The 53,734-nt window shown below is 63.9% G+C and carries 62 protein-coding genes and 1 riboswitch (1 of these 63 cut by a window edge); of the genes, 23 read left to right on the plus strand and 39 right to left on the minus strand.

Going from position 1 to position 53,734, the window contains the following annotated elements; all coding sequences use genetic code 11:
* Positions 1–443 precede the first annotated feature (443 nt).
* The 7 genes from H9X91_RS10480 to H9X91_RS10510 all read right to left on the minus strand — a co-directional run bounded on the left by H9X91_RS10480 (position 444) and on the right by H9X91_RS10510 (position 5,391).
* Positions 444–665: a helix-turn-helix domain-containing protein gene (locus H9X91_RS10480; RefSeq protein WP_204804897.1), complete on the minus strand. Its 222-nt coding sequence runs from the start codon at positions 663–665 to the stop codon at positions 444–446.
* Positions 653–937, minus strand: a complete 285-nt coding sequence (locus tag H9X91_RS10485) for a hypothetical protein (RefSeq protein ID WP_204804899.1) — start codon at positions 935–937, stop codon at positions 653–655. The genes H9X91_RS10480 and H9X91_RS10485 overlap by 13 nt, the downstream gene beginning before the upstream one ends.
* Positions 934–1,335, minus strand: a complete 402-nt coding sequence (locus H9X91_RS10490) for a hypothetical protein (protein WP_204804900.1) — start codon at positions 1,333–1,335, stop codon at positions 934–936. Before H9X91_RS10490 ends, H9X91_RS10485 begins: the two co-directional genes overlap by 4 nt.
* Positions 1,336–1,349: 14 nt before the next feature.
* A complete protein-coding gene (gene ybaK, locus H9X91_RS10495) occupies positions 1,350–1,844 on the minus strand; it encodes a Cys-tRNA(Pro) deacylase (RefSeq protein WP_204804901.1) in 495 nt (164 codons plus the stop codon).
* A gap of 8 nt (positions 1,845–1,852) precedes the next feature.
* A complete protein-coding gene (locus H9X91_RS10500) occupies positions 1,853–2,242 on the minus strand; it encodes an MmcQ/YjbR family DNA-binding protein (RefSeq protein ID WP_204804902.1) in 390 nt (129 codons plus the stop codon).
* Positions 2,243–2,451: 209 nt separating this feature from the next.
* Positions 2,452–4,422, minus strand: a complete 1,971-nt coding sequence (gene uvrB / locus H9X91_RS10505) for an excinuclease ABC subunit UvrB (RefSeq protein ID WP_204804903.1) — start codon at positions 4,420–4,422, stop codon at positions 2,452–2,454.
* Positions 4,423–4,716: 294 nt separating this feature from the next.
* Complete coding sequence (locus H9X91_RS10510; protein WP_204804904.1) at positions 4,717–5,391, minus strand: JAB domain-containing protein; 675 nt, start codon at positions 5,389–5,391, stop codon at positions 4,717–4,719.
* A 217-nt stretch (positions 5,392–5,608) separates the two neighbouring features.
* A riboswitch (M-box (ykoK) riboswitch) is annotated at positions 5,609–5,771 on the plus strand.
* A gap of 106 nt (positions 5,772–5,877) precedes the next feature.
* Here H9X91_RS10510 and mgtE point away from each other — a divergent pair.
* Positions 5,878–7,260, plus strand: a complete 1,383-nt coding sequence (gene mgtE / locus H9X91_RS10515; RefSeq protein WP_204804905.1) for a magnesium transporter — start codon at positions 5,878–5,880, stop codon at positions 7,258–7,260.
* 21 nt (positions 7,261–7,281) lie between these two features.
* On the opposite strand, the gene H9X91_RS10520 is transcribed toward mgtE, so the two are convergent.
* On the minus strand, positions 7,282–7,464 hold the full coding sequence (locus H9X91_RS10520) for an Arc family DNA-binding protein (RefSeq protein WP_204804906.1): 183 nt from the start codon (positions 7,462–7,464) through the stop codon (positions 7,282–7,284).
* Between the two features lie 125 nt (positions 7,465–7,589).
* On the opposite strand from H9X91_RS10520, the gene H9X91_RS10525 reads away from it, so the two are divergent.
* From H9X91_RS10525 to H9X91_RS10540, 4 genes are all read left to right on the plus strand, one after another.
* Complete coding sequence (locus H9X91_RS10525; RefSeq protein ID WP_204804908.1) at positions 7,590–7,766, plus strand: hypothetical protein; 177 nt, start codon at positions 7,590–7,592, stop codon at positions 7,764–7,766.
* Between the two features lie 71 nt (positions 7,767–7,837).
* Positions 7,838–8,023 (plus strand): DUF1540 domain-containing protein, encoded by a 186-nt coding sequence (locus H9X91_RS10530; RefSeq protein WP_136891464.1) that lies wholly within the window; start codon positions 7,838–7,840, stop codon positions 8,021–8,023.
* Between the two features lie 75 nt (positions 8,024–8,098).
* Complete coding sequence (locus H9X91_RS10535) at positions 8,099–8,452, plus strand: TSUP family transporter (RefSeq protein ID WP_204804909.1); 354 nt, start codon at positions 8,099–8,101, stop codon at positions 8,450–8,452.
* Positions 8,449–8,820 carry a TSUP family transporter gene (locus tag H9X91_RS10540; protein WP_204804910.1) on the plus strand — a complete coding sequence of 124 codons (372 nt, stop codon included), beginning with the start codon at positions 8,449–8,451 and terminating at the stop codon, positions 8,818–8,820. The genes H9X91_RS10535 and H9X91_RS10540 overlap by 4 nt, the downstream gene beginning before the upstream one ends.
* Positions 8,821–8,849: 29 nt before the next feature.
* On the opposite strand, the gene H9X91_RS10545 is transcribed toward H9X91_RS10540, so the two are convergent.
* The 5 genes from H9X91_RS10545 to spoIID all read right to left on the minus strand — a co-directional run bounded on the left by H9X91_RS10545 (position 8,850) and on the right by spoIID (position 14,978).
* Positions 8,850–10,121, minus strand: coding sequence for a S1C family serine protease (locus tag H9X91_RS10545; RefSeq protein WP_204804911.1), 1,272 nt, complete (start codon positions 10,119–10,121; stop codon positions 8,850–8,852).
* A gap of 7 nt (positions 10,122–10,128) precedes the next feature.
* The gene (locus H9X91_RS10550; RefSeq protein ID WP_204804912.1) at positions 10,129–11,607 is read right to left on the minus strand and encodes a sensor histidine kinase; all 1,479 of its coding nucleotides are present in this window, start codon (positions 11,605–11,607) and stop codon (positions 10,129–10,131) included.
* Between the two features lie 279 nt (positions 11,608–11,886).
* The gene (locus H9X91_RS10555; protein WP_204804913.1) at positions 11,887–12,591 is read right to left on the minus strand and encodes a response regulator transcription factor; all 705 of its coding nucleotides are present in this window, start codon (positions 12,589–12,591) and stop codon (positions 11,887–11,889) included.
* A gap of 158 nt (positions 12,592–12,749) precedes the next feature.
* Positions 12,750–13,877, minus strand: a complete 1,128-nt coding sequence (locus H9X91_RS10560) for a polysaccharide deacetylase family protein (RefSeq protein ID WP_204804914.1) — start codon at positions 13,875–13,877, stop codon at positions 12,750–12,752.
* 72 nt (positions 13,878–13,949) lie between these two features.
* Entirely contained in the window at positions 13,950–14,978 is a 1,029-nt protein-coding gene (gene spoIID / locus H9X91_RS10565) for a stage II sporulation protein D (protein WP_204804916.1), read from the minus strand.
* A gap of 148 nt (positions 14,979–15,126) precedes the next feature.
* Here spoIID and H9X91_RS10570 point away from each other — a divergent pair, with 148 nt between their 5' ends.
* Positions 15,127–15,990 (plus strand): hypothetical protein, encoded by an 864-nt coding sequence (locus tag H9X91_RS10570; protein WP_204804918.1) that lies wholly within the window; start codon positions 15,127–15,129, stop codon positions 15,988–15,990.
* Between the two features lie 230 nt (positions 15,991–16,220).
* Here H9X91_RS10570 and H9X91_RS10575 read toward each other — a convergent pair whose 3' ends face one another.
* A complete protein-coding gene (locus H9X91_RS10575) occupies positions 16,221–16,697 on the minus strand; it encodes a nucleoside deaminase (protein WP_204804920.1) in 477 nt (158 codons plus the stop codon).
* Between the two features lie 79 nt (positions 16,698–16,776).
* Between H9X91_RS10575 and H9X91_RS10580 the strand changes: the two genes are divergently transcribed.
* Both H9X91_RS10580 and H9X91_RS10585 read left to right on the plus strand, forming a co-directional pair.
* On the plus strand, positions 16,777–17,040 hold the full coding sequence (locus H9X91_RS10580; RefSeq protein ID WP_204804922.1) for a DUF2508 family protein: 264 nt from the start codon (positions 16,777–16,779) through the stop codon (positions 17,038–17,040).
* Entirely contained in the window at positions 17,031–17,294 is a 264-nt protein-coding gene (locus tag H9X91_RS10585) for a pro-sigmaK processing inhibitor BofA family protein (RefSeq protein ID WP_204804924.1), read from the plus strand. The genes H9X91_RS10580 and H9X91_RS10585 overlap by 10 nt, the downstream gene beginning before the upstream one ends.
* 11 nt (positions 17,295–17,305) lie before the next feature.
* Here H9X91_RS10585 and H9X91_RS10590 read toward each other — a convergent pair whose 3' ends face one another.
* Entirely contained in the window at positions 17,306–17,854 is a 549-nt protein-coding gene (locus H9X91_RS10590) for a hypothetical protein (protein ID WP_204804925.1), read from the minus strand.
* 211 nt (positions 17,855–18,065) lie between these two features.
* Between H9X91_RS10590 and rplM the strand changes: the two genes are divergently transcribed.
* Positions 18,066–18,497 carry a 50S ribosomal protein L13 gene (gene rplM, locus H9X91_RS10595; protein WP_204804926.1) on the plus strand — a complete coding sequence of 144 codons (432 nt, stop codon included), beginning with the start codon at positions 18,066–18,068 and terminating at the stop codon, positions 18,495–18,497.
* A 15-nt stretch (positions 18,498–18,512) separates the two neighbouring features.
* Positions 18,513–18,917 (plus strand): 30S ribosomal protein S9, encoded by a 405-nt coding sequence (gene rpsI, locus H9X91_RS10600; protein ID WP_204804927.1) that lies wholly within the window; start codon positions 18,513–18,515, stop codon positions 18,915–18,917.
* Between the two features lie 135 nt (positions 18,918–19,052).
* On the opposite strand, the gene H9X91_RS10605 is transcribed toward rpsI, so the two are convergent.
* The gene (locus H9X91_RS10605) at positions 19,053–19,676 is read right to left on the minus strand and encodes a PepSY domain-containing protein (protein WP_204804928.1); all 624 of its coding nucleotides are present in this window, start codon (positions 19,674–19,676) and stop codon (positions 19,053–19,055) included.
* Between the two features lie 196 nt (positions 19,677–19,872).
* Here H9X91_RS10605 and H9X91_RS10610 point away from each other — a divergent pair, with 196 nt between their 5' ends.
* Complete coding sequence (locus tag H9X91_RS10610; RefSeq protein ID WP_204804929.1) at positions 19,873–20,847, plus strand: putative ABC transporter permease; 975 nt, start codon at positions 19,873–19,875, stop codon at positions 20,845–20,847.
* 58 nt (positions 20,848–20,905) lie between these two features.
* On the opposite strand, the gene H9X91_RS10615 is transcribed toward H9X91_RS10610, so the two are convergent.
* Together H9X91_RS10615 and H9X91_RS10620 are read right to left on the minus strand one after the other, a co-directional pair.
* A complete protein-coding gene (locus tag H9X91_RS10615) occupies positions 20,906–22,072 on the minus strand; it encodes a cation diffusion facilitator family transporter (protein ID WP_204804931.1) in 1,167 nt (388 codons plus the stop codon).
* A gap of 151 nt (positions 22,073–22,223) precedes the next feature.
* Entirely contained in the window at positions 22,224–22,835 is a 612-nt protein-coding gene (locus H9X91_RS10620; protein ID WP_204804933.1) for a hypothetical protein, read from the minus strand.
* Positions 22,836–23,008: 173 nt separating this feature from the next.
* Between H9X91_RS10620 and H9X91_RS10625 the strand changes: the two genes are divergently transcribed.
* The 8 genes from H9X91_RS10625 to H9X91_RS10660 all read left to right on the plus strand — a co-directional run bounded on the left by H9X91_RS10625 (position 23,009) and on the right by H9X91_RS10660 (position 29,253).
* Positions 23,009–23,395, plus strand: a complete 387-nt coding sequence (locus H9X91_RS10625; RefSeq protein ID WP_204804935.1) for a hypothetical protein — start codon at positions 23,009–23,011, stop codon at positions 23,393–23,395.
* A 94-nt stretch (positions 23,396–23,489) separates the two neighbouring features.
* On the plus strand, positions 23,490–24,509 hold the full coding sequence (gene spoVAD / locus H9X91_RS10630) for a stage V sporulation protein AD (protein WP_204804937.1): 1,020 nt from the start codon (positions 23,490–23,492) through the stop codon (positions 24,507–24,509).
* Between the two features lie 217 nt (positions 24,510–24,726).
* The gene (locus tag H9X91_RS10635) at positions 24,727–26,454 is read left to right on the plus strand and encodes an ammonium transporter (RefSeq protein WP_204804939.1); all 1,728 of its coding nucleotides are present in this window, start codon (positions 24,727–24,729) and stop codon (positions 26,452–26,454) included.
* Between the two features lie 142 nt (positions 26,455–26,596).
* Positions 26,597–26,953, plus strand: coding sequence for a stage V sporulation protein AE (gene spoVAE, locus H9X91_RS10640; RefSeq protein WP_204804941.1), 357 nt, complete (start codon positions 26,597–26,599; stop codon positions 26,951–26,953).
* Between the two features lie 135 nt (positions 26,954–27,088).
* Positions 27,089–28,318 carry a polysaccharide deacetylase family protein gene (locus H9X91_RS10645; protein WP_204804942.1) on the plus strand — a complete coding sequence of 410 codons (1,230 nt, stop codon included), beginning with the start codon at positions 27,089–27,091 and terminating at the stop codon, positions 28,316–28,318.
* 15 nt (positions 28,319–28,333) lie between these two features.
* Positions 28,334–28,627 (plus strand): hypothetical protein, encoded by a 294-nt coding sequence (locus H9X91_RS10650; protein WP_204804943.1) that lies wholly within the window; start codon positions 28,334–28,336, stop codon positions 28,625–28,627.
* A 27-nt stretch (positions 28,628–28,654) separates the two neighbouring features.
* Positions 28,655–29,047 (plus strand): cytidine deaminase, encoded by a 393-nt coding sequence (gene cdd / locus H9X91_RS10655; RefSeq protein WP_204804944.1) that lies wholly within the window; start codon positions 28,655–28,657, stop codon positions 29,045–29,047.
* Positions 29,044–29,253: a hypothetical protein gene (locus tag H9X91_RS10660; protein WP_204804945.1), complete on the plus strand. Its 210-nt coding sequence runs from the start codon at positions 29,044–29,046 to the stop codon at positions 29,251–29,253. Before cdd ends, H9X91_RS10660 begins: the two co-directional genes overlap by 4 nt.
* Before the next feature lie 44 nt (positions 29,254–29,297).
* On the opposite strand, the gene H9X91_RS10665 is transcribed toward H9X91_RS10660, so the two are convergent.
* From H9X91_RS10665 to H9X91_RS10695, 7 genes are all read right to left on the minus strand, one after another.
* On the minus strand, positions 29,298–30,701 hold the full coding sequence (locus H9X91_RS10665; protein ID WP_204804946.1) for a GNAT family N-acetyltransferase: 1,404 nt from the start codon (positions 30,699–30,701) through the stop codon (positions 29,298–29,300).
* Positions 30,702–30,860: 159 nt separating this feature from the next.
* Entirely contained in the window at positions 30,861–31,886 is a 1,026-nt protein-coding gene (gene mreB, locus H9X91_RS10670) for a rod shape-determining protein (RefSeq protein ID WP_204804947.1), read from the minus strand.
* Positions 31,887–32,016: 130 nt separating this feature from the next.
* Entirely contained in the window at positions 32,017–32,697 is a 681-nt protein-coding gene (locus H9X91_RS10675) for a ComF family protein (RefSeq protein ID WP_204804949.1), read from the minus strand.
* Positions 32,694–32,942, minus strand: coding sequence for a helix-turn-helix domain-containing protein (locus H9X91_RS10680; RefSeq protein WP_204804950.1), 249 nt, complete (start codon positions 32,940–32,942; stop codon positions 32,694–32,696). The genes H9X91_RS10675 and H9X91_RS10680 overlap by 4 nt, the downstream gene beginning before the upstream one ends.
* An 812-nt stretch (positions 32,943–33,754) precedes the next feature.
* Positions 33,755–35,974 (minus strand): SF1B family DNA helicase RecD2, encoded by a 2,220-nt coding sequence (gene recD2 / locus H9X91_RS10685; RefSeq protein ID WP_204804951.1) that lies wholly within the window; start codon positions 35,972–35,974, stop codon positions 33,755–33,757.
* The gene (locus H9X91_RS10690; RefSeq protein ID WP_204804952.1) at positions 35,952–36,323 is read right to left on the minus strand and encodes a hypothetical protein; all 372 of its coding nucleotides are present in this window, start codon (positions 36,321–36,323) and stop codon (positions 35,952–35,954) included. The genes recD2 and H9X91_RS10690 overlap by 23 nt, the downstream gene beginning before the upstream one ends.
* A gap of 788 nt (positions 36,324–37,111) precedes the next feature.
* Positions 37,112–37,321, minus strand: a complete 210-nt coding sequence (locus tag H9X91_RS10695) for a helix-turn-helix domain-containing protein (RefSeq protein WP_204804953.1) — start codon at positions 37,319–37,321, stop codon at positions 37,112–37,114.
* A gap of 90 nt (positions 37,322–37,411) precedes the next feature.
* On the opposite strand from H9X91_RS10695, the gene H9X91_RS10700 reads away from it, so the two are divergent.
* Entirely contained in the window at positions 37,412–37,621 is a 210-nt protein-coding gene (locus tag H9X91_RS10700; protein ID WP_204804954.1) for a hypothetical protein, read from the plus strand.
* Position 37,622: 1 nt separating this feature from the next.
* Here H9X91_RS10700 and ybeY read toward each other — a convergent pair whose 3' ends face one another.
* The 4 genes from ybeY to H9X91_RS10720 are packed head-to-tail and all read right to left on the minus strand — an operon-like array spanning position 37,623 to position 40,624.
* Positions 37,623–38,117 carry an rRNA maturation RNase YbeY gene (gene ybeY, locus H9X91_RS10705; protein WP_204804955.1) on the minus strand — a complete coding sequence of 165 codons (495 nt, stop codon included), beginning with the start codon at positions 38,115–38,117 and terminating at the stop codon, positions 37,623–37,625.
* The gene (locus H9X91_RS10710; protein WP_204804956.1) at positions 38,117–39,118 is read right to left on the minus strand and encodes a PhoH family protein; all 1,002 of its coding nucleotides are present in this window, start codon (positions 39,116–39,118) and stop codon (positions 38,117–38,119) included. Before H9X91_RS10710 ends, ybeY begins: the two co-directional genes overlap by 1 nt.
* Positions 39,118–40,329, minus strand: coding sequence for a sporulation protein YqfD (locus tag H9X91_RS10715; RefSeq protein ID WP_204804958.1), 1,212 nt, complete (start codon positions 40,327–40,329; stop codon positions 39,118–39,120). Before H9X91_RS10715 ends, H9X91_RS10710 begins: the two co-directional genes overlap by 1 nt.
* A gap of 4 nt (positions 40,330–40,333) precedes the next feature.
* Positions 40,334–40,624: a YabP/YqfC family sporulation protein gene (locus H9X91_RS10720; protein WP_204804960.1), complete on the minus strand. Its 291-nt coding sequence runs from the start codon at positions 40,622–40,624 to the stop codon at positions 40,334–40,336.
* Between the two features lie 100 nt (positions 40,625–40,724).
* On the opposite strand from H9X91_RS10720, the gene H9X91_RS10725 reads away from it, so the two are divergent.
* The gene (locus tag H9X91_RS10725) at positions 40,725–41,645 is read left to right on the plus strand and encodes a nucleoside recognition domain-containing protein (protein ID WP_204804962.1); all 921 of its coding nucleotides are present in this window, start codon (positions 40,725–40,727) and stop codon (positions 41,643–41,645) included.
* Positions 41,646–41,721: 76 nt separating this feature from the next.
* Here H9X91_RS10725 and H9X91_RS10730 read toward each other — a convergent pair whose 3' ends face one another.
* The 7 genes from H9X91_RS10730 to H9X91_RS10760 form a co-directional block, all read right to left on the minus strand.
* Positions 41,722–42,663 carry an ABC transporter permease gene (locus H9X91_RS10730; RefSeq protein ID WP_204804964.1) on the minus strand — a complete coding sequence of 314 codons (942 nt, stop codon included), beginning with the start codon at positions 42,661–42,663 and terminating at the stop codon, positions 41,722–41,724.
* Complete coding sequence (locus H9X91_RS10735) at positions 42,663–43,808, minus strand: ABC transporter permease (protein WP_204804966.1); 1,146 nt, start codon at positions 43,806–43,808, stop codon at positions 42,663–42,665. The genes H9X91_RS10730 and H9X91_RS10735 overlap by 1 nt, the downstream gene beginning before the upstream one ends.
* Positions 43,809–43,814: 6 nt before the next feature.
* Entirely contained in the window at positions 43,815–45,323 is a 1,509-nt protein-coding gene (locus tag H9X91_RS10740) for an ABC transporter ATP-binding protein (protein ID WP_204804985.1), read from the minus strand.
* A gap of 188 nt (positions 45,324–45,511) precedes the next feature.
* A complete protein-coding gene (locus H9X91_RS10745) occupies positions 45,512–46,666 on the minus strand; it encodes a BMP family lipoprotein (RefSeq protein WP_204804967.1) in 1,155 nt (384 codons plus the stop codon).
* Positions 46,667–47,219: 553 nt separating this feature from the next.
* Positions 47,220–47,936: a purine-nucleoside phosphorylase gene (gene deoD, locus H9X91_RS10750; RefSeq protein ID WP_204804968.1), complete on the minus strand. Its 717-nt coding sequence runs from the start codon at positions 47,934–47,936 to the stop codon at positions 47,220–47,222.
* Between the two features lie 12 nt (positions 47,937–47,948).
* Positions 47,949–48,608 (minus strand): deoxyribose-phosphate aldolase, encoded by a 660-nt coding sequence (gene deoC / locus H9X91_RS10755; protein WP_204804969.1) that lies wholly within the window; start codon positions 48,606–48,608, stop codon positions 47,949–47,951.
* A gap of 23 nt (positions 48,609–48,631) precedes the next feature.
* Positions 48,632–49,627: an MBL fold metallo-hydrolase gene (locus H9X91_RS10760; RefSeq protein ID WP_204804970.1), complete on the minus strand. Its 996-nt coding sequence runs from the start codon at positions 49,625–49,627 to the stop codon at positions 48,632–48,634.
* Positions 49,628–49,756: 129 nt separating this feature from the next.
* Between H9X91_RS10760 and H9X91_RS10765 the strand changes: the two genes are divergently transcribed.
* Positions 49,757–51,040, plus strand: a complete 1,284-nt coding sequence (locus H9X91_RS10765; protein WP_204804971.1) for a S1C family serine protease — start codon at positions 49,757–49,759, stop codon at positions 51,038–51,040.
* Between the two features lie 54 nt (positions 51,041–51,094).
* Here the strand turns inward: H9X91_RS10765 and H9X91_RS10770 are convergent, their stop codons facing one another.
* Together H9X91_RS10770 and H9X91_RS10775 are read right to left on the minus strand one after the other, a co-directional pair.
* Positions 51,095–51,751: an HAD hydrolase-like protein gene (locus H9X91_RS10770; protein WP_204804972.1), complete on the minus strand. Its 657-nt coding sequence runs from the start codon at positions 51,749–51,751 to the stop codon at positions 51,095–51,097.
* Between the two features lie 36 nt (positions 51,752–51,787).
* Positions 51,788–52,828 carry a helix-turn-helix domain-containing protein gene (locus tag H9X91_RS10775; RefSeq protein ID WP_204804974.1) on the minus strand — a complete coding sequence of 347 codons (1,041 nt, stop codon included), beginning with the start codon at positions 52,826–52,828 and terminating at the stop codon, positions 51,788–51,790.
* 279 nt (positions 52,829–53,107) lie between these two features.
* On the opposite strand from H9X91_RS10775, the gene H9X91_RS10780 reads away from it, so the two are divergent.
* The gene (locus H9X91_RS10780) at positions 53,108–53,623 is read left to right on the plus strand and encodes a YbjQ family protein (RefSeq protein ID WP_204804976.1); all 516 of its coding nucleotides are present in this window, start codon (positions 53,108–53,110) and stop codon (positions 53,621–53,623) included.
* Between the two features lie 84 nt (positions 53,624–53,707).
* Here H9X91_RS10780 and H9X91_RS10785 read toward each other — a convergent pair whose 3' ends face one another.
* A protein-coding gene (locus H9X91_RS10785; protein WP_204804979.1) for an NADH peroxidase crosses the window boundary here: on the minus strand, positions 53,708–53,734 show its 3' portion. The gene runs 540 nt beyond the window's last position; the window shows 27 of its 567 coding nt (coding positions 541–567); its start codon lies beyond the right edge, outside the window; its stop codon occupies positions 53,708–53,710.

Below are 53,734 nucleotides of genomic sequence, written 5' to 3' on the forward strand. Positions count from 1 at the left end.
ACGGATGCGGCGTGCCCCTTGCGGGCAAGCGGAACGCGCGGAAGGAGGAACCATTGGAACACTGGTGACGGAAATACTGGGAGCGCCGCAGCGCGAGACAGTAAAAGAGAAGCTGGTCAAATGCGTCCTTGCACCCCGACGACCTGGGCACCATCCGCCACGGGTCGGCAGCTACAGGAATCGCAGAAGAGCATAGCGTGCCCGAAGGACGGGCCAAATCGGAGCAGGCACCGATACGTCGACCCCCGTGCGCGCGGAGGGCCACTGCACCGGAGCGCGCCTAACGCTTTTCTCTTTGGACCGTGCACGGCCCGTTTCTCTTTTGGCAAGACAAAAGAGAAATGGGGGGTGCATCCTGGCTGGACAAGCCCCCCTGGCGGGAGCCAGACTTCCGAGGCCGCCGTCCGGCGGCCCATCCCTTTTCAGGGAGTGCCGAACGCAATTCAACTCCGCTGCTCGCTGCGCCCCAGCAGATAGTCCGTGGTGACTCCAAAGTAATCCGCCAGACAGCACAGTGTCAGCGACGGAATATTCACCTTCCCATATTCCATTCTCTGATAATGGACAAGGGTGATCTGAAGCGCCTCCGCCATATCCGCCTGCCGCAGATGCTTTTCCTCCCGCAGTGTGCGAAGCCGCTGCCCGAATATTTTTAATGTTTCCATGGATTTCTCCTTGACAGACAACATTTTATGATGTACCATAAATACATCATAAAATGTTGTATTGAGGTGACCCAATGAATCCCATCTATTTCCGCCTCTTCGACGGCTACGCCGCCGACATCCTCCAGGACGCCGGCACCTTTGACGCCAAGTCCCTGGAGTCCTTCGCAGAGAGCCTCTCCCTCACCGGCGAGGCCCGTCTCCGCCTGCTGGATGCCTTCTCCAGCCGCTATCTCCAGTGGTCCACGGACGCCTTTGTCCTGGGACTTCACCTGGGCCTCTCCCTGTGGGCCAGGCCCAGCAGCTCCAGCATGCCCTTGATGGCTCCCTGGGCCGTCCGCTGGGGGATCAGGCCCTCCTTGGCCCAGGCGGTCAGTGTCACGGAATCGGCGTCAAACTCCAATTCCACCACGGCCGGGTTCTGCCGCCCCAGCCCACTGCCGGTGGACAGCAGCAGACGGCTGTCTGGCTCCTCCTCCAGGACCGTCTCCTGCTCCGTCAGGGCCTCCCGGGCTTTTTGATAGAGGTTGCCCGTGCAGCTCACCCGGCGCTCCGCCCGGCGGACCCGCAGCTCTGCGTACTTCTTCCGGCCGGGCTCCATGGCCTCCCCGGGGTTCATCCGGGCAAAGGTCTCCTCCAGCAGCTGCTTTGCCTGTGCTTCCTGAATCATGGGTCTGTCTCCTTTCAAACGATGTCCGCTGCGCGGGCACCCAGCAGATCCAGCAGATCCCGGGGCGCCAGCTCCACCTGGGCGCCGATCTTTCCGGCGGAGATGTAGATGGTGTCATAATCCAGGACCGTCTGGTGGAACACGGTGGGGTACTGCTTCTTCATCCCCACCGGGGAGCACCCGCCCCGGATGTAGCCGGTGACGGCGTTGATCTCCGCCACGTGCAGAAGCTCGATGGACTTCTCCCCCACCGCGCGGGCGGCCTTCTTCAGGTCCAGACTCTCCGCCACCGGCACCTCGAATACATAGATGCCCTTGGAGGCCCCCCGGGCCACCAGCGTCTTGAAGCCCCGTGCCGGGTCCTGCCCCAGCGCCTGGGCCACGTGGACGCCGTACTCCCGGGTACCCTCCGGCCCCTCACTGTCCTCGTAGAATCGGGCGGTGTAGGGGATCTTTTTCTGGTCCAGGATCCGCATTACGTTGGTCTTTTCCTCTTTTTTCTTCGCCATTGCGCACCTCAGTTCTCCGCGGGCGGGGCTGCCAGCTCCCGCTGGACGTACTTGGGCAGCTTTTCCACTGCCAGGGCGTAGGACCGGCTGCACAGGTCCCGCAGGACCTCCTCCGGCAGATCCCCGTCCAGCAGGCAGGAGATCCAGGTCCGCTTGTCCGAGTAGAATCCCGGCAGGATATCCGGATACCGGGCCCGCAGCAGTTCGCCCTCCGCCGCCTCGCATTTCAGGTTCACCAGGTCGTGGCCGCCGTAGGTCCGGTAGTTCTCCCCCGGAGAACAAACAGCGGCGAATTGTTTTCCCCGCACCTTGTAGAGAAACATCTTCCACACCGGCTGATAGTCCTTCTCCGCACCGGGGAAGGACAGCAGGTATTCGTCCAGCCATTCGCAGCGCATTTACTTCTCTCCCCTCAGCTCGATGATCCGGTCACGCAGCACAGCGGCGTATTTTCCCACACGGCTCCGCCGTGCGGGAGCCCTTTCATTTTACCAACCGGCCGGAAATGAATTCCGTCCGGTTCAAGGTTTTGCCTCTGGCAAAACACTTGTGCGCCGGACTCCCGGCGGTTCGAGTACGCCGCACGCCCTGTTTCGCCCTTCTCCGCTCACTTCTCTCCCCTCAGCTCGATGATCCGGTCTCTCAAAACAGCGGCATACTCGAACTCCAGCATCTTGGATGCTTCCTTCATTTCCTTTTCCAGTCTGGCGATCTCCGCGGCCCGCTCCTGCTCCGTCAGCTTGCGCTTCTTGTGGGCCCGGAGGGTGTCCTCCTCGGCGGTCTGGGAGATCTCCAGGATCTCCCGGACGCCCTTGATGATGGTCTTGGGCACAATGCCGTGCGCCTGGTTGTAGGCGTCCTGGATGGACCGGCGGCGCTCCGTCTCGTCGATGGCCGCCCGCATGGAGGGGGTGATCTCGTCGGCGTACATGATGACCAGGCCGTCGGCATTCCGGGCCGCCCGGCCGATGGTCTGGATGAGGGATGTCTCGGACCGGAGGAAGCCCTCCTTGTCCGCGTCCAGGATGGCCACCAGGCTCACCTCCGGCAGGTCCAGGCCCTCCCGCAGGAGGTTGATGCCCACCAGCACGTCGAACTCCCCCAGCCGCAGGCTGCGGATGATCTCCATCCGCTCGATGGTCTGGACGTCGGAGTGCATGTACCGCACCCGGATGCCGGCGTTTTTCAGATACTCCGTCAGGTCCTCCGCCATCTTCTTGGTGAGGGTGGTCACCAGCACCCGCTCGTCCCGGGCGGCTCTTGCGCGGATCTCGTCCATGAGATCGTCGATCTGGCCGGTGACGGGCCGGACCTCCACCCTGGGATCCAGCAGACCCGTGGGCCGGATCACCTGCTCTACCACCTGGTCCGCCCGCTCCCGCTCATAGGGGCCCGGCGTGGCGGAGACGAACACCGCCTGGCCGATGCGCCCCTCGAACTCCTCGAATTTTAACGGCCGGTTGTCGTAGGCGCAGGGCAGCCGGAAGCCGTACTTCACCAGGGAGTCCTTCCGGGCGTGGTCGCCGTTGTACATGGCCCGGACCTGGGGCAGCGTCACGTGGCTCTCGTCCACGAACAGCAAAAAGTCGTCCGGGAAGAAGTCCAGCAGCGTCATGGGGGCGGAGCCCTCCGGCCGGCCGGAGATGATGCGGGAGTAGTTCTCGATGCCGGAGCAGTAGCCCAGTTCCGCCATCATCTCCATGTCGTACTCCGTCCGCTGGCGGAGCCGCTGGGCCTCCACCAGCTGGTTATTGTCTGTAAAGTATTGGACCTGTTCCTCCAGCTCCCGCCGGATCTCCTGGATGGCCCTGTCCATCTTGTCCTTGGTGGTGACATAGTGGCTGGCGGGATAAATCGCCACATGGTTCAGCACCCGGTTCACACTGCCGGTGACAGGGTTGAAGTCGCTGATGCGGTCGATCTCGTCCCCGAAGAACTCCACCCGGATGGCGTGGTCCCGGTAGTAGGCGGGGTAGATCTCCACGGTATCCCCCCGGACCCGGACCATGTTGCGTTCAAAGGCGATGTCGTTGCGCTCGTAGCGGATCTCGATCAGGCGGCGCAGCAGCTCGTCCCGGTCCCACTCCGCCCCCACCCGGAGAGACACCACCAGGTTGGCGAAGTCATCCGGCTCGCCCAGGCCGTAGATGCAGGAGACGGAGGACACCACGATCACATCCCGCCGCTCCAGCAGGGCGCAGGTGGCGGACAGCCGCAGCCGGTCGATCTCGTCGTTGGTGGAGGCGTCCTTGGCGATATAGGTGTCCGTGTGGGGGATATAGGCCTCCGGCTGGTAGTAGTCGTAGTAGGAGACGAAGTACTCCACCGCGTTGTTGGGGAAAAACTCCTTGAACTCGGCACACAGCTGGGCGGCCAGGGTCTTGTTGTGGGCCAGCACCAGCGTGGGCCGCTGGACGGCCTCGATGACCTTGGCCATGGTGAAGGTCTTGCCGGAGCCGGTGACGCCCAGCAGCACCTGCTCCTTCAGCCCGTTCTCGATGCCCTCCGCCAGCTTGGCGATGGCCTGGGGCTGGTCGCCGGAGGGCTGGTATTCAGAAACAACTTCAAATTTCGGCATTGCAGCAGACCCTCCACCCAACAAACAGATTTTCAGCCACGGCCATCCTACCACACCCGCCATCTTTTTGCAACATTTGTTCGATATTTATGTTCAGTAGCGTACCCCGGGAAAAGGGACTAGGGGAAAACCTCCGGTTTTCCCCAGTTAATCTGCCTCCGGCAGATCAAAAAATTGAAATCATTTTCGGCAGGGCGTGTACCTGCCGAAAATACCCTGACCCAAGCGCCTTGGGCGCGTTCACCAGTCCGCAGACTGGTGGTGGGGGTTCTAAAGGGGGAGCCTGCTCCCCTTTTATCCCAGCAGACCGCTGTCCGCCATGGACACGAAGTCCTGGTCCGCCACGATGATGTGGTCCACCAGCTCCACGCCGATGGTCCGCAGGGCGTCCCGCACCTGGCGGGTGGCGGCCTCATCGTCCGCCGAGGGCAGGGCCACGCCGCTGGGGTGGTTGTGGGATAGGATGGCGGCGCTGGCGGAGGTCAGCAGCGCTGTCTCCACCACCTTGCGGATGTTCAGGTCGGCGCTGGCCACGTCTCCGTCCGCCAGCCGCTTGCAGGCCAGCAGCTTCCCCTTCCGGTCCAGGCACAGCAGATAGACCTGCTCCCGGGTCTCGCCGGAGAATCGCTCCAGCAGGTAGGTGCCCGCCCGCTCGGAGGAGTTGAGCACCGTCTCCTGGGCGGCATCCGCCAGGCGGGCCTTGCGGCTGATCCTGGCCACCAGGGACAGCAGGACCGCCGCGCTCTCCCCGATGCCCTCCACCTTCTGCAGATCCTCCACCGGGGCGTTCAGCACGGCGGAGAGAGAGTCGTACCGGTCCATCAGGGCGTGGGCGATGGGGTTGGTGTCCCGCCGGGGGATGGCATAGTACAGCAGCAGCTCCAGCGCCTCATGGTCTGCAAAGCCCTCCAGCCCCGTCTCCCGAAACCGTCGGCGCATCTTTTCCCGGTGTCCGTCGTGTATGCCCATGAAGGGCCTCCTCTCCGCTGAAACTGCCCGTCCGCGGGCATGGATCTGGAACGCTTTATTATACCACGGGCTGCCTCTGTTCACAAGGGAAATTCCCATTTGTAAAATGGAGATGAGGCCCGGCCCACGGGCCTGTAAAATTTGCACGAGTTCTTCACGCCGCCTTGACATGGGGAAAATTTTGGCATAATATGAAGAAAGAGTTTTGGAAAAACTGCATACCGTCCGGTAGGTAAGGCTACCACAGGGATACGGATCGCTGCCGCGGAGTGATGGAGACATCATGAGAGGGTTTGAACAGGTGCTATCGAACACGAAGGTATCATCTAACGTGATTTCACTGCCTTGTGAAGCTAAAGCTTGAACGGCAGCAGGGCCCGCTGATGCGGCGTCTCTGTTTTGACACGGAAAATTCCGACTGCACCGGACGGGAGCGGCCGGGTTTTTTTGTTTTTGCAGAGGATCGGCGGAAAGGAGGACGCGCACATGCTGGAGCAGGACGAGCAGCGGGACGAGCTGCTGGAAAAAATCGAGGATCTGATCTCCCGAAAACGCTATGCCGAGCTGCGCGATCTTCTGCTGCCGCTGGAGGCGCAGGACATCGCGGGGCTCTTCATGGAGCTGGACGACAAGGTGCCCATGGTGTTCCGCCTGCTGCCCAAGGAGCAGGCGGCGGAGGTGTTCGTGGAGCTGGACTCCGAGGAGCAGGAGATGCTGATCCAGAGCTTCTCCAACACCGAGCTGAAGGAAGTGCTGGACGAGCTGTATCTGGACGACGCGGTGGATATCGTGGAGGAGATGCCCGCCAATGTGGTCAAGCGCATCCTGCGCCACGCCGATCCCGATGTGCGCAAAAGCATCAATGAGATCCTGAAGTACCCCGACGACTGCGCCGGCAGCATCATGACCACGGAATACGTGGACCTGAAGGCCACCATGACCGTGGAGGACGCCCTGAAGCGCATCCGCCGCACCGGCCCGGACAAGGAGACCATCAACATCTGCTATGTCATCGACGAGGGCCGGCACCTGCTGGGCTATCTCTCCATCCGGACCATCCTGCTGTCCGAGGAGGACGACATCATCGGAGACATCATGGACACCCATGTGATCTCCGCCAACACCCTGGACGACCAGGAGGATGTGGCCCAGACCCTGAACAAGTACGACTTTCTGGCCCTGCCAGTGGTGGACACGGAGAACCGGCTGGTGGGCATCGTCACCGTGGATGACGCCATGGACGTCCTGCAGGAGGAGGTCACCGAGGATATCGAGAAGATGGCCGCTATCCTGCCCGGCGACAAGCCGTATCTCAAGACCGGCGTGTTCGAGACCTGGAAGGCCCGGACCCCCTGGCTGATGATGCTGATGCTGTCCGCCACCTTTACGGGGATGATCCTGACCCACTTTGAAAACTCCCTGGCGGCGGTGCCCATCCTCACGTCCTATATCCCCATGCTCTCCGGCACCGGCGGCAACAGCGGCACGCAGGCCTCCACAGCGGTGATCCGCGCCCTGTCCCTGGGCGAGGTCCGGTTCGGCGACCTGCTGCGGGTGGTGTGGAAGGAGTGCCGGGTGGCGCTGATCTGCGGCGTGTGTCTGGCGGCGGCCAACTTCGTGAAGATGATCGCGGTGGACTGCTGGCTGCTGAGCAATCCGGCGGTGACGCCGGCGGTGGCGGCGGTGGTTTGCTGCACCCTGGTGGGGACGGTGGCCTGCGCCAAGCTGGTGGGCGCCTCCCTGCCCATTCTGGCGGAGAAGATCGGGTTCGACCCGGCGGTGATGGCCTCGCCCTTCATCAGCACCATTGTGGACGCGCTGTCTCTGCTGATCTACTTCCGGTTCGCCACGTGGATCCTGGGCGTATAAGAAGAAACAAAAAGAGGAGCCTTACGGCTCCTCTTTTTTTACTTCTATTGGTCCGTGCTCCTGTTCATAGGCGGCAATATACCGCTCCAGAGCAACTTCCATCTCTTTATTTGCCGAGCGGTGATTCTTCGCCGCAATGATTTTTATTTTTCCAATCATTTCTTCTGAAACGCGCAAAGAAAATGGAGAAAAATAATTTGGCATATCGTCCACCCGCCTTATTGGATGGTTTATCTTAGCACGATTTTTGCTAAATATAAGAATTCATTTTGATATCATATTGATATCAAAATAGCATTGATTTATAATGAGACAAAGGAGGTGTCCAAATGTCATATTCACCCATCTGCTTAGACTGCAAGTATTTTCTCCGGCACTACACCAGGCGGGAAAACGGCAGCTTCGTCCCCACGGCCTTCGGCCACTGTTATCATCCACGGATCAAGCTCCGGGAGGTCGAGGATCCCGCCTGTGACAAATTTTTACCCCGGCGGGGCCGTACATAACCCGCCCGCTCCTGCGCACACTAGAGGGCGGCGAAAGCCACTCATTTTTTCACGCAGGAGGATCTTTTGTTATGACGAATACCAACAACGGCTGCGCCTGCACCCCCAACCAGAGCATCAAGTGCACGGTCACCAACTGCGCCCACCACTGCCAGGACCAGAACTACTGCGGTCTGAACACCATCACCGTGGGCACCCATGAGACCAACCCCACCAAGGTGGAGTGCACCGACTGCCAGAGCTTCCAGATGAAATAAATCCCTCGCTGGGCTTCGGGCGCCTTCCCGGTCCCGAAGCCCGCCGCTTACATACCCAGAGAAAGGCGGGATCCCATGGAGCATCACTGGCCGGCCCGGATCGCCGGCGCCGCGGCGGGACTGGCCAACGGCCTCTTCGGCGGGGGCGGCGGCATGGTCTTTCTGCCTATCCTCTCCCGGTGGGGCCGCCTGGACCAGCGGAAGCTGTACGCCACCTGCGTTGGGGTCATCTTTCCGGTGTGCCTGGTGTCCGCCGCCGTGTACCTGTTCCGCGGGGAGCTCTCCCTGCTGACGGCGCTGCCCTATCTTCTGGGCGGCCTGGCGGGCGGCTGGATCGGCGGGAAGCTGTACGGAAAGATCTCCATCCGGTGGCTGAAGTGGCTCTTCGCCGCCTTTCTCTTCTATGCGGGGGTGAAATATCTGCTGTGACAGACTGGATCCTTCCCTTCCTCTGCGGTCTGGGGGCCAGCATCCTCTCCGCCTGGGGCGTGGGCGGCGGCACGCTGCTGCTGTTGGTGATGACCCTCTTCCTGGACATCGACCAGCGGACGGCCCAGGGCATCAACCTGCTGTTCTTCCTGCCTGCCGCCGCCTCTGCTCTGGTGTGCCACGCCAGAAGCGGCTATCTGGACAGGCCCACCCTCAAAAATGCCATCCCGGCGGCCCTGGCCGCCGCCCTGGCAGGGGCCTGGATCGCCACCGGCCTGGATGTGGAGGTGCTGCGCAGGCCCTTCGGCGTGTATCTGCTGCTCTCCGGCGTCAGCCTGCTTTGGCCGGCAAAGAAGGAAAAGACGTGACCTGAAAACAGGTCACGTCTTTTTTCATCTCAGGAGGCGGCGTCGTTCAGTTCCAGTGTCACTTCCAGGCGCTGGCCGTCCCGCCAGATCTCCATGGTCACCTGGTCGCCCACATACAGCCCCCGCCGCACCCGCAGCAGATCCTGGCTGCTGTTCACCGGCGTACCGGCGGCAGAGAGGATGAAATCCCCCGTCCGGATCCCCGCCAGATCGGCAGCGGAGCCGGCGGTCACATCGATCACCTGGATGCCCCGCAGGTCCTCCTCCAGCCAGGTGCCCAGCTGATTCACCGTCACGCCGAAGGTGGGCTCCGGCTGCACCTCGCCATAGGTCAGCAGGTCGTTCACCAGCCGCCGGATGGAGGCGGAGGGGATGGCAAAGCCCAGCCCCTCGATGTTGGAGTAGGAAGAGCTCATCTTGATGGTGTTGATGCCCACCACCTGGCCGTAGGCATTGATGAGGGGGCCGCCGGAGTTGCCGGAGTTCAGCGCCGCGTTGGTCTGGATCAGCGTCATGGTCCGGCCGTCCACCCACACGTCCCGGTTGATGGCGGAGACGATGCCGTCCGTCAGCGTGCCGCGGAGCTCCACGCCCAGGGGGTTGCCGATGGCGTAGACCCGGTCCCCCACCGCCAGCTGGTCGGAATCTCCGAAGGTGGCGGCGGGCAGGCCCGTCAGCTCCACCTTCAGCACCGCCAGGTCGTTCCGCTCATCTCCGGCCACATACCGGGCCTCATAGCTCTGCCCCGTGTCCAGGGTGATGGAGCAGTCCCTGCCCCCGGCCAGCACATGGTGGTTGGTCAGGATATAGCCGTCAGACCGGAAGATGACGCCGGTGCCCACGGACACGCTGCCGTCCAGCTGGGCCAGCACCGTCACCACCGACGGGTTCACCCGCTGGTAGATCTCCTGGGCAGTCAGCTCCGGGCCGTGGTCCGTCTCCACTTCCAGCACCACGCCCTCACCGGTGGGATAGGTGGGAATGGTGATCTCCTGGGAGGCGGAGGCATCCTCCTCCCACCCGAAGTCATAGTCATATTCAAAGGGGTCCTTTGGATCGTCCGCAAAAAAGATGTCCCAGATCCACAGTCCCGCTCCGATGCCCACCGCCACTGTCAGGCAGATCAGAAAGATCCACAGCCCTGTCCGGCGCTTTTTCCGGCGCTCCGCCGGCGGCGGGGGCGTCATCCGCCCCGGCAGGGGACGGCTGTACCGCTCCACCACCTCGCCGGGCACCGGCTGCCGGTAGGTCTCCACCACCTCTTCAGGTCCCTGGGACATCAACTGCTCTTTTTCCTCCATGCACGCCTCATTCCGTGGCCAGGGAGAAGGAGAACGTGGTCACGCCGTCCTCGCTGGTCACACTGATCTTTTCCTTATGCTGCTCCAAAATCGTCTTGACGATGTACAGCCCCAGGCCGTAACCGTCCTTGTCCTCGCTGCGGGACTTGTCGCTTTTGTGGAACCGCTCGAACAGCAGGGGCAGTTCCTCCGCAGGGATGGTCTCGCCTACGTTCCGCACCGTCACCCGGGCCTTTCCGTCGATATTGGTGACGCCCAGATAGAGGGTAGACCCCTCCCGGGCGAACTTGGTGGCGTTTTCCAGCAGGTTGTAGATCACCTGGGTGATCATGTCCTTGTCCCCCAGCACCAGAATGGGCTCCTCGGGGATGTCGGCGTCCACGTCCAGATTCCGGTCCGTGATCTTCCGCTCCATGGAGATCAGCACCCGGCGCATGCTCTCGCAGATGTCGAAGTGCTTGCCCTCCCGCAGGGGGTCCATGGCCTGCAGCTGGCTCACGTCCAGCATCCGCCGCACCAGGCGACTCAGCCGCCGGCTCTCGTCGGAGATAATTTGCAGATACTGCCGCTCGTTCTCCGGCGGGATGGTGCCGTCCAAAATGCCGTCGGTATAGCCGGCGATGGTGGTCATGGGGGTCTTCAGCTCGTGGGAGATGTTGGCGATGAACTCCCGCCGCTGCCGCTCCGTCTGCTGCAGGCTCTCCGCCATGTTGTTGAAGGAGGCGGCCAGCTCTCCCAGCTCGTCGTCCCGGCCGTAGTCGTTCATGCGGATGTCAAAGTCCCCCTCCGCATAGCGGCGGGTGGCCCTGGCCATCTCCCGGATGGGCTGGATCTGCCGCATGGTGGTGATGGAGGATGCCATGAAGGAGATCATCAGCACCACGAACGCCGTCATGAAAAACAGGCCGATAAAGCCGGACCACATGTTGTCCAGCGAGGTGGTCACAGAGACCGCGTAGATCACGCCCACCGGCTCCTTGGAATCCGCGCTCACTGCCGGGACGCCCACCACGAACCGCTTGTTGGCGTAAAGCCCGTCCACATCCGTCCGCCGGGAGCTGATCCCCTCTTTCAGCACCTCCGCCGTCATGTCCTCCGGCATGGTCACCACCAGGCCGCTGAGCGACGCGTCTGTGGACAGCAGCACATGGCCGTCCACGTCACAGATCATGAAATCCACCTCTGACACCGTGGCGGCAAAGGACGCCAGCCGCTGGAAGTCCTGCTCGTTCTGAAGCTCCTCCATGTCCAGATAGCGGCCGTTTTCCAGATAGCTGACGGAAAGCTGTCCCACCACCTGGGCCTGGGCTGCAAGATCCTCGTCCTCCCGGCCGCGGGCATAGCTGTAGCTCAGGGAGAAAAAGGACGCTCCCAGCAAAAACAGTGTCAGGAGCACCATGCCGACGGTGACGAACATCTGCCGCCAGTACAGGCCCCTGAACTTGCTATGGATCCGTTTTGCGATGCGCGCGAGTCGTATTTTCATGAGACCTCCCTGCCCGGTTTTCCGCCTGCAAAGGCAGCTGCCTTTGCAGGCGGTCTCGTCAGCTCTCCTTCGCGCCCGGGGCGCCTGCCAGCTCGAACTTGTATCCCACGCCCCACACGGTCTTCAGCGCCCACTGGTCGCTGTCTCCCCAGGGACCGTGGGTCCCCGGGGGCCCCTTTTCAAACAGGCCTGCCGGAAGTGAATCCCGTCAGTCCCAAGGGCCCTCCGGGCCGCTTGACGCCGCTGCCGCGGCGCCCGGGGCGCTGCCCCGGGAAAACGTCAGCTCTCCTTCGCGCCCGGGGCGCCTGCCAGCTCGAACTTGTATCCCACGCCCCACACGGTCTTCAGCGCCCACTGGTCGCTGACGTTTTCGATCTTCTCCCGCAGGCGCTTGATGTGGACGTCCACTGTCCGGCTGTCGCCGAAGTAGTCGAACCCCCACACCTCGTCCAGCAGCTGGTTGCGGGTGTACACCCGGTTGGGGGTGGAGGCCAGATGGTACAGCAGTTCCAGCTCCTTGGGGGGCGTGTCGATCTTCTTCCCGTCCACGATCAGCTCGTAGGAGTCCAGGTCGATCACCAGCTTGTCGAACGTCAGCCGCTTGCTGGTGTCGTTGGGGATCTCCGTCCGCCGCAGGACGGCGTTGATGCGGGCGATGAGCTCCTTCATCTCAAAGGGCTTGACCACGTAGTCGTCCGCCCCCATCTCCAGGCCCTGGATGCGGTCGAACACCTCGCCCTTGGCCGTCAGCATGATGATGGGCACCTTGCTGGTCTCCCGGATCTTGGCGCAGACGGCCCAGCCGTCCATCACCGGCAGCATGATGTCCAGCAGGATCAGGTCCGGCACCTGCTTCTGGAATTCCTCGATGGCCTTTCCGCCGTCTCCGGCGATGCGGACGTCAAAGCCCTCCTTCACCAGGTACATATGGATCAGGTCACAGATATTGCGGTCGTCCTCCACGACCAGGATGTTGCGGCCCATGGCGCTCCCTCCCAATTCGATATGTCTCTGTTCCGCCGCGTGCGGTGCCCGTCCGGGCGGCATCACCGCCAGGAGCACGATCCTCCTGCTTTGTTACTTTTTATTATATCCGCTCCCGTGGGCGTATGTTGAATATTCTGTAAATCTTGGAAAAGTTCTCAGGAAACCGTCTCTGTCATGGCCAGGCAGCGGTCATCCGCCGCCTCCGCCGCCGACAGGAACGAGCCCAGGCCGGCGGCATTTGCGCCGTCTCCCAGCCAGACAGTGACAGCCCCGGACCGGCTGGTCACCCGCTGGAACAGGGTGTCCGCCGCACCGGTGCTGCTGAGCGGATATGCCGACCGGTCCAGGTCCGGCGTCAGGCAGCAGAACCCTGCCGCCTCCGCCTCCGCGACGGCCTCCGCCGTGGCGTTCCGGATCCAGGCCAGACGGGTCTTCACACTGGCGGCCTGGGACAGCAGGCGGTTCCCCGCCTCCAGCTGCTCCGTCACCGGGCGGTCATCCGCAGCGTCCGCGATGAGCCCGATGGCCTGTCCGGCGGCGGACATCCGCCGCAGCAGATCACCGGCCTCCTCCAGGAATCCAGCCGTGCAGTAGAAAGCGGCCTGGGCGTCATAGCGGTCCAGCGTGTCCAGCAGGGACGAAACGGCCGCCGATTCCGCAGCCTCCATGCTCAGGTAAATCCGCTGGCCCGTCACGACAGACGGCTCCGACTGTTCGGGAACGGTCTCCTCCGCCGCGGTGCCCTGATTCCGCAGATACTGGCTGTATTCATAATCCATCCGGGATCTGGCGGCGTCGGCAAAGTACCGCTCCTCCATGTCCATGTCCGGATTGCGGACCCACACCAGGTAGCCCCGGTCCACCTCCACCGTGGAGTAGAGCAGTCCGAAGCACCGGGCGATCAGGGAGATGGGCAGGAAGATGACGCCTCCCCGCTGGATGGGCTTCTGGAAATACATATTGCCCTCGTTGTCGATGGCGTAGTCCTTGTTCAGGTCGAACACCAGGGAACTGTAAATGGTGTCGTCCACATACAGCAGCACGGTCTGCTTGGCGATGTTGGGGTAATAGGACACGCCCAGATCCCGGCCCACGCCGGTAAAGATGGTGCTGGGCACGTACAGATACCCGCCGGACCAGAAGGGCATGGTGGCGTCCGACAGGGACAGGACGTTTTTATTCACAGCAGTGAAATACACTGTTCCGGCCGCCTCCGACGGCACTGCTGACATCTGGAACACCAGCAGCAGGCACAGGAGCAGCGCGGCGAGCTTTCGTCTCATGGCTTCCCCCTTCCCAGGGACCTTGTTTCTGAATATTGTATTTTACCACAAGACCGGCTTTTTTGTAAAGGGTCACCCCATTGCGGCGGCGGTGTAGGGCTCCACGGTGACGCCGGTATAATAGTGGGTGAGGATCTCCCGGTAGCCCGCCCCCTCCTTCGCCATCTGGTTAGCGCCGTACTGGCTCATGCCCACGCCGTGGCCGTAGCCGGTGACGTAGAATATCAGCTTGCCGTCCTCCGCCTCCCACTCAAAGCAGGCGGACCGCAGGCCCAGGACGCTCCGCAGGGTGCTGCCCTTCATGGTCACACCGCCCACGTCCACCGTCTCCACGCTGCCGGCGGTATCCGTCACCGCGTTTTGCAGCCAGCTGCTCACATCGCCGGAGAGGTCCGCCTCCGGATAGGAGGCCAGCACCTTCTGCCGGAACTCCTCTGCCGTAAACTCCACCCGGCTGTAGTAGTTGGGGATGCTGTCCGCCGGCTCCGGCGATTCCACCGCCTGGAGATAGGGCAGGTCGCTGACCCACACCTGGCCGGAGGCACGGGTCTGCCCGGCGGAGCAGGAGTGGAACACCGCCAGGATGGGCACGCCGCCGTACAGGATGGTCTCCCCGTCCGTTTCCCGGACGGCGGTCTCGATCTTCGCCTCGTTCTCGTCGGCGGCATCGCCCCAGTTGTTCCGGGCATTCTCCTCTGAGATGTACGCCTGACAGCAGGTGGAGTCCGTACAGATGTCCGCCGTGTCTCCGTGGTTGCCGCCGGTCTGCATCTTGTACAGGGTGTAGGTCCGGGCCGCCACTGCCTGGGCCTTCAGCGCCTCCGGCTCAAAGGAGGCGGGCATCTCCGCCCGGACCACGCCCACCAGGTACTCCCCCAGGGACATCTCCTCCACCGTGTCTCCCACCAGGACCTTCAGCACCATCTCCGCATCCAGGTCCCCCGGCTGAAAGGGCTCCCGCTCCGACTCCACGGCAGTGGGATCGTCGGAGAACAGCTCCGTCCGAAAGGGCACCACCACCGCCAGGGGCAGGGCAAACAGCAGCACCAGCAGCACCGCGGAGATGGCGGCGCTCTGGTGAAGGTCAGAATGGCGTCTCATGTTTCTCCTCCTCTTTCGTTTCCCGTCTGCGGGCCTGTCCCTTCACTGTATGCGCCCGGACGGCGGAAAATGAGACCGGCATGGACAAATGGGTTTTCCCGTGTTATACTGACTTTCGAAAATCTGTCATGCAAGGAGATCGGCTCCTATGAAAAAATACGTGCTCTGGCCCCTGCTGGCCGCCGCGGGCGGCGCCGGGGCGTTTCTGCTGCGGCTGCTCCAGCGCAGCACCGGATTCGAATCGGACACAGGCCTTCCCGTTCCCGGAAACCTGTATGCCGTGCTGCTGGTAATCTGGTTTGTGGTTCTGGCGGCGGTCTGCCTGCTGGCGGCCCGGGCGATCCTTCCCGCGGACCGGGAGGACCCGCCCCTGTTTCCCGCCGGCTTCTCCGTTGCCTCCGCCGGACTGCTGACTCCGGCGGTGATGGGCATCTTCCTGCTGGCGGCCTCCGGCGCGCTGGATCTGCTCTTCAGCTTCTCCGGCGCCAGCGCCCTCACCGGCGGCGGTGAGATGGTGACCGTCTTTGTGACCGGGGAGGGGAACCAGCTCTTCTCTGGCCGGGAGCATCTGCTGGTGGGCGTGCTCTCTCTGCTCACGGCCGCCAGCCTCTTCCCCGCTGTCCCCGCCTGCCGCGCGCGGCCGGAGAGCGAGCCCCGCAGGCCCTTCCAGGGCGCGCTGCTGCTGGTGCCCGTCTGCTGCCTGGTGGTGCGGCTGGTGCTGACCTATCGGGCGGTGTCTGTGGACCCGTCCCTGGCGGACTACTACCCGGAGCTGCTGGCAGTGGTCTTTCTGACCCTGGCCTTCTACCGGCTGTCCTCCTTCGCCTTCCGGGCAGGACGGACCCGCCGCTTTGCCGTCTACACGGCGCTGGCCATTGCCCTCTGCCTGGCCGCGCTGGCGGACCGGCCGGACCCGGCCCGGCTGCTGTTCTATCTGGGCGGCGCCCTGACCCTGTTCGGGTTCCTGCTCCAGCGGACGACGGTGCTGGCCGCCCCCTGGGACAACACCTGACAGTTTATCACAAGATCCCCGCCGAAGGCACCTCCTCCGGCGGGGATTTTCTGTTTGTTTACAATTTCCGGCGCGGAACGCCTTCAGAAAGGGAACAGGGCCAGCCTGGCGGCTAGCCCTGTTCCCTATTTTTTGGAAGATTGGATGAAAAGAAGTTTTGTCTCTTGCAAGTATTAAGATACTAGAGAGTTGTTAAGCAAACCAGCATCAATTGTTACAAAACAATTAAATCAAATCTGAGGGTCGATTTTTTCTTTATTCCGCAGGCCGGCGAAGAAGTCCGCCAGCACCCGGCGGCAGTCCTCCCCCAGGATCCCCCCCACCAGGGCGGGCCGGTTGGGAAATCCCTCCATAAACAGATTGGTGACCCCGCCGCAGGCGCCGAAGGCCTCGTCCCGGGCGCCGTACCACACCCGGCGGATGCGGGCGTTCAGGATGGCCCCGGCGCACATGGGACAGGGCTCCAGGGTCACATATAACTCGCAGTCCTCCAGCCGCCAGGTGCCAAGGGCGGCGTTGGCCTGGGCGATGGCCTCCATCTCCGCGTGGGAGGCGGTGGCCTGCTTCTCCTCCCGCCGGTTGCGGCCCCGGCCCACGATCTCGCCGTCCCGGACGATGACGCAGCCCACGGGCACCTCCCCGGCCGCCGCGGCTTCCTCCGCCAGAGCCAGGGCCTGGGCCATGAAATGTTCCTGTTCCGTTGGCATGTTCTTCCTGCCTCCCTGTATGAAACCTGGCATATTTGTCCAAACTCCCCGTAAGAATATGGATAGGAGGGACGCTGCCATGAAAACCGTCTTTACAAAAAAATCCGCCCGCCCCGACCCGGAGCTGCTGACCCTGAAGGCCGAGCTGCTGGAGGCCCAGGGGGATCTGGCCCAGGCCTACCGCCAGTTCGACCAGGCCCTGGACCCGGAGCTGGTGGAGTCCTGCGTCTATCAGATCAGTGCCGTAAAGGCCCGGTGCAACTACCTGATCCGCGCCATCAAGGAGCGGAGCCCCGACGCGGCCGCAGCCGCCGGACTGGAGGGACCAGCCGCATGGACCTGAATCAGAAGATCCTCGCCGCCATTTTGGCGGGATTTTTCCTGGTGGCCCTGATCCGGGTGTTCCGCTCCCCCTTCCGTCTGGCGCTGAAGCTGCTGCTGAACACCCTGATGGGCTTCCTGGCCTTGGGCGCGGTGCGGCTGACAGCGGGCCTCACCGGCATCGCCCTGGGGCTGAATCTGTGGAACGCCCTGGTCATCGGGGTGCTGGGCCTGCCGGGGTTCGTGCTTCTGCTGCTGGTCCAGTGGGTGCTGTAGGGTACATATTCTTATGGAAGCATATTTCCCGCCGTGTCAAAGTACCGGTCTTCCAGCCGCCATTCTGTTGTTCCCGCGACCTGAAGTCTCCAGATGGTGAGAGACGGAGGCGCCGGGATGGGCACATCCGCTTCGGGGGCGTCGTTCACCTGCAGCCGGACTTCTGCCAGCGTCTCCGACTCGTTCCAGACGGCGAAGCAGACCTCACCATCGCCGTCCAGAGCCTGGGAGTAAACGCCCCGCACCGGGTACGGGCCATACATCCACATTGGATGCCCGTCCGCTTCATATTCCCCATCTTCATTCTGCCGGAACCGGACGAGATAACGCTCGTCCGGTCTCTTTTCGCCCTGAAACACGGCGAAGCGGTCCGCCCCCTCGTCCTCCACCGCCAGCAGCTGGATGGGACCGATCCCCCGGTCCGCCATCTCCCAGCGGAGGAACCGGCTGATCTCCCCGGGGCTGTTGCCATCGATCGCGGGACGGTACGTGGCGGCGCAGAGAAGCAGCGCAAAGCTGACGGCGCAGAAGATCCAGCGTTCCCGGGCATTCCGTCTCATGGGGCACCCCTTCCAAAAATTCAAAATAAAATGTGAGCAATCAGGAGATAATAAGAGATATCAGGGGGAATCAAAAGATTTGTACCGGTTAAATGAAATTCCCGTTGACATTCCCCGTCCGCCGTGGTATAAATATCCTTGCTCCGATTGTAACCCGGAGCTCTTGATTTGTAAAGCAAAGCAAAGAATTTCAATATACGGAGGAAACACCATGTCCACTTTTATGGCAAACAAGGCCAACATCGAGCGTAAGTGGTACATCCTGGACGCTGCGGGCAAGCCCCTGGGCAAGACCGCCGTCCGGGCTGCCGATCTGCTGCGCGGCAAGACCAAGCCCACCTTCACCCCCAACGCCGACTGCGGTGACTATGTCATCATCATCAACGCCGGCAAGGCTGTGCTGACCGGCAAGAAGGGCACCCAGAAGATGTACCGGACCCACTCCGGCTGGATCGGCGGCCTGAAGGAGACCCCCTACCGCATCCTGATGGAGGAGCAGCCCGAGCTGGCCATGAAGGTGGCTGTCCGGGGCATGCTGCCCAAGAACACCATCGGCAAGGAATCCCTGAAGCGGCTGCACATCTATGCGGACGCCAACTACGAGCAGCAGGCCCAGAAGCCCATCGCTCTGGACGCGGAATAAGGAGGAGTTTGAAGCATGTATCAGTCCAAGAAGCCCTACCTGTATGGCACCGGCCGGCGGAAGTCCTCCGTGGCCCGCGTCCATCTGTTCCCCAACGGCACCGGCTCCATCACCATCAACGGCCGGAGCATCGATGAGTATTTCGGTCTGGACACCCTGAAGATGGTGGTCCGTCAGCCCCTGGAGGCCACCGGCAACACCGGCAAGATGGACGTTGTGGCCACCGTCACCGGCGGCGGCGTGTCCGGCCAGGCCGGCGCCCTGCGTCACGGCATCGCCCGCGCCCTGCTGCTGGCCAGCGAGGACAACCGTCCCATCCTGAAGAAGGCCGGGTTCCTGACCCGCGATCCTCGTATGAAGGAGCGCAAGAAGTACGGCCTCAAAGCCGCGCGGCGTGCTCCCCAGTTCTCCAAGCGCTGATCTTTGCATCAGAGTTTCAAAAATCCCGCCACGCTGTGGCGGGATTTTTTTCGCCCTTCCCCGCAGCGCAAAGCTGTGCCGGAGGCGAAGAGGATCCCCGCCTCCGGCACGGCGCACTGCTCCGGTCCCTGCCGTTCACTCCCGCAGGTCCGCATTCCAGTCGTAAATGCGTCCGGTCTGGGGGTCGATCTCAAACTCGTATTTCAGTCCGCCGGAGAAAGCCTCGCCTTCATACCGGCCGCGGCCGTCCTCCTGTTCTTCCCAGATCCGGACATCCTCTTTCTCGGCTCCCGGGATCTTCTCCAGGACCAGGTCTCCGGCCTCTTCTGCGGTGACGGGCGTCCCGTCCAGCGTATCCAGCCACTCCTCGTCCACTTCGTAGTCCGCGCCCACGATCTGGCCGTCAGATCTGGCGACCTGAAAATCATAGTCCCCATAGTCGGTCTCAAATTCGATGTCGTAGACGGGGATACCGCTCTCCTCGTCCCGCTCCGTCCGGATGTTGTAGGCATCTGCCGCCGGTACGCCGGCATTCTCCAGAGCAACGGCCAGCGCCGCCTCCCGGCTGACGGCCCCATCCTGGCCGGTCTGTGCCTGGCCGCCGCGGTCCGCGTCCGCTGCAGGCGCCTGCTCCGCCGGGACAGCGGGCTCCGCAGGCCCTGCCCCCTGTGCAGGATCCGTCTGTACCGGCGCCTGCGTACAGCCCGTCAGAAGAGCGGCTGTCATCACTGCAAGGACGAACTGCCTCGTTCTGTTCATTCTTCCATCCTCCCTCATCTCCCGCAGCCGGACCGGGCCGCAGGGTCTGTCTGCCCCGATTGTATCACGCCGTCCGGCGGAAGGCAATTCCCCCTTTGCGGGCCTCCCCGGCCCCTCTTTTGCTGATACGGGTTGCTCTTCGCCCGGAGTTATGGTACACTTTCCGGTGTTCGGCAGGATTCGACAGGAGGTGCCTATGGAAGAAAAAGATCTGTTGGGATACAGCCAGGACGTCCTGCGCTTCGAGAAAGCGCTGGAGGTCCGGTATGAGGGATACTATGAGCGGCTCGCCGCGCAGCAGGAGCTCTCCGCGGAGGAGCAGGCCGTTCTGCGGGCCGAGGTAACGCAGGAGACAGAGACGCTGAAGGAGGCCGCCGCCTCCCTGCGGCAGGCGCACCAGTGGGCCTCCGACAGGGCCGACGAGCTGACCACCCGCCTGCGGGAGGGGCAGGAGAGCTCCCGGCGGAAGGGCCTGTTCCGCCATGCCCCCGCCAACTCTGTCATCGATCTGGAGGAAGAGCGGGCGGACAGCTTCGCCTCCGGCGTCAACTTCTACAAGGTGGCCCTGATCTGCATCGCCGGCAGCTTTGCCGGCGTGGTGGTGGAGCTGCTGTGGTGCCTGTTCCGCAACGGGTATCTGGAAAGCCGCTCCGGCCTGGTTTACGGCCCCTTCAACCCCGTCTACGGCATCGGCGCAGTGATCATGACGCTGACGCTGTACCGCTACCGCAACCGCAGCTCCTCCATCTCCTTTTTCGGCGGGGCCCTTGTGGGCAGTGTCATCGAGTATCTGCTCTCCTGGGGACAGGAGACGCTGTTCGGCTCCACCTCCTGGGACTACAGCCATATGCCCTTCAACCTCAACGGCCGCATCTGCCTGCTGTACTCCCTGTTCTGGGGCATCCTGGGGGTCCTGTGGATCAAGAGCATCTATCCCCGCACCGCCCAGGTGATCCTGAAGATCCCCAACCGGTTCGGCAGGATCCTCACCTGGGTCCTCACGGTGTTCATGGTCTTCGACTGTGCTGTGAGCCTGCTGGCCGTGGACCGCTGGTCCGAGCGGGTGCAGGGGGATCCTCCCGCCTCTGCCGTGGACACGTTCTTTGACCAGCATTTCCCTGATGACCGCATGGAGCGGATCTATGCCAACATGGAGTTCGGCACAGACTAGATCATTTTCCGCAGAAACAGGCGGCGGGCGCTGTGCGCCCGCCGCCTTGCTGCGTCTTTCAGGTATAAGACCGCTCCACGTTCACCACCGCGTAGTAGTTGCCGTCCAGCGCCCGCACGGCCTTCCGGATCTTCTCCTCCACCTCCTGGTCCGTGAGGCGGAAGCCGAAGGGCACCACGGCGTCGAAGATCAGATTGGTGTGGGTGGGACCGGACACCATGCGGAAGTCGTGGATGTCGATGGCGTCGTCGATGCAGTGGACCAGGGTCTGGACACGGTGCCGGGTCTCCTCCGTGACGCCGTCGTCCGTCACCACCGGGTCCATATGGATCACCGCGTCGCAGCCCAGCTTCTCCCGCAGCTCCTTCTCCACGTTGTCGATCTCATCGTGGAGGGCCAGCACATCCTCGTTGGCGGGCACCTCCGCGTGGAGGGAGATCATCACCCGGCCGGGGCCGTAGTCGTGGACGATCAGGTCGTGGATGCCCAGGATGGTGCCATGGGCCATCACCAGGTCCCGGATGCGCTGGACGAACTCATGGGTGGGCGGCGTGCCCAGCAGGGGATCCAGGGTGTCCTTCACGGCATTGATGCCGGACCAGAGGATGAAGGCCGCCACCAGCACGCCGCACCAGCCGTCGATCTTCAGCCCCGTGAAGCGGCCCACCAGGGTGGCCACCAGCACCGCCGCCGTGGCCACGCTGTCGCTGAGAGAGTCCATGGCCGTGGCCTCCATGGCCGGGGAGCTCAGCTTTTTCCCCAGCCGGCGGTTGTAGAGGAACATGTACAGCTTCACGGCGATGGACACGCAGAGGATGCCGAAGATCAGCGGGCTGGTATCCACCGGCTCCGGGTGGAGGATCTTGTCGATGGAGGTCTTGCCCAGCTCCAGGCCCATCAGCAGGATGAGCACCGACACCGCCAGGCCGGAGACGTACTCCATCCGCCCGTGGCCGAAGGGGTGCTCCGAGTCCGGCTTCTGTCCCGCCAGCTGAAAGCCCACCAGCGTCACGAAGGAGGACCCGGCGTCCGACAGGTTGTTGAAGGCGTCCGCCGTGATGGCGATGGACCCGGACAGGGTGCCTGCCAGGAACTTCCCGGCGAACAGCAGCACATTCAGGCAGATGCCTACGACTCCGCAGAGGACGCCGTAGGCCCTGCGGGTCTCCGGCTCCTCCCGGGCCGGATCCGGTTTGATGAACAGCCGTGCCAGCAGTGAGATCACGGCAGATCCCTCTCTTTCCATGGGGCGCATGCCCCGGATTCTCATTCAGGCCGGCAGGACCGGCCAGGAAAAAGCCGCCTTCCGGCGGCGTGGGCTTTGCTGCGGGGGCAGGTGACCCGCCCCGCGGAAGCGGCGCAAACGGCCGGGCAGATCAATCCCGCCTGCCCGGGATCACCAGCTTCATGTGGCAGCACAGGTCGTCCAGATCCCGGTCCGTGGCGGCGGGGATCCGCAGCTTGGCGCCGCAGTCCCGGCAGATCAGGTCCACGGCGCTTCGGCGGATCTCCATGCCGTACCGCCTGCTGCCGCAGGCGCAGGTGATGCCGTCCGGCCGGGCGGCGATGTCCTTCAGCTCCGACAGAATCTCATACATGATGACGTTGTCCACGAAGGCCTCTTCCCCGTCCTCCTGCTGCTGGTGCTCCTTTTCCGCAAGCACCGCCAGGTCCCGCAGGTTCTTCTCCACCGTGCCCTCCGGGCCGATGAAGCAGCAGAACTGCTTGGTCTTTGCGCAGCCCAGGGCCGTGGCGCCGTGGAGCACCCGCTCCGGCGGACAGTGGGCCTCGTGGGTCTCCCCGCAGATGCCGCAGGGGACATAGATGTGATACTCCGTCCCGTCGAACGCCACCTTCAGGGCGGACTTGCCGCAGGCGCACTCCACCTCCGCGTTGGAGGCCTCCAGCGCAAAGACGGACCGGGTCCCCATGACGGTCTTGCCGCACTGAGGGCACAGGTATCCGAATGTCCGCATCTCTTCACTCATGGTATGCGCCTCCTGGCTTGGATGTTTCCATTAGATGAAAATTATACCACCCCGGGGAACCATTGTACAGAGCTTTTTGAACATTAGCGTAGGCTAACTGCCGGTTTTCCCTGAAAAGAGGGCTGTTCAAGTCGATTTTTCTGTGCTATGATGGAGCAAACGGAGGTGGCGTCATGGGCCTTCCCTGGTATCTGAAACCAGATCTGTTTCTCCATGCGGACATGCTGGACCAGCTGGATGAGCTGAACAGCTCCGCCAGCAGCTCCCATGCCGATGTCCTGCGGCAGGACAAGGAGATCGAGCGGCTGAAAACGCGGATCACGGAGCTGGAGGACCAGCTGCTGGCGCTGGAGAAGATCCTCTCCCAGCACGGCATTCTCCCTCCAATGCCGGAGGAGCCTGAGGATCCGGAGGCCTCAAATCTGCCGCCGGATACCCCCGCCATATTCCCTGCCCGGACGGAGGAGGTCATCGCCTGCCCCCGCTGCGGCCGCCGCCAGAAGGGCAACCGGAACGCCTGCTACGCCTGCGGCCTGCCCTTTCAATACGAAGCTGAATAAACGCCCAGAGGCCCGGCCCTTGCCGGGCCTCATATTTTTGCCCATTGGGGGGCAAACTGTGGGACAGAAGCCAATGAAAGCGAGGCGGCGCACCATGAACGACAAGCGTCTGGGCCGGCAGACCGTGGCCCTGGCCCATCCCCCCTCCGTCCTCTCCTTCGCCAACATCGGCGGGAAATTCGAGGGCCAGGGCCCCCTGGCAGACTATTTCGACGAGATCAACCCCGACTCCTTCTTCGGGGAAAAGACCTGGGAGAAGGCGGAGTCCGCCATGCAGAAAGCCGTCCTGCAGCGGGCGCTGCAGAAGGCGGAGCTGACCCCCGGCGATCTGGACTATATCCTGGCCGGGGACCTGCTGAACCAGTGCATCGGCTCCTCCTTCGGCCTGCGGGACTTCCGCATCCCCTTTTACGGGCTCTACGGCGCCTGCTCCACCATGGGGGAGAGTCTGAGCCTGGCGTCCCTGCTGATCGACGGCGGCTACGCCGACCGGGCCGCCGCCCTGACCTCCTCCCACTTCTGCACCGCCGAACGGCAGTACCGGATGCCGGTGCCCTACGGCAGCCAGCGGACCCCCACCGCCCAGTGGACCGCCACGGCCGCCGGCTGCACCATCCTGGGCAGCGACGGCCCCGGCCCCTATGTCACCCATGTCACCTGCGGCCGGATCGTGGACAAGGGCATCGCCGACGCCAACAACATGGGCGCCGCCATGGCCCCGGCGGCCTATGACACCCTCTCCGCCTTCTTCCGGGACACCGGGTATCGTCCCGCGGACTTCGACCTCATCATCACCGGCGACCTGGGGGAGCTGGGCCATGACATCGTCCGGGACTTCTTCCGCCGGGACGGCGTGGATCTGGGTCCCCAGTTCCAGGACTGCGGCCTGCTGCTCTATGACCGGAAGCACCAGGACATGCACGCCGGCGCCTCCGGCTGCGGCTGCTCCGCCTCCGTCCTCAACGGCTATCTCCTGCGGAAGATGCGGGAGGGCAAGTGGAAGACCATCCTCTTCGCCCCCACCGGGGCGCTGCTGTCCCCCACCTCCTCCGGCCAGGGGGAGTCCATCCCCTCCATCTGTCACGCGGTCCGGCTGTGTGCTGTCCGGGAGTGATTGGTCAACCTATATAAATTTCGGATAAATTTTTGACGAATCCAGCAAATTTCTTGTGAAGAAAGTGCCTTGACGCTGTCCGCCTGCCGTGATAAAGTGTTCTCCATTAAAGGCAAGGGCGCCTGTGAGACCATCTCACAGACGCCCTTGCCTGTATTTGTTCCAAGGCGCGGCGTGACGCGCGGCCGCCGCCCGTGGTGATCTAGGAGGGAACGCAATGTATTCATCTGTCAACACCATCTGGGTCCTGGTGGGCGCTGCCATGGTCTTTCTCATGCAGGCGGGCTTTGCCATGTGCGAGGCCGGCTTCACCCGGGCCAAGAACACGGGCAACATCCTCATGAAGAACCTGATGGACTTCTGCATCGGCACGCCGGTCTACTGGCTGCTGGGCTTCGGCCTGATGTTCGCCGGCGGCGGGGCCCTGATCGGCGGTCTGGACCCCATGGTCCGGGGCGATTACTCCGCCATCCTGCCGGAGGGCGTGCCCCTGTTCGCCTATCTGATCTTCCAGACGGTCTTCTGCGCCACATCCGCCACCATCGTCTCCGGCTCCATGGCGGAGCGGACGAAATTCGTCTCCTACTGCATCTATTCCTTCTGCATCTCCGCCTTCATCTACCCCGTCTCCGGCCACTGGATCTGGGGCGGCGGCTGGCTCAGTGACCTGGGCTTCCACGACTTTGCAGGCTCCACGGCGGTCCACATGGTGGGCGGCATCTGCGCCTGCATCGGCGCCGCCACCCTGGGCCCCCGGCTGGGCAAGTACGACAAGGACGGCAGGCCCCGGGCGATCCTGGGTCACAACCTGTCCCTGGGGGCGCTGGGCGTGTTCATCCTGTGGTTCTGCTGGTTCGGGTTCAACGGAGCCTCCACCGTCTCCATGACCGGGGACGACACCCTGGTCTCCGCCGGGCTGATCTTCGTCAACACCAACATGTCCGCTGCGGTGGCCTGCTGCGTCACTATGATCTACACCTGGCTCCGCTACGGAAAGCCGGACGTGGGCATGACCATGAACGCCGCCCTGGCGGGGCTGGTGGCCGTCACCGCCGGATGTGACGCGGTATCCATCGGCGGCGCCACCGTCATCGGCATCGCAGCCGGGCTCCTGCTGCCCATCTCCGTGAACTTCTTCGACTCCGTGCTGAAGATCGACGACCCGGTGGGCGCCATCTCCGTCCACGGCGTCTGCGGCGCGGCGGGCACGCTGCTCACCGGTCTGCTGGCGGTGGACGGCGGCGTGTTCTACGGCGGCGGCTTCCAGTTCTTCGGCGTCCAGTGCTTGGGGGTGGCGGTCACAGCGGTGTGGACCGCCGTCACCATCACCATCGTGTTCCAGGTGCTCAAGCACACTGTGGGCCTGCGGGTCTCCCCCGAGGAGGAGGTCAAGGGCCTGGATATCACCGAACACGGCCTGCCCTCTGCTTACGGCGGTTTCGCCTTCGTCTACGACGACACTCCGGACGGCGCCGCCGTGCCGGACGCCGCTCCCGGCGCAGCGCCGGTCCCGGTGCAGGAGGCCGTGCCGGTGGAGGTGGTATCCGCCGCCCCGGCGGGCACGGCCCCTGTCTCTTCCGGCGGCGTCAAGATGACCCGTGTGGACATCCTCTGCAAAATGGAGCGGTTCGACGCCCTGAAGCGGGCCATGTTCGACATCGGCATCACCGGCATGACCGCCATCAACGTCATGGGCTGCGGTGAGCAGCGGGGCAAGACCGAGGGCTACTTCCGGGGCGCCAAGGTGGAAGCCACCATGCTGCCCAGCATCCAGGTGTCCATCGTGGTGTGCAGGCTGCCGGTGCGCCTGGTGGTGGAGACCGCCAAGAAAGTGCTGTACACCGGCCATATCGGCGACGGCAAGATCTTTGTCTCCGACGTGGAGAACGTCATCAAAGTCCGGACCGGCGAGGAGGGCTACGACGCCCTGCAGGATGCAGAGTGAGCACCTCCTCCCGTGCCCATATGCACATTCACTGCCGCGGGGGCCGGGATCCGATGGATCCCGGCCCTCCGGCATACTCCGCCCGTTTCGGGGCATACTGACACTGTCAACCCGGGGATATCTCCCCAGACGGAGGCAGGCCATGGAATATCTCAATGCATTTCTCTGCGGCGGCATCCTGTGTGCCATCGGGCAGATCATCATCGACAAGACCCGGCTGACCCCCGCCCGCATCCTCACCGGATATGTGGTGGCGGGCGTGCTGCTCAGCGCCCTGGGGCTGTATGAGCCCCTGGCGGAGTGGGGCGGAGCCGGGGCCACGGTGCCCCTGACGGGCTTCGGCCACAACCTGGCCAAGGGCGTCCGGGAGGCGGTGGCCGCCGACGGCTGGATCGGCGTCTTTACCGGCGGTCTCACGGCGGCGGCCGGCGGCATTGCCGCGGCTGTGGTGGCCGGTGTGGTGATGGCGGCCATCTTCCGCCCCGGCGACAAACGCTGACAGAGCCTTCCTCTCCCCGGCAGGGCGGCCGTTGCCGCCCTGTCTTTATTTTGTCATTTTTTTGTTGTTCTTTCCTGGCGGGTTCCTGCTATACTATTGGCAGCGACAAATTTCGACAGAAAGGAACATCCCATTATGCGCCGTTTCACTGCCCTGCTGCTTGCTGTGCTGACGCTGCTCTCTCTGACCGCCTGCGGCGGTCAGGACGCCTCCGTCCCGGAGGAGGACACGGAGGATCCCGGCGGCGAGCCCGTGGAGGTCCTGCCCCCGGAGCCGGAGCCCTATGACATCCTGGACCCCACCGTGATGCCGGAGGGCGGCGTCCGGGACGGGGTGACCTATGTGGCCTATGACGGCATTGTGGAGCATCTGTTCTTCCATCCCGTCATCGCCTATCCGGAGCTGGCCTTCGACGGGGACGCCCAGGCCAACGGCCTGGACGACTACATGGTGACGGTGGACGAGTACAACAAGATCCTCCAGAGCGTCTATGACAAGGGCTATGTTCTGGTGGACATCGGCGATGTGTGGAGCGAGACCACCGGCGAGGACGGTCAGCCCAAGATGGTGAAGAACACCCTCTACCTGCCGGAGGGCAAAAAGCCCCTGATCCTCTCCTACGACGACACCAATTACTACGACTATATGCTCCAGAACGGCTTTGCCTACAAGCTGATCATCGGCGAGGACGGCAAGATCGCCTCCTGGGGCAAGGACCCCCAGGGCAATGAGGTGGTCAGCCGGGACCTGGACGCCATCCCCATCCTGGACAAGTTCGTGGAGGAGCATCCGGACTTCTCCCCCTTCGGCGCCAAGGGCTGCCTGAGCCTCACCGGCTACCAGGGCATCCTGGGCTACCGGACTCAGACGGACACCAAGAGCTGGACCGAGGCCCAGGAGGCCAACCGTCAGAAGGAGATCGAGGCGGTGAAGCCCATCATCGCGGAGCTCAAGCGCACCGGCTGGACCTTCGGCAGCCACACCTGGGGCCACATCCGCCTGGGCACCAAGTCCATGGAGTCCATCCAGGCAGACACCCAGCGGTGGTTCGACGAGGTGGGCAGCCTAGTGGGCCCCACCACCATCCTGTTCTACCCCCACGGGGAGCGCCCCGACGGCAACGACTGGCAGAACACCGGCCCGGTGTTCCGCTACCTCCAGAGCCAGGGCTTCCGGGTCTTTGCCTCCGTGGGTATCGAGAGCTTCAGCTATATCAAGAAGGACATCTGCGCCGTCATCTGCGACCGGCTCCACCCGGACGGCACCACCCTGCGCCATTCCCGGGACCGGTACTTGCAATTCTATGATGCAAAGGATATCATGGATGTAGCAGTGCGTCCCCAGCGGGAGATCGACTGGGCGTAAAGGAGGAGATCCGCTGTGAAAAAGCGCATGGTCCCCGGCATCCTGCTGTCTGTCCTGGCCGTGTACATGGTGTTTGAGACCGTTCGCCTGTACAGCCTCATTACCAGGCCTGACGGCACGTTTATCACCGACGCCGATGTCGCCTTCGGCCTGTACCTCTTCGGCGGGCTGCTGGAACTCAATCCCAGCCTCACCTATCCCAACGCGCCGCCCTACCTCTTCGCCCTGTGCGCCGTGACGGCCCTGCTAACGCTGGCCGCCGTGCTCTGTTTCCGGTGGGCCCGACGGGGCAAGGCGCACGGGGACTGAACCGCTTGTCACGAAAGGAGCATTTTCATGACCCGAGATGAACTGAAGGCCGCAGCCGTCGCCATGCTGGACCGGGCCTACATCCCCTACTCCCACTTCCCCGTGGGCGCCGCCCTGGAGTGCAGCGACGGCACGGTGTTCACCGGCTGCAACATCGAAAACGCCGCCTTCGGCCCCACCATCTGCGCCGAGCGGACGGCGGTGGCCAAGGCCGTCAGCGAGGGGCACCGGAACTTCGTCCGCATCGTCATCGCCGGGCGGAGCGAGGGGCTCTGCGTCCCCTGCGGCGTGTGCCGCCAGGTGCTGCGGGAGTTCGCCCCCAACATCGAGATCATCTGCCTGAACGGCGCCGGAGAGGAGCGGACCTTCACCCTGGAGGAGCTGCTGCCCCACAGCTTCGGCCCGGAGTACCTGCTGTGACGCCCGCGCCGGCGGAGGACCGTCTGCGCATCCTGGCACTGGAGCCGGTGGTCTTCTGCTGCGGAGAGGTCCTTCCAGAGCCCCAGGTGTGGGTGCTGGCGGAGGACCGGGCCGGAAGGCGTTTTTCCTGCCGGGTCCCTGTGTCCAGGGCCGAGGTGCTCGGCCTTGCGTCGGGCGCTGTTTGCCAGAGAGAGGACCTGTATTGAATCCAAAAACCGCCGCCGGTGCATCTGCACCGGCGGCGATCATGTTATACCAGCTTTTCAAAGTAGAAGAACGTATCGTCCTCGCCCTTCTTCCGCATGCAGGCCGACAGCATCTTGTAGGACGCCTGGTTCTCCTTGTAGCACTTGGCCACCACCCGGCTCAGGTGGATCTTGTACAGGCCCCAGTCCGCCACGGCGGCGAAGGCCTCCGTGCCGTAGCCGCTGCCGGCGTAGGCCTTGTCGATCCGGCAGCCCAGCTCCGCGCCGCCCCGGCAGTCGAACCGGTACAGCACCGCCTCGCCGATGAGCTTGCCGTCCAGCCGGACGGCAAAGTTCACCGCCTGCCGGTTTTCAAAGTCCCGCCGGGCCACGTCAAAGAAGCTCCGCTCCTCCACAGGGCCGCCCAGGCCCCCCACGTCGTCATAGCCCCACCAGCGGTTCCGGTCCTGGTCCAGCACCAGGGCGTTGTAGGCGGGGATGTCCGCCTCCGTCAGAGCGGACAGGGTCAGCCGGGCCGTTTTCAGCTCCGGAATGGTCTCCACATGGTTCAGCAGCTCGTTCTGGGGATCGAACCTGTATTTGGGTGCCAGCTTGGCGGGGCCATACTGGAGCTTGGAGGTCCTGAGACCCCGGTCCGCCGCGTCATCCTCCCGGTTGATCCACTGGCAGCCGTCGCCGAAGGCATCGGCAAAGGCCTGGACCAGGGTGGGATATACGCCGGTGTAGGAGTACAGTGCCTTCTCGATGTGGATGATGAGGGTATCGCCGCACTTCTCCGCCAGAGACAGGGCGATCAGCTTCTCCCCGTCGAACATGCCGCCGGTGAAGAAGCAAGGCCTGCCGGTCATCTTCAGCATCTTCTTGGCCAGATCCAGTTCGTTTTTCGCCTTGGCATTGTTCTCCTTGGGGAACTCCGCCTCATAGTCCTGCCAGAACCGCTCGATGGCCGGGGCGTCCGCCGCCGTCAGGGGCCGGAATTCGGCATCCGGCCACTTGGAGCGGAACTTGTTGATGTGATTCCGCTGGCCGGAGTACCGCCGCCCGGCAAAGAACTGCAGATCCTCCCGGTAGTACACATAGTCCCGCCAGGTCCGCACATCGCTGACCCGGACATAGGGATACCGGCTCAGAAGCTTGGCGGCCCTGCACTCCGGCACCACAGAGATCACCGGGGGGATCCCCCGCTCCAGGCAGTCGTTCTCGATGGCCTCCAGCGCCGCGTCCTCGTCCCCCTCCGGGCCGGGGACCGGGTAGTCGAAGACCACCTGTCCGTCGATCTCGTTGCAGACCACCAGACAGCCGGCGATCTCCGCCCAGGCCGGATGCAGGGACTTCTTCCACATGAGCTTGGTGCCCACGGAATATTCACACAGGCCATAGTCACAGTTCTGATAATACCGCCGCAGGCGGGGGGCATCCTGCTTGGTCACTGGTTTAAACTCTTGCATACTGTCATTCCTTGTTCTTCGTCGTACAGCCGGGAACCCCGGCTCCTCTCATCGTTCTCTGGAAAGTATATGCCCTGCTCCGCCGGAGCGCAGTCGTTTTGGCAACAGCGCCCCGAAGCGGAGAAAAGCGGCCGCGGGCACCAGCCCGCGGCCGCTGCGTCAGTTCATCTGCTTGCGGCGGCTAAGATTCATGGTACCGTCCTGCATGGAGTTCAGGGAGTCCAGGCTCTTGCCGGTGCCCAGGGCCACGCAGCTGATGGCATCGTCGGCGATCACCGTGTGGATGCCGGTCCGGGCCGTCACCAGCTTGTCAAAGCCGGACACCAGGCTGCCGCCGCCGGTCATGACGATGCCGTTGGTGGAGATGTCCGCCACCAGCTCCGGCGGCGTCCGCTCCAGCACGGAGTGGATGGCCTCCATGATCCGCTCCACCGGCTCCTCAAAGGCGTCCATCATCTCCGTGGAGCTGACGGTGACCACCTTGGGCAGGCCGGTCAGCAGGCAGCGGCCCTTCACATCCATGGTCTCCTCCTCGTCCTTGGGGAAGACGCAGCCGATCTGCTTCTTCATCTCCTCGGCCGTCCGCTCGCCCACCAGCAGGTTGTGCTTGCGGCGCATGTATTTCACCACGGCCTCGTTCAGCTGGTCGCCGGCGATCTTGATGGAGGCGCTCTCCACCACACCGGAGAGGGAGATGACCGCGATGTCGGCGGTGCCGCCGCCGATGTCCACCACCATGTGGCCGTCCGGCTGGGTGATGTCGATGCCGGCGCCGATGGCGGCGGCCACGGGCTCTTCAATGAGGTAGACCTTCCGGGCGCCGGCCTGGATGCCGGCGTCGATGACGGCGCGCTCCTCGACCTCGGTGATGCCGGAGGGCACGCAGATAATGACCCGGGGCTTGAAGAAGGACACGCCGGCCACCTTGTGGATGAACTCCCGCAGCATCCGCTCCGTCATGTCGTAGTCGGAGATGACGCCCTCCCGCAGGGGGCGGATGGCGATGATGTTGCCGGGAGTCCGGCCCAGCATGGCCTGGGCCTCAGCGCCCACCTTCAGCAGCTTACCGGTGGTCTTGTCCATGGCCACCACGGACGGCTCGTTCAGCACGATCCCTTTTCCCTTCACATAAACCAAAACCGACGCGGTACCCAAGTCGATACCGATATCCTTCGTCATGGACATACTGATTCCACCTCATTTGATCTTTCTGTCTTATAGTATAAGCGGTTTTCCCGCGGACAATCATACAGCTTTTATTATACTGGCACGTTCCTGGGAATGCAACACTAAATTGTGAACATTTTCCACCAGATCAGGCATTTTTCGGCCCGCCGGTCCCTTTTTCCAGGGGCGTCAGGGCCACGGCGGCGCAGATCACGTCCTCTGCCCCGGCCTCCCGCAGCACCCGGGCGCACTCCATCAGGGTGGCGCCGGTGGTGCAGATGTCGTCCACCAGCAGGATCCGCTTTCCGGCGGTCTGCTCCGGTGACGCAGGCGCATAGACTCCCAGCACGTTGGCCCGCCGGGCGGCGGACTCCCGCAGCCCCGACTGGGCCGGGTTGTGGACGGTCTTGCACAGCAGCGGAACCGGCGTGGTGTCCCACAGGCGGCAGGCGCTCTCCGCCAGCAGCCGGGCCTGGTCATAGCCCCGCTGCCGCAGCCGCCTGGGGCTGACGGGCACCCAGGTCACAGTGTCGAACTCTCCGGAAAAGTGCTCTGCCGCGCACTGGGCGAGCAGCTCCCCCAGCGGGCCTGCGGCAGAGGACATGCCCCGGAACTTGAAGCGGTGGAGACCCTCCCGGGCCAGGCCCTGATACCACAGGGGCGCGGCGCAGCGAAAGCCGCCGGGGCCCCGGCGCAGGGCATCCTCTCCCTCTGTCCAGGGGAGGGCCTTCCGGCAGGCATCACAGATGCCCGGTTTGTCCAAAACACGGCCGCAGAAGGGGCACTTGGGCGGGAAGAGGAGGTCCAGGAGGCTGGACAGCAGGCTCATCTCTTCTCTGCCTCCGCCAGCAGTTCGTCATACGTGGTGTGCAGGGCATCCCGGATGCCCCGAAGCTGGGACGCCTTGATGTGCTGTGCTCCGCGCTCAATCTTCACCAATGATTCCCGTGTAATCTCCACACCCTCCAGCTGCAGCAGGCGGACCAGCGCCTTTGGTCTGATGCCCTGTTCCTTCCGAATCCGCCGAATATTGGCCCCAATTCGGATATCCTGCTTGATTTTCTGTTCCTCCATAGACGCCTCCGCAAAAGGACCTGTTTCGGTCCATTTTCGCTTTATTCTATAAAGGACGGGCGAAAAAATGGGACCCATATGGGTCCTTGTAGATGACTGCCCTATGAGGTCGTAGGGGCGGTTATTAACCGCCCGGGGGATTCAGCTGGGTTGCCAGCTGGGCAATGCACCCCCCATTTCTCTTTTGGTCTTGCCAAAAGAGAAACGGGCCGTGCACGGTCCAAAGAGAAAAAACGCTTTAGAGCGCAGCGTCCCGCTGCGCGACGGGGGTCGGCGTGAGATGGTGCCTGCGGATTCGCGATGGCTCTCCGACGGGCGCGGCGGGGTGCCGCAGAGACTTGACAGCGGATTCCCGCGGCGCGGGTGCAGAGGTCAACGGGGTGCAAGGACGCATTTGACCAGCTTCTCTTTCCGCGCGTTCCGCTTCGCTACGCGCTCCCCGGGGCACTCGCAGAGGCTGTTGCGTTGGCTCTTTGCTGGAGCTCTCATCGACCACCGGCCAGCGGCAGCGAAAAGAGGAGCTGGATGTATCCCAGACTTCCCCGGGCCAAAGGTTTCCCCAAGGGTCGGGCGTTTCCGTCCCTGACTGCCGCAAGAGACCGCCAACCTTCCCCCGCCGGCGGCAGGAGGTCTGCGCTGGCGCAGACCGACCCGCCGATGCGCTTTTTCTCTTCCACCGGGCGCGGCGCATTCTCTTTTTGGCGCTTCCAAAAAGAGAATGGGGGGCGCACCCCCGTGGGAACAGCCCCCTGGCGGGAGCCAGCCCCCCGAGGCCGGCGGCCCGCATTTCCCCGGGCGGTCGATAACCGCCCCTACGCCGTCTCCGTCGGCAACGCAAAATGCGCCATCCTCCACCGGAGCCCCGAATACCGCCTCTGCTGCCGGTCATTTTCCGCCATGGCCCGGATGGCCGCATCGTCTCCCACCACGATCAGCAGCTCCCGGGCCCGGGTCAGGGCCGTGTACAGCACCCCCCGCACCATCAGCGATGGCGCCGCCGGCATGGTCGCCAGCACCACGCACCGGTACTCGCTGCCCTGGGCCTTGTGCACCGTCATGGCGTAGGCCAGGTCCACCTCGTTCAGCATCTCCAGCGTGTACGTGGCGATCCGGTCGTCGAAATTCACCACCAGCAGTTCTCCGGAGGGGTCGATCTCCACGATCTTCCCCACATCCCCGTTGAACATCCCGGTGCCCACGGTGCCGTCGGACCGCTCCCATACCACGTCGTAGTTGTTCTTCGTCTGCATGATCCGGTCCCCGGTGCGGAACACCCGCTCCCCCCACTGGATCTCCCGCTTGTCCGCCGCCGGCGGATTCAGCGCCGCCTGCAGGCAGCGGTTCAGGTTCTCCGTGCCGCTGAGGCCCTTTCGGGTGGGAGAGAGCACCTGGATCTGGTCCGCCGGGATTCCCATGTGGTCCGGCAGCCGGGTCTTGCACAGGTCCACCACCGTGGAGAGGGTCCGCTCGGCGTCCCGGCGGCAGAGGAAGAAGAAATCCCCCTGGTTGTTGGTGAGCTGGGGCGGCTGGCCCAGGTTCACCGCATGGGCATTGCGGATGATGGCGGACTGCTCCGCCTGGCGGAACACCTCCCGCAGAAACACCGTCTCCACCCTGCCGCTGCGGATCAGGTCGGAAAACACGTTCCCCGCCCCCACGGAGGGCAGCTGGTCCGCGTCCCCCACCAGCACCAGCCGGGTGCCGGGCCGCAGGGCCCGCAGCAGGGCGGAGAACAGGCTGAGGTCCACCATGCTCATCTCGTCCACGATCACGGCGTCCGCCTCCAGGGGCTCCTTCTCCGTCTTCTGGAAGGTCACCTGGTGGGTGGCGTCGTTCCAGCTCATGCCCAGCAGCCGGTGGACCGTCTGGGCCTCCATGCCGGTGAGCTCGCTCATCCGCTTGGCCGCCCGGCCGGTGGGAGCCGCCAGCACGATCTCCAGCCCCATCTTCTGGAACAGGGCCACGATGCCCCGGACCGTGGTGGTCTTGCCGGTGCCGGGTCCGCCGGTGAGGATCAGCACGCCGCACCGGGCCGCTTTTTCCACCGCCTGCCGCTGCTGGGGCGCGTAGGTGATGCCCTGCCGGGCCTCGATCTCGTCCACCGCCCGGTCCGCCTGGCGGCTCTGGTCCGTGTCCGCCGCCAGCAGTCCCGCCAGGCGGATGCAGGCGGAACTCTCCGCCTCCCACAGCCGCCGGAGGTAGCAGGCCTCCACATTGGCCACCTGCTCCTGGACCACGCCCCCCTGGTCGATGAGGCTGTCCAGCGCCTGCTCCACCAGATCCGTCCCACAGTCCAGCAGCTGGGCGGTGGCGGCGATCAGCTTGTTCCGGGGCAGGAACACATGGCCGTTGTTCTCGTTGTGGCTCAGCTCAAAGGTCACCGCCGCCTGGAGCCGCTGGTCGCTGTCCGCCGCCATCCCCATGCCCATGGCCATCTCGTCCGTGACGGAGAAGGCCACGCCGCAGGCCTCGCCGGAGAGCAGATAGGGGTTCTCCCGCACCTTCTCCAGCGCCGCGTCCCCGTACTGCCGCCGCAGCTCCATCGCCAGAACGGGGGGCAGCTGGTACTGGGCCAGAAAGGCCATCAGCCGCCGCAATCCCATGTGCTGGCGATAGTTTTCGGCGATCTCCTGGGCCTTGCGGGCGGTGATGCCCTTCAGGGTGGTGAGCCGCTCCGGCTCCCGCTCCAGGACGTCCAATGTCTCCGGCCCGAACCGCTCCACGATCCGCCGGGCGGTGGCAGGGCCCACGCCTTTGCAGACGCCGGAGGACAGATAGCTGAAGATCTCCTCCTCATCCTCCGGCAGGCTCCGCTCCAGCTCCACCACCCGGACCTGCTCCCCATGCTGGGGGTGGGTCTCCCAAGTGCCGGAGACCGCCAGATGCTCCCCCGGCGCCACGCAGGGGATGCAGCCCACCACGGTGATCACCTCGCCCTCCTCCGTCAGGAGGCGCAGGACCGTATAGCCGTTTTCGGCGTTTTGAAAAATGACGCTATGTACCGTTCCCTCACAGGTGACCAGCTCTTCCATGTGCTTCCTCTTTCGTATGGTTGTGTTCGCCCAGGTCGATGACGGCCCCGTCCGCCAGGGCCACACCGGGCTCCCGGTCCGCCAGATAGGCCGCCAATGCCCGGGCGTCGGCGGTCATGCCGCAGTCCGCCAGCACGATCCTGGCCCCCGGCAGCCGTCCCCGCAACCGCCGCAGCTCCCGCACGTCCGCCTCCATGGCCAGTGCCTCGCCCCGCAGGGGCAGCACCAGCAGCAGCCCCGGGATCGCGGGCCGCCCGGCCCGGAAAAAGGCCCCCGCCACGATCCACACCAGGGTGGTGACACCCACCGCGGAGAGGAACGCGATCAAACCGTCTTGCAGCAATGTCATCCCAAATCACCTCGGGATAGTGTATGCGCGGGGGCGGATTCGGTGTTCCGGGGCGGAATGGGGGAGATTTTCCCCCCCAGGGGAAATGGGTGGGCCGCCGGACGGCGGCCTCGGGGGCATCTGCTCCCGCCAGGGGGCTGTTTCCGCAGGGGATGCGCCCCCCATTTTCTTTTTGAAACATCAAAAAGAAAATGCGCCGCGCCCGGTGGAAAAGAAAAAATGTTCGGCGGGTCGGTCTGCGCAGGCGCAGACCTCCTGCCGCCGGCGGGGGAAGGTTGGCTGTCCCTTGCGGAAGTCAGGGACGGAAACGCGCCGCCCTTGGGGAGACCGTTGGCCCGGGGAGGTCTGGGATACACGCTGCGCCGCTTTTCGCTGCCGCTGACCTGGTGGTTGATGAAGGCTTCAGCATAGGACAACGCAACACCTTCTACGACCGCCCGGGGCAGCGCGTAGCGAAGCGGAACGCGCGGAAAGAGAAGCTGGTCAAATGCGTCCTTGCACCCCGACGATCTGGGCACCATCCGCCACGGGACGGCAGTATCGACCTCGTAGAAGAGTCTAGCGTGCCCGAAGGTCAGGCAAAATCGGAGCAGGCACCGATACGCCGACTCCCGTGCGCGCGGAGGGCCACTGCACCGGAGCGCGCCTAACGCTTTTCTCTTTGGACCGTGCACGGCCCGTTTCTCTTTTGGCAAGGCAAAAGAGAAATGGGGGGTGCATCCTGGCTGGACAAGCCCCCCTGCGGGAGCAGGAATCCCTGTGGCCGCCGTTCGGCGGCCCATTTCATGTTACCCCCGCTGGTCGCTACGCCCCACCAGGTAGTCAATGGTGACGCCAAAATGGTCCGCCAGCTTCCAGGCGTTTTCCAGATTGGGCAGGTTGACCCCGCCCTCAAATTTCTGGTAGTGCTGTTCCACGATCCCAATCGCCTCAGCGACCTGAACCTGGGTCTCCTTCTTCTCCTTGCGCAATTCTCGCAATCTTTCTTTCAAAAGCATGTTTGTCCCTCTTGACACACCAAGTTAACTGTGTTATTCTCCTATTATAGCACAGTGAAATTGGTGTTTTTTAGAAAGGTGGTTTATCAAATGTCCGACTTTATGAAATGGCTGTATGCCCATTACATCCGCCCCCAGCTGGATGCGGCGGAGCCGGAGGAATACGCAATGCCCCTCTCCCTGCTGGACGGCAGCATGACCGCCGACATGGCCGCCGACTATGAAAAGGCTCGGGAATTCACCGCCATCCACGCCTTCCTGCTGGGCCTGCGCACCGGCCGTGGCCTGCCCTGGGCGTGATTCACCGTCCGATGCCCAGCTCCCCCAGGATGGCTTCCTCCCGCGCCCGCATCTGGGCCTTCTGGGGCCCCTCGTCCAGATGGTCATACCCCAGCAGATGCAGCACCGAGTGGACCACTAGGTAGCTCAGCTCCCGCCGGTTGGAGTGGCCGTACTCCCTGGCCTGGGCCGCCACACGCTCCATGGAGATCACCATGTCCCCCAGGGGCACCAGGCCGGTGCCCGGGTCCGCATCCTCCGGTGCGGGCAGCTCGCCGGGCATCAGGTCGAACTCCGGAAAGCTCAGCACGTCCGTGGGCCTGTCCACCTGCCGCGTCTCCCGGTTGATAGCATGAATGCCGCTGTCGTTGGTCAGCAGCACGTCCACCTCGCAGGGGAAGTCCACCCCCTCCGCCGCCAGGGCGGTGCGGATGACCCTGCGGATCAGGGCGCAGTTGCCCTGGCTGGCGGCGCCGGGCACGTCGGCGGTGACGGGGATATAATGCCGCTTGGCCATCACTTCCGCCCCTTTCCGCCGTTTTTCGCGGTCTCGTACCGCTCATAGGCCTCCACGATCCGCTGGACCATCACATGGCGGACCACGTCGGCGTTGGTCAGCTCGCAGATACCGATGCCCTCCACGTCCCGCAGGACCCGCATGGCCTCCTTCAGGCCGGAGGCCTTGCCGTCCGGCAGGTCGATCTGGGTCACGTCGCCGGTGATGACGATCTTGGACCCGAAGCCCAGCCGGGTGAGGAACATCTTCATCTGCTCCCGGGAGGTGTTCTGGGCCTCGTCCAGAATGATGAAGCTGTCGTCCAGCGTCCGGCCGCGCATATAGGCCAGGGGGGCCACCTCGATGTTGCCCCGCTCCAGGTACTTCTGATAGGTCTCCGCTCCCAGCATGTCGAAGAGGGCGTCGTACAGGGGCCGCAGGTAGGGATCCACCTTGCTCTGCAGGTCCCCGGGCAGGAAGCCCAGCCGCTCGCCGGCCTCCACCGCCGGGCGGGTGAGGATGATGCGGTTCACCTGCTTGTCCCGGAAGGCCTGGACGGCGGCGGCCACGGCCAGATACGTCTTGCCGGTGCCCGCCGGGCCCACGCCGATGGTGACGGTGTTCTTCAGGACGGACTTGATATACTCCTTCTGGCCGATGGTCTTGGGCTTGATGGGCCGGCCCTTGGCGCTGATGCACAGCACGTCGCCGGTGAGCTCCGTGATCTGTGCCTCCTTCCCGCTGCGCACCAGGCCGATGACATAGCGGACATTCTGCTCGCCGATGGGCTCCCCCCGGGAGGAGAGGGTCAGCAGGGCCTGGATGGCCTTGCAGGCCAGCATGGTGTTCTCTGCCTCGCCCTCCACCCGGAGCTCTCCGTCCCGGTTCACCACGGTAACAGAAAACTCCTGCTCCAGCAGACGGATGTTCTCGTCAAAGGATCCGAAGATGTTCACGGCCTGCTCCAGCCGCTCGATGCTGATTCGCTGTTCCAAGGTATCACTCCTGTATCTCTCGGGCATCAGCCGCCCGGTTCTTCTGTAGGCTCCGGCGCCGTGTAGATGGGCACGGTCCGGCCGATCTGTTCCACGCACTCCGCCGTCAGGGTCACCAGCAGCCCGCCCTCCGTCCGGCGGGAGGTGCACAGCGTGGAGCTGACGGTGCCGTAGGGGTCCACCAGGGTATGGAGGTAATCGGTGAGGATCTCCTTCCCCCGGGCCTCCGCCTGGGCGGCATCCACCTCCGCCGGCACGGTCTCATAGTAGCGGAGCGTCTCCACCACCGCCGTCACCGGCAGCGGCAGGCCGAACAGGGACCACTGGGTCCTGTTGGTTATTTTATCATAGTTTCCCGCTTCGATGCTACTGTTTGAGAAGAATTTTACCCGATCTGTCCCAAAGATCAGGGACAGGCAGTGCCTCTCCTCCCCGGTGTACTGTTTTTCCTGCACGGTCAGCGGGACCTCAGCGGAAAGGGTGTACCAGGTCCGGGCCTCCACCTCCCCCAGGCCGGCCACGACCCGGGCCCCCACGGTCTCCGTGTCCTCCACGCCGGAGATCAGCAGCTCTCCCTCCTCCACCGACGTTCCCGGCAGCACGCATTTCACACCGTTCAGAGCCTGGATGTCCAGCACCAGTCCGGCCCGCCGGGCCACCACATTGGCGGGGTCCCGTTCGTTTACCATCTCCGGCACCACAGTCCGCTCCCGCACTTCCACATAGGCCCGGCAGCCGGAGACATTCACGGTGATCCACACCAGCTCCGGGACATCCAGCAGCACATGGTTGCGGATGTTCTCCGTGTCCAGAGAGATGCCGAAGGTCCCGATGCCCACGCCCTGCCGTTCCAGGGCCCGCAGGATCTCCTCGTCCGTGACCCGCTCGTTTCCCTCCACTGTGAAGTCCCAGATGAAAAAGGACCCCAGAAACAGCAGCACGCCGCCCAGGGCCAAGCCCGCCAGCAGGGCGTGGCGGCGGCGGAATCGCCCCAGAAAGAAGGGCACCCCTTCCTTCCGCACGATGGTCAGTGCGCAGTCCAGCTTTTTCACCGCCCGGCGCAGCGCATAGTAATCCCGCCGGGTGAGCCGGCAGGTGAAGGCGCTCTCCGACTCCCATCTCATATCCCAGAAGGCCAGGTTCCGGGCCCCGCACAGGTTCAGCACCCGCTCCGGGAAAGGGGACTCCACCCGCACCCACACCTGTCCCTGCAGGCGGTTGACGATCCGGTTCAGCATGATCTCACCTCACCCACTCCACAGCGGCGATCTCCCCGCCGATCCGCAGCTCCTCCGCCGTCATGGCCATCAGAGCCAGCCGCTCGCCCCGGATCCGCAGCACGCCGCCGGTGGTGTTCACGTCGATCTGCGCCTCGCTGTAGGACAGGATGCCCGTGTGATGTTCCAGGTACAGCTGGCGGCTGCCCACCATCTCCAGATGAGGCAGGCCCGCCACCAGGTCCGCCGGCAGGTCGAACAGCTCCGCCACTGTGTCCAGCACGCCGCCGTTCCGGTCCTTTCGATTCCGATCCATATGTTCACCTCTTTCAAACTGTATGCGGCGGGGAGCTGCGTCATGCTCCGGCATAGCCGTCCGGGCCGGGGCATAGGGTGTGTCCAGGAGGTGGTGACTGATGCGGCTCCGTTGGCGGGGGCTGGCCTGTCTGTGCCTGTGTGGTGTTTTGGTCTGGTTTCTGGCGGACGCGGGGGACGTGCGGGCGGATACAAAAGATGCCCTGGTCCTCTGCGCCCGGTCTGTGATCCCGTCGCTGTTCCCCTTTCTGGTGATCTCCTCCCTGCTGCTCTCCCTGGGCTTCGGCCAGCTGACCGCCCCCTGGCTGGCGGGGCTGATGGAGCCCCTGTTCCGCGTCCCCGGCGCCGGCAGTGCGGCGCTGGTGCTGGGTCTCGTGGGCGGCTACCCCATCGGGGCCGGGACCGCGGCGGACCTGTACCGGGAGAGCCTGGTCTCCCGGGAGGAGGCGGAGCGGCTGCTGGCCTTCTGCAACAATTCCAACCCCGTCTTCCTCATCAGCGTGCTGGGGGCCGGCGTGTTCGGCAGCGTGCGGACCGGAGTGTGGCTGTGGCTGATCCACGTGCTCTCGGCCCTGCTGACGGGGCTGGTATTCCGGGGAAGCGGAAAAGCCGCCGTCCGGCGGCCGGTGGCAAGGCCCGCCCCTTTCCAGGCGGTCCGCTTCGTCCCCGCCCTGGTGGGGGCGGTCCGGTCCGCCCTCTCCGGAATGCTGTCTGTGTGCGCCTTCGTGGTGTTCTTCTATGTGCTGGCCAGGCCGCTGGCCGCTCTGGGCGGGCGGCCGGGGCCGGTCCTGGTGGGCGCTGTGGAGCTCTTCTCCCTGACGCCGCTGCTGACGGCGGACCGCTTCGGCCTTGTGCTGGCGGCTGGGGCCGCCGGCTGGGGCGGCCTCTCCGTCCTGTGCCAGACCCTGGCCGTGCTGGAGGGCAGCGGCCTGCGGCTGCGGAACTGCCTGCTGGGCAAGGCGGTCCAGTGCGCCTTCTCTCTCCTGCTGGCAGCCCTGCTGGCAGGATATGTGCTGGGGTAAAAGAGCGCCTCCCTGTTATCGGGTGTGATAACAGGGAGGCATTTTTCGGTCAAAGCGCCGGGCTCTGTGCGGGATCTTACCGCTGGCCCTTGTCGTAGGGGATGCCCTCTGCCTTGGGGGCCCGGGACTTCTGGGACGTGAAGGCCAGCACCACCAGAGAGATGATGTAGGGCAGCATGTTGTACACGGAGCTGGGCAGATTCAGGCTGCTCAGCAGATCGAAGCCGCTGTACACGTTGCCCAGGGCCCGGAAGAAGCCGAACAGCAGCGCCGCCAGGGCAATGCGGGTGGGCTTCCACTGGCCGAAGATCATCACGGCCAGGGCCAGGAAGCCGAAGCCGGCCACGCCGTTTTCGAACTTCCACTCGCTGACGCCGGCGATGATGTAGACGATGCCGCCCAGACCGCCCAGTACGCCGGAGATCAGCACGCCGGCGTAGCGCATCCGGTAGACATTGATGCCCACGGAGTCCGCCGCCTGGGGATGCTCGCCGCAGGCGCACAGCCGCAGGCCGAACCGGGTCTTGTACAGCACCACATAGGCGATCACCAGGGCGATCACCGCCAGCAGCATGCACCAGTTGAACTCAAACCCGCCGATGTCCACCAGGAAGGCCTTCCGGCCGTCCAGGTACTGGATGGTGGAGGACACGTTGTCGGGGTCGGCGGCGGTGTTCATGGCCTTCACGAACACGGTGGCCGCGGCGGTGCCCAGCAGGTTCATGGCGGTGCCCACCAGGGTCTGGTCCGCCTTGAAATTCACGGCCGCCACCGCCAGCAGCAGGGAGTAGATCAGCCCCAGCAGGATGCTGGCCAGCACGGTCAGCAGCACCACCAGGAAGGCAGAGGTGCCGGCAGGCAGGAACTTCATCATCAGTGCGCCGCCCAGGGCGCCCATGACCATGATGCCCTCCAGGCCGATGTTGATGACGCCGGAGTGCTCCGAGAAGCAGCCGCCCAGGGCCACCAGCAGCAGAACGGAGGCGAAGATCAGCGTATATTGCAGCAGCAGTAACATTACGCCTTCCCTCCTTCCTCAGAGCCGGACGCATCTTCCTTGGCCCGGCGCTTCTCCTCCCGCCGGTCCAGCCAGCCGTTCATGAATACCTTGAAGAACAGCACAAAGCCGCACAGATAGATGATCAGGGCGGAGATCAGATCCGAGATCTGGGCGGAGTACATGGTCTTGTCCACATAGGCGCCGCCGTTGGTGATGTGCTGGATGAAATAGGACGAGAAGATGGACCCGATGGGGTTCAGCCCGCCCAGGAAAGCGGCGGCGATGCCGTTGAAGCCCATGGCGGGCACAGCGGACTGGGTGGTCTGCCACTGCTCGAATCCGGAGAGGAACAGGGTGGCCGCGCCCATGCCGGCAAGGCCGCCGGCGATGGCCATGGTCAGGATGATGTTCCGCTTCTCCTTCATGCCGCAGTACTGGGCGGCGTACTTGTTGCAGCCGGTGGCCCGCAGCTCATAGCCCAGCTTGGTCTTTTCCAGCAGGATCCACACCGCCACGGACACCAGAATGACCAGCGGGATGGCGATGGTCACGTACTGGTTGTTGGCAAACAGCGCGCCCAGGCCCAGAGAGGGCAGGATCGCGTCAGGATTGGTGCTGCTCAGGGTAAAGGTGTAGGGGCTTGCCGTCTCCTTCACATTCGTCAGCAGGGCGTTCACCAGATACAGGCTGATCCAGTTCAGCATGATGCAGGAGATGACCTCGTTCACGTTGCGGTAGGCCTTCAGGATGCCGGAGATGGCCCCCAGGATCGCGCCCGCGGCGATGGCCGCCACCAGGCAGACATACCAGGGCATCCCCAGCCCCAGCGCCACATACAGGGAGGCGCCCGCGCCCACCACATACTGGCCGGCGGCACCGATGTTGAACAGGCCCACCTTATAGGCGAACAGCACGGACAGGCTGCACATCAGCAGCGGCGCCGTCTTCACCAGGGTGTTGCCGAAATAGCGCAGCCGGGCGGCGGCGCTGGGATAGTACAGGAAATTCTCCACGATGGTGCGGATAGCCTCTCCCGCGCCGGCGGGATTGATGATCAGCAGCACGATATAGCCGATCAGCAGGCCTATCACGATGCACAGCAGCGATGCCAGCAGAGACTGGACGCCCTTGCTCCGCAGGAGGGAAGTTTTCTCTCGTCTCATGTTCTCTCAGGCCCCCTTCCGTTTGGCGCCGGCCATGTACAGGCCCATCTCTTCTGCCGTGGTGGTCTTGGGATCCAGCTCGCCCACGATCTCTCCCTCATAGATCACCAGGATCCGGTCAGACAGGGACATGACCTCGTCCAGCTCCAGGCTCACCAGCAGCACGGCCTTGCCGGCGTCCCGCTGGGCCACGATCTGCTTGTGGATGTATTCGATGGCGCCCACGTCCAGGCCGCGGGTGGGCTGCACGGCGATCAGCAGCTCCGGGTCCTTGTCGATCTCCCGGGCGATGATGGCCTTCTGCTGGTTGCCGCCGGACATGCTGCGGGCCACCGTGACGGGCCCCTGGCCGGAGCGGACGTCGTACTGCTCGATCAGGTGGTTGGCATAGTCCCGGATGGCCTTCCGCTTCAAAAAGCCCGCCTTGGAGACGAATTGGGGCTCAAAGTACCGCTGGAGCACCATGTTGTCCTCCAGGGTGTAGTCCAGCACCAGGCCGTGCTTGTGCCGGTCCTCCGGGATGTGGCTCATGCCCAGCAGAGACCGCTGGCGGATGGGGGCGTGGGTGATGTCCTGCCCGCAGAGGGTGATCTTGCCGGCCACCAGGGGCTCCAGTCCCGTCAGACCGTAGACCAGCTCCGTCTGGCCGTTGCCGTCGATGCCGGCGATACAGACGATCTCTCCCGCCCGGACCGTAAAGGAGACATCCTTGACGGCGTTGTTGTTGTGGAGCTTGGAGGCCACCGTCATGCCCTCCACCACCAGAATGGGCTCCTTGGGCTTGGCCGGCTCCTTGTGGACCACGAATTCCACGTCCCGGCCCACCATCATGCGGGAGAGCTCCTCCCGGCTGGTGTCCGCGATGTTCACCGTGCCGATGTACTTGCCTTTCCGCAGGACCGTGCAGCGGTCCGCCACGGACATGATCTCGTTGAGCTTGTGGGAGATGAACAGGATGGACTTGCCCTCTGCCGCCAGATTCTTCATGATCTGCATCAGCTCGTCGATCTCCTGGGGTGTCAGCACGGCTGTAGGCTCGTCAAAGATCAGGATCTCGTTGTCCCGGTACAGCATCTTCAGGATCTCCGTCCGCTGCTGCATGCCCACGGTGACATCCTCCACCAGCGCGTCGGGGTCCACCTGCAGGCCGTACTTCTCCGACAGGGCCAGGACCTTCTCCCGGGCAGACTGCTTCTGCAGGAAGCCATGGCTGCAGGGCTCCACACCCAGAATGATGTTGTCCAGGATCGAAAAGCACTCCACCAGCTTGAAGTGCTGGTGGACCATGCCGATCCCCAGCGCGTTGGCGTCATTGGGGTCCTTGATCTGCACCACCTGGCCGTCCTTCTTGATGACGCCCTCCTCCGGCTGGTACAGGCCGAACAGCACACTCATCAAGGTGGACTTTCCGGCGCCGTTTTCCCCCAGCAGAGCGTGGATCTCGCCCCGCCGCAGCTGGAGCGTGATATTGTCGTTGGCGACGATCCCCGGAAAGCGCTTGGTGATGTTCAGCATTTCAATGGCATACTGCTGCTCCAAGCTTACCGCCCTCCTCCTCTTGTATAGTAATTTCTATTGTACTATATCTTCAGGAATAATTCAAAGAAAAAATACAGGAACGCCCGCATTCTTTGCAAATTGCCTCCAGAGGCAAAAAGAGGACGGGCCGAAAGCCCGTCCTCTCCGCTGCAAAGCAGCTGTCTTTACTTGATGTTGCCCGCGAAGTTCACGGTGATGGTGGTGGCGGGCATGGCGGAGATGTCATTGGAAACAGTGACCTCGCCGTCATACATGGCCTTCACCAGAGCCTTGTAGTCGTCCTGAGTGAAGCCGTCGCCCCACTGGGTGGTCTCCATGGGCAGCTGGACATAGTTGGCGGTGGGATCATCGCCGTTCACCAGGCCCAGGGTCTCGATCTTGCCGCCGTAGTTGGCGAAGTTGCCGGCCACGACCTCGCTCAGCATGTGCTTCACGGTCTCGGCCAGGCCCTTCATGGCGGAGGTCACGCACATGCCCTCGCCATAGGTGTTGATGTTGGCGGACTGGTCCACGTCCACGCCGATCAGCTTGCCGCCGACCTTGGCAGCAGCCTCAGCCGCGGAGGTGTAGATGCCGCCGCCGGAGGCGAAGACCACCTGCACGCCCAGGGTCTGGTACCAGTTGTCCATGTAGGCGGTGATGTCGGCGTCGCCGAAGAACTGGTTGCCATAGGCATACTCCATCACGACCTGGTCAGCGATGCCCAGCTCCACGGCAGCGGCGTCAGCGCCCTGCACGAAGCCGTAGCCGAACCGCTGCACGGCGGGAACGGCCATGCCGCCCAGCACGCCCAGGTGGGTGTAGCCCAGCTTCACAGCGGCGTAGCCGGCCATGTAGCCGCACAGCTCCTCCTGGTACACAGCGCAGTACACGTTGGAGGGCAGGGTGTAATCCTCGCCCAGGTCAGCCTGCGCCACATCCAGAGCGATGAAGGTGACGTCGGGATACAGCTCCGCAGTCTCCTTGATGGTCTCAGCGAACGCATAGCCGGGCATCACGATGACGTTGTAGCCGTCGGCCACAGCGGCGTCCACCATGGCCACACGCTCGGCGGTGGAGTCACCGGCGGGCTTGTAGTACTCGAACTGCAGACCCTCGGCGTCGCAGAACTCCTGGCAGGCCTCGTAGGTGGTCTGGTTGAAGGACTGGTCGGTGATGTCACCATAGTCGGTGATCATGGCCACCTGATAGGTGGCATTCTCAGAGGTATCGCCCTCCGCATCGGTGCTCTCGTCAGTGGTGGTATCGCTCCCGCCGCCGCAGGCGACCAGGGACAGGGACATCACCAATGCCAGGAGCAATGCAAGAAACTTCTTCATTGGAATCTACCTTCCTTCGTTTTGTTATCCGCAGGGGATCAGCCCCGCAGGATGACCCCAGCGGGTCAGGCCCATTATATCAACTCTTTCCCACGATTGCAACCGGATTTCCAAATTGTTTTCTTTTCTGCAACAATTTGTCGAATTTCTTGTGGAAAACGGCAACATTTTTTTCGCTTCTGTAAAATTCAGGCCAAATTCCGCAGAAGCGGCTTCCGGTCTGTCTCCGATCCGTTGCCTTTGTTACCGCCGTGTTTCTTCGGCCGCGGCGGGGAAGTCGAACAGGAAGGGGCGCTCAGCGCCCCCGCCCGGCGGCTTTGCCGCCGGGCCTTCCGCTTTCGGCTCCGCCGAAAGCGCCGCTGCGGCGGGCGATCAAACATGAAGGGGGGCTCAGCGCCCCCGCCCGACGGCTTTGCCGCCGGGCCTCTCGCTTTCGGCTCCGCCGAAAGCGCCGCTGCGGCGGGGCGATCAAACATGAAGGGGGGCTCAGCGCCCCCCTTCATACTTCCCCCGCACAGTTGCGGGAGCCTTATCTTCTGTTTGAAAGCATCGCTTACTTCTTCGCCATCTCCACGGCCACGCCCAGGGCGATCTCCATCATCTGGGTGAAGGTGGTCTGGCGGTCGGCGGCGGGCAGCTCCTCGCCGGTGACCAGGCTGTCGGAGATGGTGCAGATGGCCAGGGCCCGCTTGCCCGCCTCGGCGGCGTTGCAGTACAGGGCGGCGCTTTCCATCTCCACGGCCAGCACGCCCATCTTGCCCCAGTCCAGGGTGTTGCCCGCCTTGTTGTAGAACACGTCGGAACTCAGCAGGCTGCCCACATGGGGCTCGATGCCCAGCTTCCGGGCCACCGCCACGGCGGTCTCCAGCAGGGTGAAGTCGGCGATGGGGGCGAAGGTGCCGCCCAGGCCGAACTGGTGGGCATAGTTGGAGTCCGTGCAGGAGCCCTGGCCGAACACCACGTCCCGCAGCTTCAGCTCCGGGGAGATGGCGCCGGCGCTGCCCACCCGGATGATGTTGTCCACATCATAGACGTGGAACAGCTCGTGGGAGTAGATGCCGATGGAGGGCATGCCCATGCCGGAGGCCATGACGGACACCGGGGTGCCCTGATAGGTGCCGGTGTAGCCCTGGACGCCCCGGACGTTGTTCACCAGCCTGGCGTCCTGGAGAAAGGTCTCCGCGATGAATTTGGCCCGCAGCGGATCACCGGGCATCAGAACGGTCTTGGCAAAGGCGCCCTGGGGGGCCTCATTGTGGGGAGTTCCCATGTGTATTCCTCCTTATTTCTGCTCCATGGCCTTCACGGCCTTGACGATGCGGCTGGTGCCCAGGCGGGAGGCCCCCAGGTCGATGAAGTCCTCGGCGTCCTGCAGGTCGGCGATGCCGCCGGCGGCCTTGATCTTCACATTGGGGCCCACGTGTTTGGCAAAGAGGGCCACGTCCTCCTTCGTGGCGCCGCCGGTGCCGAAGCCGGTGGAGGTCTTGATGTAGTCGGCGCCGGAGGCGGTGACGATCTCGCACATCTTGATCTTCTCCTCGTCGGTGAGGAAGCAGCACTCGATGATGACCTTCAGCAGCTTGCCCTTGCAGGCGGCCTTCACGGCCTTGATCTCGGAGAGCAGGTCGTCCCACTTTTGATCCTTCACCCAGCCCAGGTTGATGACCATGTCCACCTCTTCGGCGCCGTTCTCCACGGCGTCCGTGGCCATGAAGCACTTGGCAGCGGTGGTGTCATACCCGTTGGGGAAGCCGATGACGGTGCAGATGGGCAGCTTCCCGTCCACGTACTCCGCCGCCTGCTTGACATAGCTGGCGGGGATGCAGACACTGGCGCAGCCGTACTTCATCCCGTCGTCGCAGATGGCCTGGATCTCCTTCCAGGTGGCCGTCTGGGCCAGCAGGGTGTGGTCACATTTGCTCAAAATCTCTTTCACGTCCATGGAAAGCATCTCCTTTGTATCCTTTATATTTTGTCGCCCGCTCCGGCGAAATATACCCGTTTGCCCCGGATCTCCCGGCGGCAGACCCGCCCCCGGACCTCCAGATAGTCCAGATGGGCCATGGCCTCCCCCACGGCGAAGAACTTCTGGGTCAGGGGGAAGTCCTCCCAGCTCCGGCAGCGGATGCTCCAGCGCATCCGCCCGGCGATCTCATAGGCGGTGAGCCCCGGCGTCTCCCCCACGATCCGCAGCGTGTCCTCCAGCCGGCGGGCGTGGTGGGCCTTCAGCTCCGCCGTTCTGGTCCGCAGATCGCCGGTCTCCGCCCGGTGGGCGGGATACAGCTCCGCCGCGTCCAGCTCCGCCGTCCGGTCCAGGCTCTTCAGATAGTCCCCCAGGGAGTCCTGCACCCCCTGCCAGCGGCAGATGTTGGGGGTGATGTGGAACAGCACGTGGTCCCCGCAGAACAGCCGCCGCGCCTCCGGGTCATAGAGGCACAGGTGGCCCGGGGTATGGCCCGGCGTCAGCACGCACTGCAGGATGCGGCCGCTGTACCGGAGCTCCGCGCCGTCCGGCAGCGCAGTATACAGCCCCTCCCGCCAGGGCGGGGCGGCGGTCTGGGCCGGGTTCTCGCCCCACAGCTCCCGCATCTCCTCCCGGCTGAAGCCGTCCAGCACGTACTCCCGGTACCGCCTCTCCCAGCCGGCCGGGTCCGCGGCGTTCCGAAGGCCCGGCACGTCCAGCTCCCCGATGAAGACCCGGCAGCCGGGCCGGATCAGTTCCGGCGCCAGGCCGGTGTGGTCGCTGTGGAGGTGGGTGCAGAAAATGTCCATCCGGTCCCGGTCCACCCCCGTCTCCGCCAGCTGGCGCTCCATGGCCTCCCGGCAGGGCTGCTGGCGGAAGCCGGTGTCGATCAGCAGGCTCCGCTCTCCGGTGAGAAGATAGCTGTTCAGGTTTTTCAGGGGGTTGCCCGCCAGGGGGATGTCCAGCCGCCAGAGGTCTCTTGCCAATCGTTCCGCCATGGGCCGCTCCTTTTCCAGAATCAGTTCCAGTATATCAGATGTTCCGCCGCCTGTCCAGAGAAGAGGGCCTTGTCAATCTATCCGGCGGGTGCTAAAATGGGGGCGATTTCAAAATTCGGAGGCTACCCCATGAAAAAACGACTCGCATCATTCCTCTGTGCCCTTCTCCTGGTGGTGAGCGCGATCCCTGCCGCCTCCGCTCTGGAGGGGGAGGCGGCCCGTGCGGCGGACACTCTCTCCACCCTGGGTCTTATCGACGCTACATATGACCTGGACGCCACCGCCACCCGGTCCCAGGCGGCGGTGCTGCTGGTGAAGCTGGCCGGCGCGGAGCAGGCCGCTGCGGCCGACAACTGGATCGCCGGCTTCCGGGACGTGCCAGCCTCCATCGCCCAGGAGGTGAACTACGCCGCCCGGCAGGGCTGGATCACCGGCGCCACGGTGGTGGAGTTCCGGCCGGACGCCGCCCTCACCGCCAACGCCTGGAGCGCCTTCCTGCTGCGGATGCTTGGGTATTCTGATAAGGACGGGGACTTCACCGTCTCCGACGCCGCCGGCTTTGCCCAGCGGATTGGCCTCTTCCCCATCGCCTACACCGGCACCCTGACCCAGGGAGACCTGTACGAGATGGCGGCGGACGCCCTGACCTTCTCCTACCGGGACGGCAGCGCCACGGTGATCGGCCGCCTGGTGAGCCAGGGAGCTGTCTCCCGCTCCGCCGCCAATGCCCTGGGCCTGCTGACCTCCGCTCTGACGGCCCGGCAGGCGGCGGACCGCTGCATGGCCGCCGTGTTCCGGCTGGACACCTATGAGTCCCAGGAGTATGTGGAGGAGGGTCTGGTCACCGGCGAGGCCAGCGGCTTCTTCATCTCCGTTGACGGGCTGGCAGTCACCAACTACCACTCCATCGAGGATGCGGTCTATGCCACCGCCACCCTCTCCACCGGGGATGTCTACGAGGTGGACCGGGTGATCTACTACGACCCGGACATCGACATCGCCGTGATCCGCATCTCCCGGACCGCCCTGGAGGGCCATGACACCACTGCCTTCGCCGCCCTGGACATCGCCCCCTCCGGCACCGGCGACCTGCGGGTGGGCGACACGGTCTACGCCATCGGCAACCCCCTGGGGCTGGGGCTGGCGGTCAGCTCCGGCGTGGTCAGCGCCACGGCCCGGGAGGTGGAGCGGTACGCCCTGCCCTGTGTCATGAGCACTGCCGACATCTCCGAGGGCAGCAGCGGCGGCGCCCTGCTGAACGTCTACGGTCAGGTGGTGGCTGTCACCTCCGGCGCCTATGTCTACGGCAACAGCATGTACCTGGCGGTGCCCATCGACCCCGTCCTCACCGCCGACCTCACTGGCGAGGGCCTGACCCTGGAGGAGGTCCTTGACGCTGAGGCCGTGGGCTGATCATCCATCCAAAAAAGAGACGCCTTCAAAAGGCGTCTCTTTTTGCGTGTCCGCTCAGTGGGTCAGGATGAATCGCTCCAGCTCCTCCGGCGTCCGGACCACCGCCACGGCGCCACTCTCCGCCAGCTCGCCGGGGGCGGCGTAGCCGAAGAACTCCACCCCGGCGCAGTCAATGCCGCATTCTCTGGCCCCCAGCACGTCGAACTTCCGGTCCCCCACCATCAGGATCTCCGGCTTCTGTTCCTCCGTCAGTCCCAGGCGGCGCATGGTCTCCCGGATCACGTCCGCCTTGGTCCAGTCCCCCACAGGCGGGCTGCCGGTCACCACCGCCAGGGACGGTGTGAAGCCGAACCGCTCACAAATGGGCACGCACAGGCTCTCCGGCTTGGAGGACGCCAGGGCCAGCACATAGCCCCGGGCCTTCAGCTGGGCGCACAGGTCCGCCATACCGGGGGCGGCCATGTTTTCGAACTTTCCGATGGGCTCGTACCGCTCCCGAAAGGCGGCGATGGCTTCCGCCGCCCGCTCCGCCGAAAAGCCGCAGAAGCCGGCGAAGGAGTCCTGCAGGGGCGGGCCGATGAATTTGATGAGGGTGCTCTCCGGCGGCACCGGCTCCCCCAGCTTGTCAAAGGCATACCGCAGGCTGTTGAGGATGCCCTCCTTGGAGTCTGTCAGCGTGCCGTCCAGATCAAAGAAAATATAATGGTACATGAACGTCTCCCCTTATGTCTTGCGGGGGAGATTTTATCATGTTTCGCCCTGTTCCGCAAGAGGGGGCCGCCGCTTTTTCCGCCGCACCAGGGTCCAGGCCAGCACCCCCGCCCCGGAGACGGCGCCGGCAAGCACCACGCCCTGCCGCAGCCGGACCCAGAGGCCCACGTCGGCCTCCAGCCGGCCCCGCAGAATGGTCCAGCTCTCCGGAAAGCCGCTGCGGACCATCTCTTCCCCATATTGGGCGATCCAGGGGGACAGGGCCCGGTCCAGCTGGCCGTCCGCCAGGAACCACAGCCCCGCCAGCAGCACCGCCCACACCAGCCACGCCAGCCAGATCTGCCGGGTCCGCCGCAGGAAGCGGTCCCCCCGGCGCAGCGCTGGCCGCAGCCGCTCCGGCACCCACAGAAGCGACGCCGCTTTCCCCGCTCGGCGGCGCAGCCGCCATTCCATCCCGGCGCACAGCAGTGCCAGGCCCACGGCGAAAATCAGGGGCTTCCAGGTGTCCCCGGCGTAATAGACCCGCATCCCGGCGTCATCGATCACCAAGTCCCCGATCCGGGCCAGCCGCAGCAGCGCCCACCACTGGACAGCGGAGGCGATCAGCAGCTTGCGGTACAGGTTCTCCCAGGTCCCGGTGTCCAGGGCCACGTCGCCGTACCGGGCCGGGTGGGCCGCCAGCACGTAGCCGATCCATAAAAGGCCCACCGACACCGGCCAGGCCGCCAGGCTGATGTAGGCCACCTGAAATGCCGCCAGCACCGCTAGGGCCACCGCCCCGGCGAAGCAGACGTCGAACCGGGTCCGCAGCCGCAGCCGCAGCAGACGGTCCCGGGCCTCTCCGCCGCTCTCCGCAGGCCGGCCCCGCAGGGTCTCCCCCGCCAGAATGTCGTCGGCGGTGACGCCGTACAGCTCCGCCAGGGCGGGCAGCACCGTGATGTCCGGCAGTCCGGCGCCGTTTTCCCATTTGCTGACGGTCTTGTTGGAGACCCCCAGCTGGTCCGCCGCCTCCTGCTGGGTCATGCCCCGGGCCTTCCGCAGTGCCGCCAGATACGCCCCGGTCTTTTTCGTGTCCATAGGCCGCCCTCCTCTCTGCTCCCAGCATACCGCAAGCCGGCCCGTTTGACCATCCCCCGCCTCAGAATTTTGTCTGCGGAGCGTGGAATCCGGCCTGGATAGCAGTCCAAACACTATGCAGCCAGTCAATTGTTTTTCGTTTTTCATTTCGATATAATGATTGGCATATCTTCCACATGCAAGCAATGCACTGAACAACACGCATGCGTCAAATCATAAAGCCTATCTTTCGGGATTCTATGCGGAATCAGGGCACATTTTAGAGAGGAAGCGTGAATTATGGGACTTCTGGATGTTGTAAATGTCTGTACATCATGTAAAAAGGTTCTTGTTCAGATGGCGGGTGGAAAATGCCCAGACTGCGGCGGTGACACGATCAGCCTGATACATACGCCTAAATCTTGGAATACTTTGACTGACGAGCAAAAGCAAGCCGTCATTGAAAAAGCTTTCCAAAAAGTTCAGAAAGCGCAAGATCCAAGTGCATCTCCCGAAGATGAGTGCCCCATTACAACTACAGACAGTTTTGAAAATAAAGAGATTGAAAAATATTTGGGCACTGTCAGCGGCACGGACATTTATCTCGTAGGCGGGGTATTGGGGGGTGGTCTGGCAAATCAAGAAAATCTATTTGGTACAGCTTTCACTGCCGCTAAATCCAGGATGCTGGAAAAAGCACGTCTACGCGGTGGAAATGCCGTAGTGGGAATGTCTCTAAGTGTAACCCCCGCTGCGACAAATAATGTTTTCGTAATTGTGACTGGAACTGCTGTTAAGTTAAAAGACAAAACCTGAACAGGGCAGGGAGTGTTCCCACCTTCTTTCCAAAAAAACTCCCCCCGGCGGTGGCCGGGGGGAGTTTTCGTATGGACTCTTGAATTAGCCGAAGTAGCGCTTCAGCAGGCC

Source organism: Oscillibacter valericigenes, from assembly GCF_016902445.1.
Classification (GTDB): Bacteria; Bacillota; Clostridia; order Oscillospirales; family Oscillospiraceae; genus Oscillibacter; species Oscillibacter avistercoris.

Excerpts from the sequence above, each read along its gene's own strand:
- H9X91_RS10480 (WP_204804897.1), bottom strand. The coding sequence starts at position 665 with ATGGAAACATTAAAAATATTCGGGCAGCGGCTTCGCACACTGCGGGAG.
- H9X91_RS10490 (WP_204804900.1), bottom strand. The coding sequence starts at position 1,335 with ATGATTCAGGAAGCACAGGCAAAGCAGCTGCTGGAGGAGACCTTTGCC.
- ybaK (WP_204804901.1), bottom strand. The coding sequence starts at position 1,844 with ATGGCGAAGAAAAAAGAGGAAAAGACCAACGTAATGCGGATCCTGGAC.
- H9X91_RS10500 (WP_204804902.1), bottom strand. The coding sequence starts at position 2,242 with ATGCGCTGCGAATGGCTGGACGAATACCTGCTGTCCTTCCCCGGTGCG.
- uvrB (WP_204804903.1), bottom strand. The coding sequence starts at position 4,422 with ATGCCGAAATTTGAAGTTGTTTCTGAATACCAGCCCTCCGGCGACCAG.
- H9X91_RS10510 (WP_204804904.1), bottom strand. The coding sequence starts at position 5,391 with ATGGGCATACACGACGGACACCGGGAAAAGATGCGCCGACGGTTTCGG.
- mgtE (WP_204804905.1), top strand. The coding sequence starts at position 5,878 with ATGCTGGAGCAGGACGAGCAGCGGGACGAGCTGCTGGAAAAAATCGAG.
- H9X91_RS10520 (WP_204804906.1), bottom strand. The coding sequence starts at position 7,464 with ATGCCAAATTATTTTTCTCCATTTTCTTTGCGCGTTTCAGAAGAAATG.
- H9X91_RS10525 (WP_204804908.1), top strand. The coding sequence starts at position 7,590 with ATGTCATATTCACCCATCTGCTTAGACTGCAAGTATTTTCTCCGGCAC.
- H9X91_RS10530 (WP_136891464.1), top strand. The coding sequence starts at position 7,838 with ATGACGAATACCAACAACGGCTGCGCCTGCACCCCCAACCAGAGCATC.
- H9X91_RS10535 (WP_204804909.1), top strand. The coding sequence starts at position 8,099 with ATGGAGCATCACTGGCCGGCCCGGATCGCCGGCGCCGCGGCGGGACTG.
- H9X91_RS10545 (WP_204804911.1), bottom strand. The coding sequence starts at position 10,121 with ATGGAGGAAAAAGAGCAGTTGATGTCCCAGGGACCTGAAGAGGTGGTG.
- H9X91_RS10550 (WP_204804912.1), bottom strand. The coding sequence starts at position 11,607 with ATGAAAATACGACTCGCGCGCATCGCAAAACGGATCCATAGCAAGTTC.
- H9X91_RS10555 (WP_204804913.1), bottom strand. The coding sequence starts at position 12,591 with ATGGGCCGCAACATCCTGGTCGTGGAGGACGACCGCAATATCTGTGAC.
- H9X91_RS10560 (WP_204804914.1), bottom strand. The coding sequence starts at position 13,877 with ATGAGACGAAAGCTCGCCGCGCTGCTCCTGTGCCTGCTGCTGGTGTTC.
- spoIID (WP_204804916.1), bottom strand. The coding sequence starts at position 14,978 with ATGAGACGCCATTCTGACCTTCACCAGAGCGCCGCCATCTCCGCGGTG.
- H9X91_RS10570 (WP_204804918.1), top strand. The coding sequence starts at position 15,127 with ATGAAAAAATACGTGCTCTGGCCCCTGCTGGCCGCCGCGGGCGGCGCC.
- H9X91_RS10575 (WP_204804920.1), bottom strand. The coding sequence starts at position 16,697 with ATGCCAACGGAACAGGAACATTTCATGGCCCAGGCCCTGGCTCTGGCG.
- H9X91_RS10580 (WP_204804922.1), top strand. The coding sequence starts at position 16,777 with ATGAAAACCGTCTTTACAAAAAAATCCGCCCGCCCCGACCCGGAGCTG.
- H9X91_RS10585 (WP_204804924.1), top strand. The coding sequence starts at position 17,031 with ATGGACCTGAATCAGAAGATCCTCGCCGCCATTTTGGCGGGATTTTTC.
- H9X91_RS10590 (WP_204804925.1), bottom strand. The coding sequence starts at position 17,854 with ATGAGACGGAATGCCCGGGAACGCTGGATCTTCTGCGCCGTCAGCTTT.
- rplM (WP_204804926.1), top strand. The coding sequence starts at position 18,066 with ATGTCCACTTTTATGGCAAACAAGGCCAACATCGAGCGTAAGTGGTAC.
- rpsI (WP_204804927.1), top strand. The coding sequence starts at position 18,513 with ATGTATCAGTCCAAGAAGCCCTACCTGTATGGCACCGGCCGGCGGAAG.
- H9X91_RS10605 (WP_204804928.1), bottom strand. The coding sequence starts at position 19,676 with ATGAACAGAACGAGGCAGTTCGTCCTTGCAGTGATGACAGCCGCTCTT.
- H9X91_RS10610 (WP_204804929.1), top strand. The coding sequence starts at position 19,873 with ATGGAAGAAAAAGATCTGTTGGGATACAGCCAGGACGTCCTGCGCTTC.
- H9X91_RS10620 (WP_204804933.1), bottom strand. The coding sequence starts at position 22,835 with ATGAGTGAAGAGATGCGGACATTCGGATACCTGTGCCCTCAGTGCGGC.
- H9X91_RS10625 (WP_204804935.1), top strand. The coding sequence starts at position 23,009 with ATGGGCCTTCCCTGGTATCTGAAACCAGATCTGTTTCTCCATGCGGAC.
- spoVAD (WP_204804937.1), top strand. The coding sequence starts at position 23,490 with ATGAACGACAAGCGTCTGGGCCGGCAGACCGTGGCCCTGGCCCATCCC.
- H9X91_RS10635 (WP_204804939.1), top strand. The coding sequence starts at position 24,727 with ATGTATTCATCTGTCAACACCATCTGGGTCCTGGTGGGCGCTGCCATG.
- spoVAE (WP_204804941.1), top strand. The coding sequence starts at position 26,597 with ATGGAATATCTCAATGCATTTCTCTGCGGCGGCATCCTGTGTGCCATC.
- H9X91_RS10645 (WP_204804942.1), top strand. The coding sequence starts at position 27,089 with ATGCGCCGTTTCACTGCCCTGCTGCTTGCTGTGCTGACGCTGCTCTCT.
- cdd (WP_204804944.1), top strand. The coding sequence starts at position 28,655 with ATGACCCGAGATGAACTGAAGGCCGCAGCCGTCGCCATGCTGGACCGG.
- H9X91_RS10665 (WP_204804946.1), bottom strand. The coding sequence starts at position 30,701 with ATGCAAGAGTTTAAACCAGTGACCAAGCAGGATGCCCCCCGCCTGCGG.
- mreB (WP_204804947.1), bottom strand. The coding sequence starts at position 31,886 with ATGTCCATGACGAAGGATATCGGTATCGACTTGGGTACCGCGTCGGTT.
- H9X91_RS10675 (WP_204804949.1), bottom strand. The coding sequence starts at position 32,697 with ATGAGCCTGCTGTCCAGCCTCCTGGACCTCCTCTTCCCGCCCAAGTGC.
- H9X91_RS10680 (WP_204804950.1), bottom strand. The coding sequence starts at position 32,942 with ATGGAGGAACAGAAAATCAAGCAGGATATCCGAATTGGGGCCAATATT.
- recD2 (WP_204804951.1), bottom strand. The coding sequence starts at position 35,974 with ATGGAAGAGCTGGTCACCTGTGAGGGAACGGTACATAGCGTCATTTTT.
- H9X91_RS10690 (WP_204804952.1), bottom strand. The coding sequence starts at position 36,323 with ATGACATTGCTGCAAGACGGTTTGATCGCGTTCCTCTCCGCGGTGGGT.
- H9X91_RS10695 (WP_204804953.1), bottom strand. The coding sequence starts at position 37,321 with ATGCTTTTGAAAGAAAGATTGCGAGAATTGCGCAAGGAGAAGAAGGAG.
- H9X91_RS10700 (WP_204804954.1), top strand. The coding sequence starts at position 37,412 with ATGTCCGACTTTATGAAATGGCTGTATGCCCATTACATCCGCCCCCAG.
- ybeY (WP_204804955.1), bottom strand. The coding sequence starts at position 38,117 with ATGGCCAAGCGGCATTATATCCCCGTCACCGCCGACGTGCCCGGCGCC.
- H9X91_RS10710 (WP_204804956.1), bottom strand. The coding sequence starts at position 39,118 with ATGCCCGAGAGATACAGGAGTGATACCTTGGAACAGCGAATCAGCATC.
- H9X91_RS10715 (WP_204804958.1), bottom strand. The coding sequence starts at position 40,329 with ATGCTGAACCGGATCGTCAACCGCCTGCAGGGACAGGTGTGGGTGCGG.
- H9X91_RS10720 (WP_204804960.1), bottom strand. The coding sequence starts at position 40,624 with ATGGATCGGAATCGAAAGGACCGGAACGGCGGCGTGCTGGACACAGTG.
- H9X91_RS10725 (WP_204804962.1), top strand. The coding sequence starts at position 40,725 with ATGCGGCTCCGTTGGCGGGGGCTGGCCTGTCTGTGCCTGTGTGGTGTT.
- H9X91_RS10730 (WP_204804964.1), bottom strand. The coding sequence starts at position 42,663 with ATGTTACTGCTGCTGCAATATACGCTGATCTTCGCCTCCGTTCTGCTG.
- H9X91_RS10735 (WP_204804966.1), bottom strand. The coding sequence starts at position 43,808 with ATGAGACGAGAGAAAACTTCCCTCCTGCGGAGCAAGGGCGTCCAGTCT.
- H9X91_RS10740 (WP_204804985.1), bottom strand. The coding sequence starts at position 45,323 with ATGCTGAACATCACCAAGCGCTTTCCGGGGATCGTCGCCAACGACAAT.
- H9X91_RS10745 (WP_204804967.1), bottom strand. The coding sequence starts at position 46,666 with ATGAAGAAGTTTCTTGCATTGCTCCTGGCATTGGTGATGTCCCTGTCC.
- deoD (WP_204804968.1), bottom strand. The coding sequence starts at position 47,936 with ATGGGAACTCCCCACAATGAGGCCCCCCAGGGCGCCTTTGCCAAGACC.
- deoC (WP_204804969.1), bottom strand. The coding sequence starts at position 48,608 with ATGGACGTGAAAGAGATTTTGAGCAAATGTGACCACACCCTGCTGGCC.
- H9X91_RS10760 (WP_204804970.1), bottom strand. The coding sequence starts at position 49,627 with ATGGCGGAACGATTGGCAAGAGACCTCTGGCGGCTGGACATCCCCCTG.
- H9X91_RS10765 (WP_204804971.1), top strand. The coding sequence starts at position 49,757 with ATGAAAAAACGACTCGCATCATTCCTCTGTGCCCTTCTCCTGGTGGTG.
- H9X91_RS10770 (WP_204804972.1), bottom strand. The coding sequence starts at position 51,751 with ATGTACCATTATATTTTCTTTGATCTGGACGGCACGCTGACAGACTCC.
- H9X91_RS10775 (WP_204804974.1), bottom strand. The coding sequence starts at position 52,828 with ATGGACACGAAAAAGACCGGGGCGTATCTGGCGGCACTGCGGAAGGCC.
- H9X91_RS10780 (WP_204804976.1), top strand. The coding sequence starts at position 53,108 with ATGGGACTTCTGGATGTTGTAAATGTCTGTACATCATGTAAAAAGGTT.